Origin of the sequence: Saccharopolyspora sp. NPDC050642 (genome assembly GCF_040654735.1) — a bacterium.
Lineage (GTDB): Bacteria > Actinomycetota > Actinomycetes > Mycobacteriales > Pseudonocardiaceae > Saccharopolyspora > Saccharopolyspora elongata.
Map to the genome: position 1 here is coordinate 1 of NZ_JBFAIN010000047.1, position 57,671 is coordinate 57,671.

49 protein-coding genes (1 of these 49 running past the window's edge) are annotated in these 57,671 nt (G+C 71.3%); 18 read left to right on the forward strand and 31 right to left on the reverse strand.

Annotated features, from left to right (window positions below; genetic code table 11):
* Positions 1 to 118: 118 nt before the first annotated feature.
* The 10 genes from phnE to AB0H93_RS38900 all read right to left on the reverse strand — a co-directional run bounded on the left by phnE (position 119) and on the right by AB0H93_RS38900 (position 9,837).
* Complete coding sequence (gene phnE / locus AB0H93_RS38855) at positions 119 to 1,873, reverse strand: phosphonate ABC transporter, permease protein PhnE (protein ID WP_358580620.1); 1,755 nt, start codon at positions 1,871 to 1,873, stop codon at positions 119 to 121.
* A 5-nt stretch (positions 1,874 to 1,878) separates the two neighbouring features.
* Positions 1,879 to 2,646, reverse strand: coding sequence for a phosphonate ABC transporter ATP-binding protein (phnC, locus tag AB0H93_RS38860; RefSeq protein ID WP_358580623.1), 768 nt, complete (start codon positions 2,644 to 2,646; stop codon positions 1,879 to 1,881).
* Positions 2,637 to 3,551, reverse strand: coding sequence for a phosphate/phosphite/phosphonate ABC transporter substrate-binding protein (locus tag AB0H93_RS38865; RefSeq protein ID WP_358580625.1), 915 nt, complete (start codon positions 3,549 to 3,551; stop codon positions 2,637 to 2,639). Before AB0H93_RS38865 ends, phnC begins: the two co-directional genes overlap by 10 nt.
* Positions 3,548 to 4,237 (reverse strand): phosphonatase-like hydrolase, encoded by a 690-nt coding sequence (locus AB0H93_RS38870; RefSeq protein WP_358580628.1) that lies wholly within the window; start codon positions 4,235 to 4,237, stop codon positions 3,548 to 3,550. The genes AB0H93_RS38865 and AB0H93_RS38870 overlap by 4 nt, the downstream gene beginning before the upstream one ends.
* Positions 4,234 to 5,352, reverse strand: coding sequence for a TIGR03364 family FAD-dependent oxidoreductase (locus AB0H93_RS38875; protein WP_358580630.1), 1,119 nt, complete (start codon positions 5,350 to 5,352; stop codon positions 4,234 to 4,236). Before AB0H93_RS38875 ends, AB0H93_RS38870 begins: the two co-directional genes overlap by 4 nt.
* Before the next feature lie 236 nt (positions 5,353 to 5,588).
* Entirely contained in the window at positions 5,589 to 6,344 is a 756-nt protein-coding gene (locus AB0H93_RS38880) for a GntR family transcriptional regulator (protein ID WP_358498903.1), read from the reverse strand.
* Positions 6,345 to 6,365: 21 nt separating this feature from the next.
* Positions 6,366 to 6,659, reverse strand: a complete 294-nt coding sequence (locus AB0H93_RS38885) for a DUF3017 domain-containing protein (protein ID WP_358580633.1) — start codon at positions 6,657 to 6,659, stop codon at positions 6,366 to 6,368.
* 92 nt (positions 6,660 to 6,751) lie between these two features.
* Entirely contained in the window at positions 6,752 to 7,603 is an 852-nt protein-coding gene (locus AB0H93_RS38890) for a bifunctional methylenetetrahydrofolate dehydrogenase/methenyltetrahydrofolate cyclohydrolase (RefSeq protein WP_358580636.1), read from the reverse strand.
* Positions 7,604 to 7,609: 6 nt separating this feature from the next.
* On the reverse strand, positions 7,610 to 8,602 hold the full coding sequence (locus AB0H93_RS38895) for a DMT family transporter (protein WP_358580639.1): 993 nt from the start codon (positions 8,600 to 8,602) through the stop codon (positions 7,610 to 7,612).
* Positions 8,599 to 9,837, reverse strand: coding sequence for an MFS transporter (locus AB0H93_RS38900; protein ID WP_358580641.1), 1,239 nt, complete (start codon positions 9,835 to 9,837; stop codon positions 8,599 to 8,601). The genes AB0H93_RS38895 and AB0H93_RS38900 overlap by 4 nt, the downstream gene beginning before the upstream one ends.
* A gap of 296 nt (positions 9,838 to 10,133) precedes the next feature.
* Between AB0H93_RS38900 and AB0H93_RS38905 the strand changes: the two genes are divergently transcribed.
* On the forward strand, positions 10,134 to 12,647 hold the full coding sequence (locus AB0H93_RS38905) for a glycohydrolase toxin TNT-related protein (protein WP_358580643.1): 2,514 nt from the start codon (positions 10,134 to 10,136) through the stop codon (positions 12,645 to 12,647).
* Positions 12,648 to 12,915: 268 nt separating this feature from the next.
* Here the strand turns inward: AB0H93_RS38905 and AB0H93_RS38910 are convergent, their stop codons facing one another.
* Positions 12,916 to 13,506: a pentapeptide repeat-containing protein gene (locus AB0H93_RS38910; RefSeq protein WP_358580646.1), complete on the reverse strand. Its 591-nt coding sequence runs from the start codon at positions 13,504 to 13,506 to the stop codon at positions 12,916 to 12,918.
* A gap of 43 nt (positions 13,507 to 13,549) precedes the next feature.
* Between AB0H93_RS38910 and AB0H93_RS38915 the strand changes: the two genes are divergently transcribed.
* Positions 13,550 to 13,900 (forward strand): VOC family protein, encoded by a 351-nt coding sequence (locus AB0H93_RS38915; protein WP_358580648.1) that lies wholly within the window; start codon positions 13,550 to 13,552, stop codon positions 13,898 to 13,900.
* A gap of 72 nt (positions 13,901 to 13,972) precedes the next feature.
* Positions 13,973 to 14,683: a class I SAM-dependent methyltransferase gene (locus tag AB0H93_RS38920; protein ID WP_358580651.1), complete on the forward strand. Its 711-nt coding sequence runs from the start codon at positions 13,973 to 13,975 to the stop codon at positions 14,681 to 14,683.
* Positions 14,684 to 14,687: 4 nt separating this feature from the next.
* Here the strand turns inward: AB0H93_RS38920 and AB0H93_RS38925 are convergent, their stop codons facing one another.
* Positions 14,688 to 15,149 carry a universal stress protein gene (locus AB0H93_RS38925; protein WP_029536194.1) on the reverse strand — a complete coding sequence of 154 codons (462 nt, stop codon included), beginning with the start codon at positions 15,147 to 15,149 and terminating at the stop codon, positions 14,688 to 14,690.
* Between the two features lie 57 nt (positions 15,150 to 15,206).
* On the opposite strand from AB0H93_RS38925, the gene AB0H93_RS38930 reads away from it, so the two are divergent.
* On the forward strand, positions 15,207 to 16,484 hold the full coding sequence (locus tag AB0H93_RS38930) for an ArgE/DapE family deacylase (RefSeq protein ID WP_358580653.1): 1,278 nt from the start codon (positions 15,207 to 15,209) through the stop codon (positions 16,482 to 16,484).
* Between the two features lie 30 nt (positions 16,485 to 16,514).
* Here the strand turns inward: AB0H93_RS38930 and AB0H93_RS38935 are convergent, their stop codons facing one another.
* The 11 genes from AB0H93_RS38935 to AB0H93_RS38985 form a co-directional block, all read right to left on the reverse strand.
* The gene (locus AB0H93_RS38935) at positions 16,515 to 16,763 is read right to left on the reverse strand and encodes a hypothetical protein (protein WP_358580655.1); all 249 of its coding nucleotides are present in this window, start codon (positions 16,761 to 16,763) and stop codon (positions 16,515 to 16,517) included.
* 396 nt (positions 16,764 to 17,159) lie between these two features.
* Entirely contained in the window at positions 17,160 to 20,462 is a 3,303-nt protein-coding gene (locus tag AB0H93_RS38940) for an error-prone DNA polymerase (RefSeq protein ID WP_358580657.1), read from the reverse strand.
* 75 nt (positions 20,463 to 20,537) lie between these two features.
* The gene (locus AB0H93_RS38945; protein WP_358580663.1) at positions 20,538 to 22,208 is read right to left on the reverse strand and encodes a DNA polymerase Y family protein; all 1,671 of its coding nucleotides are present in this window, start codon (positions 22,206 to 22,208) and stop codon (positions 20,538 to 20,540) included.
* Positions 22,205 to 22,918, reverse strand: coding sequence for a hypothetical protein (locus AB0H93_RS38950; protein WP_358580664.1), 714 nt, complete (start codon positions 22,916 to 22,918; stop codon positions 22,205 to 22,207). Before AB0H93_RS38950 ends, AB0H93_RS38945 begins: the two co-directional genes overlap by 4 nt.
* Positions 22,919 to 23,484: 566 nt before the next feature.
* On the reverse strand, positions 23,485 to 25,050 hold the full coding sequence (gene purH, locus AB0H93_RS38955) for a bifunctional phosphoribosylaminoimidazolecarboxamide formyltransferase/IMP cyclohydrolase (RefSeq protein ID WP_358580666.1): 1,566 nt from the start codon (positions 25,048 to 25,050) through the stop codon (positions 23,485 to 23,487).
* Complete coding sequence (gene purN, locus AB0H93_RS38960; RefSeq protein WP_358580668.1) at positions 25,047 to 25,628, reverse strand: phosphoribosylglycinamide formyltransferase; 582 nt, start codon at positions 25,626 to 25,628, stop codon at positions 25,047 to 25,049. Before purN ends, purH begins: the two co-directional genes overlap by 4 nt.
* A 190-nt stretch (positions 25,629 to 25,818) precedes the next feature.
* Positions 25,819 to 27,366, reverse strand: a complete 1,548-nt coding sequence (locus AB0H93_RS38965) for a DUF6350 family protein (protein WP_358580671.1) — start codon at positions 27,364 to 27,366, stop codon at positions 25,819 to 25,821.
* Positions 27,367 to 27,606: 240 nt separating this feature from the next.
* The gene (locus tag AB0H93_RS38970; RefSeq protein WP_358580673.1) at positions 27,607 to 28,518 is read right to left on the reverse strand and encodes a DUF5336 domain-containing protein; all 912 of its coding nucleotides are present in this window, start codon (positions 28,516 to 28,518) and stop codon (positions 27,607 to 27,609) included.
* A gap of 221 nt (positions 28,519 to 28,739) precedes the next feature.
* On the reverse strand, positions 28,740 to 29,624 hold the full coding sequence (gene sucD / locus AB0H93_RS38975) for a succinate--CoA ligase subunit alpha (RefSeq protein ID WP_358580676.1): 885 nt from the start codon (positions 29,622 to 29,624) through the stop codon (positions 28,740 to 28,742).
* A 4-nt stretch (positions 29,625 to 29,628) separates the two neighbouring features.
* Complete coding sequence (gene sucC, locus AB0H93_RS38980; protein ID WP_358580679.1) at positions 29,629 to 30,795, reverse strand: ADP-forming succinate--CoA ligase subunit beta; 1,167 nt, start codon at positions 30,793 to 30,795, stop codon at positions 29,629 to 29,631.
* 577 nt (positions 30,796 to 31,372) lie between these two features.
* A complete protein-coding gene (locus tag AB0H93_RS38985; protein ID WP_358580682.1) occupies positions 31,373 to 33,088 on the reverse strand; it encodes a hypothetical protein in 1,716 nt (571 codons plus the stop codon).
* Positions 33,089 to 33,565: 477 nt separating this feature from the next.
* Here AB0H93_RS38985 and AB0H93_RS38990 point away from each other — a divergent pair, with 477 nt between their 5' ends.
* Positions 33,566 to 34,387 (forward strand): M23 family metallopeptidase, encoded by an 822-nt coding sequence (locus tag AB0H93_RS38990; RefSeq protein ID WP_358580684.1) that lies wholly within the window; start codon positions 33,566 to 33,568, stop codon positions 34,385 to 34,387.
* A 725-nt stretch (positions 34,388 to 35,112) separates the two neighbouring features.
* Here the strand turns inward: AB0H93_RS38990 and AB0H93_RS38995 are convergent.
* A complete protein-coding gene (locus AB0H93_RS38995) occupies positions 35,113 to 35,580 on the reverse strand; it encodes a MarR family transcriptional regulator (protein ID WP_358580686.1) in 468 nt (155 codons plus the stop codon).
* A gap of 93 nt (positions 35,581 to 35,673) precedes the next feature.
* Between AB0H93_RS38995 and AB0H93_RS39000 the strand changes: the two genes are divergently transcribed.
* Together AB0H93_RS39000 and AB0H93_RS39005 are read left to right on the forward strand one after the other, a co-directional pair.
* A complete protein-coding gene (locus tag AB0H93_RS39000) occupies positions 35,674 to 37,302 on the forward strand; it encodes a class I SAM-dependent methyltransferase (RefSeq protein WP_358580689.1) in 1,629 nt (542 codons plus the stop codon).
* 255 nt (positions 37,303 to 37,557) lie between these two features.
* A complete protein-coding gene (locus AB0H93_RS39005; RefSeq protein WP_358306807.1) occupies positions 37,558 to 37,908 on the forward strand; it encodes a VOC family protein in 351 nt (116 codons plus the stop codon).
* Here the strand turns inward: AB0H93_RS39005 and AB0H93_RS39010 are convergent.
* Complete coding sequence (locus tag AB0H93_RS39010) at positions 37,872 to 38,897, reverse strand: YncE family protein (RefSeq protein ID WP_358580692.1); 1,026 nt, start codon at positions 38,895 to 38,897, stop codon at positions 37,872 to 37,874. The genes AB0H93_RS39005 and AB0H93_RS39010 overlap by 37 nt on opposite strands.
* 185 nt (positions 38,898 to 39,082) lie before the next feature.
* On the opposite strand from AB0H93_RS39010, the gene AB0H93_RS39015 reads away from it, so the two are divergent.
* A complete protein-coding gene (locus tag AB0H93_RS39015; protein ID WP_358580729.1) occupies positions 39,083 to 39,982 on the forward strand; it encodes a LysR family transcriptional regulator in 900 nt (299 codons plus the stop codon).
* Between the two features lie 82 nt (positions 39,983 to 40,064).
* Here AB0H93_RS39015 and AB0H93_RS39020 read toward each other — a convergent pair whose 3' ends face one another.
* Positions 40,065 to 40,463 carry a nuclear transport factor 2 family protein gene (locus tag AB0H93_RS39020; protein WP_358306804.1) on the reverse strand — a complete coding sequence of 133 codons (399 nt, stop codon included), beginning with the start codon at positions 40,461 to 40,463 and terminating at the stop codon, positions 40,065 to 40,067.
* A gap of 116 nt (positions 40,464 to 40,579) precedes the next feature.
* Positions 40,580 to 43,063, reverse strand: a complete 2,484-nt coding sequence (locus tag AB0H93_RS39025) for a UvrD-helicase domain-containing protein (protein WP_358580694.1) — start codon at positions 43,061 to 43,063, stop codon at positions 40,580 to 40,582.
* A 277-nt stretch (positions 43,064 to 43,340) separates the two neighbouring features.
* Between AB0H93_RS39025 and AB0H93_RS39030 the strand changes: the two genes are divergently transcribed.
* Positions 43,341 to 44,060, forward strand: a complete 720-nt coding sequence (locus AB0H93_RS39030; protein ID WP_358580697.1) for a VTT domain-containing protein — start codon at positions 43,341 to 43,343, stop codon at positions 44,058 to 44,060.
* A 297-nt stretch (positions 44,061 to 44,357) separates the two neighbouring features.
* The gene (locus AB0H93_RS39035) at positions 44,358 to 44,663 is read left to right on the forward strand and encodes a chorismate mutase (protein WP_358580699.1); all 306 of its coding nucleotides are present in this window, start codon (positions 44,358 to 44,360) and stop codon (positions 44,661 to 44,663) included.
* An 82-nt stretch (positions 44,664 to 44,745) separates the two neighbouring features.
* Here the strand turns inward: AB0H93_RS39035 and AB0H93_RS39040 are convergent, their stop codons facing one another.
* Positions 44,746 to 45,546, reverse strand: a complete 801-nt coding sequence (locus tag AB0H93_RS39040; protein WP_358580702.1) for a 3-hydroxybutyrate dehydrogenase — start codon at positions 45,544 to 45,546, stop codon at positions 44,746 to 44,748.
* 231 nt (positions 45,547 to 45,777) lie between these two features.
* Here AB0H93_RS39040 and AB0H93_RS39045 point away from each other — a divergent pair, with 231 nt between their 5' ends.
* From AB0H93_RS39045 to AB0H93_RS39070, 6 genes are all read left to right on the forward strand, one after another.
* Positions 45,778 to 46,095 carry a hypothetical protein gene (locus AB0H93_RS39045; protein ID WP_132486407.1) on the forward strand — a complete coding sequence of 106 codons (318 nt, stop codon included), beginning with the start codon at positions 45,778 to 45,780 and terminating at the stop codon, positions 46,093 to 46,095.
* A gap of 149 nt (positions 46,096 to 46,244) precedes the next feature.
* On the forward strand, positions 46,245 to 46,970 hold the full coding sequence (locus AB0H93_RS39050; protein WP_358580704.1) for a PIG-L deacetylase family protein: 726 nt from the start codon (positions 46,245 to 46,247) through the stop codon (positions 46,968 to 46,970).
* Positions 46,971 to 47,004: 34 nt separating this feature from the next.
* Positions 47,005 to 47,949, forward strand: coding sequence for a hypothetical protein (locus AB0H93_RS39055; protein WP_358580707.1), 945 nt, complete (start codon positions 47,005 to 47,007; stop codon positions 47,947 to 47,949).
* Positions 47,950 to 48,084: 135 nt separating this feature from the next.
* Positions 48,085 to 48,831 carry a hypothetical protein gene (locus AB0H93_RS39060; protein WP_358580709.1) on the forward strand — a complete coding sequence of 249 codons (747 nt, stop codon included), beginning with the start codon at positions 48,085 to 48,087 and terminating at the stop codon, positions 48,829 to 48,831.
* A gap of 467 nt (positions 48,832 to 49,298) precedes the next feature.
* On the forward strand, positions 49,299 to 50,708 hold the full coding sequence (locus AB0H93_RS39065) for a serine/threonine-protein kinase (RefSeq protein ID WP_358580712.1): 1,410 nt from the start codon (positions 49,299 to 49,301) through the stop codon (positions 50,706 to 50,708).
* A gap of 204 nt (positions 50,709 to 50,912) precedes the next feature.
* Complete coding sequence (locus AB0H93_RS39070) at positions 50,913 to 52,430, forward strand: protein kinase (RefSeq protein ID WP_358580714.1); 1,518 nt, start codon at positions 50,913 to 50,915, stop codon at positions 52,428 to 52,430.
* A 41-nt stretch (positions 52,431 to 52,471) separates the two neighbouring features.
* Here AB0H93_RS39070 and AB0H93_RS39075 read toward each other — a convergent pair whose 3' ends face one another.
* Complete coding sequence (locus AB0H93_RS39075) at positions 52,472 to 53,365, reverse strand: LysR family transcriptional regulator (protein WP_358580716.1); 894 nt, start codon at positions 53,363 to 53,365, stop codon at positions 52,472 to 52,474.
* 173 nt (positions 53,366 to 53,538) lie between these two features.
* Between AB0H93_RS39075 and AB0H93_RS39080 the strand changes: the two genes are divergently transcribed.
* Positions 53,539 to 54,597 carry a DMT family transporter gene (locus AB0H93_RS39080; protein WP_358580719.1) on the forward strand — a complete coding sequence of 353 codons (1,059 nt, stop codon included), beginning with the start codon at positions 53,539 to 53,541 and terminating at the stop codon, positions 54,595 to 54,597.
* A 43-nt stretch (positions 54,598 to 54,640) separates the two neighbouring features.
* On the opposite strand, the gene AB0H93_RS39085 is transcribed toward AB0H93_RS39080, so the two are convergent.
* Entirely contained in the window at positions 54,641 to 56,059 is a 1,419-nt protein-coding gene (locus AB0H93_RS39085; protein ID WP_358580721.1) for an MFS transporter, read from the reverse strand.
* Positions 56,060 to 56,336: 277 nt separating this feature from the next.
* On the opposite strand from AB0H93_RS39085, the gene AB0H93_RS39090 reads away from it, so the two are divergent.
* Complete coding sequence (locus tag AB0H93_RS39090) at positions 56,337 to 57,365, forward strand: Lrp/AsnC family transcriptional regulator (protein WP_358580723.1); 1,029 nt, start codon at positions 56,337 to 56,339, stop codon at positions 57,363 to 57,365.
* On the opposite strand, the gene AB0H93_RS39095 is transcribed toward AB0H93_RS39090, so the two are convergent.
* Positions 57,345 to 57,671 carry the end of a response regulator transcription factor gene (locus tag AB0H93_RS39095; protein WP_358306789.1) on the reverse strand. The gene runs 369 nt beyond the window's last position, so only the last 327 of its 696 coding nucleotides appear in the window; its start codon lies off the right edge, out of view — the gene reads right to left on this strand; it ends in the stop codon at positions 57,345 to 57,347. The two genes, AB0H93_RS39090 and AB0H93_RS39095, sit on opposite strands and share 21 nt — an antisense overlap.

A 57,671-nucleotide genomic window follows, 5' to 3' on the forward strand; every position in this document is an offset into this window, starting at 1 on the left:
CCCACGCAAAATCACCGCGATCGTCCGCGCCGCACTCACCCTCACCCACCACGAACACAACCGAATCCACTGAGATCACCTCATTGAAATTGCGGACCAACACCCGTATGGGGAACCCTCAGGCGTGGAGGATCTTGCGGAGCCAGAGGGCCAGCAGTTCGACGAGCATGACCACCGCGAAGGTGAGCAGCAGAACCGTTGTGACCACGCCGAATTCCAGGACCCGCGAGGCATTCAGCAGGTAGTAGCCGATGCCGCCCGCGCCGACCAGTCCCAGCAGCGTCGCCGAGCGCAGGTTCGTGTCCAGCTGGTACAGGACGTGCGCCACGAACGCCGGAGCCGCCTGCGGCACCGTCGCCGCGAAGAACACCTGCAGCCGGTTCGCCCCGGTCGCGCGCAGCGCCTGCTCGCGACCGCGATCCACCTCCTCCAGCGAATCCGCGACGAGCTTCCCCAGCAGTCCCACCGATCCGACGCCCAGCGCGAACGCGCCCGCGACCGCGCCCAGGCCGGTGATCACCACGAACACGATGGCCAGCACCAGCTCCGGCACCCCGCGAACCGCGAGCACCACGCCGCGGAAGAACTTCGCCACCGCCGGGCTCGGCGCCACGTTCGCCGCCGCCAGCGCGCCGATCGGCAGCGCCAGCACCGCGCCGATCAGCGTCGCGGCCAGCGCGATCTGGACGGTCACCAGCAGCTCGGCCAGCAGCTCGCCCAGGATGCCACCGGTTTCCGGCGGCCAGAACAGCGCCAGCGTCGGGCCGAAGTTGGTGATCGCGCGCTCGAACTGGGCGAACGAGATGTCGGCGCCCCAGATCGACGCGGCCACGATCAGGGCGGTCAGCAGCCAGTAGCCGGCGCGCCGCAGCCGAGCCGCCGTCCACTGAGGACTGATGGCCGGTCGTGAGCGCTCGTTCCGGTAAGAACCGGCATCGCCGCTCACGAGCCCCGCGCCCCGCTGAACCGGCACCTGCACGCCGGGCTTCCGCCCGGTCAGCGCCGCGAGCACGCCGGGCTTCCGGCCGCGCTCCTCGCGCACGCCCAGCAACGCCTGGCGGATCGAACCGGACACGATCTCGACCAGCACGCACAGCAGGAACACCACCGACGCCAACGCCATCCCGCGCTGGTAGTCGAGGGTGCGCAGCGAATCCGCGATGGCCTGCCCGAGCCCGCCGACGCCGACGAAGCCGAGCACCACCGACACCCGCAGGTTGATGTCCAGCCGGTGCAGCGAGGTCGCCACGAACGACGGCAGCACCTGCGGCAGGACGCCGCTGACCAGCTGCTGCAACCGGGTGCCGCCGGCCGCGCGGATCGCGGTGCGCGGCCCCTCGTCGACCTGCTCGATGGCGTCCGCGTACAGCTTGCCGATCATGCCGACCGAGTGCAGGCCCATGGCGAGCACGCCGGTCAGCCCGCCGAAGCCGAACATCCGGAAGAACACGATCGCCAGCACCACGTCCGGGACCGCGCGGGCCACCACGATCACCACGCGCGCGCCGAACCGGCCGGCGCCGCCGAGCGTGGTGTTGCGCGCCGCCAGGACCGCCACCGGCACGCTGATCAGCGACGCGACCAGCGTCGCGCAGACCACGATCGCCAGCGTCTGCCCGGCCAGGCCGAGCAGTTCGCCGATCGGCGGGAAGTCCAGCGGCAGCGTGCGGGCCGCGAAGTCCGCCGCGTTGCCGAATCCGTCCACAATGGTCGCCAGGTTCAGCCGCAGGTCGCTGAACGCCCAGATCGCGGCGCCCAGCAGGGCGAGCACGACCAGTGCCGCCGCCGCGCCCTCCGGGCGGGGCCGGGCCAGCGTCCGGCGGCGCGGCGCCGACCCGGTCCGGCGGGCCGGCGCTTCTGCTGTCGTGGTCACGGAATTCACCCCGCCGTCGCGAGCTCGGCCGATCCGACCTTGGCGTAGATCCCCATCGCCGCGTCCCGGCTCAACCCGTCGACCGGGGTGTCCAGCACGACGCTCCCGGAGCGCAGCCCGACGATCCGGTGCCCCCAGCTCAACGCCAGGTCGACCTGGTGCAGGCTGCAGAGCACGGTGAGCCCGTCCTCCCGGCCGATCTCCGCGATCAGGTTCATCACCTGCGCCGCCGAGTCCGGGTCCAGCGACGCGACCGGCTCGTCCGCGAGCAGGACCTCCGGCTTCTGCAGCAGCGCCCGCGCCACCGCAACACGCTGCTGCTGCCCGCCGGAGAGGGTGTCCGCGCGCTGCAGCGCCTGGTCGGTGAGGCCGACTCGCTCCAGCTGCTCCATCGCGGCGTAGCGGATCCGCTTCGGGTACGCGAAGAGTCCGAGCCGCGGGCCGCGCAGGCTGCCCAGAGCGCCCGTGCACACGTTCTCCAGCACCGTCAGCGAGCCGACGAGGTGGAACTGCTGGAACACGAACCCGACCCGGCGGCGCAGCGCTCGCAGGCTGGATCCGCGCAGAGAGCCGACGTCCTCGCCGAGCACGCGGACGCTTCCGGAAGTCGCGCGCTGCAGCCCGTCCACGTGGCGCAGCAGGGTGGACTTGCCCGATCCGGAGAGCCCGAGCAGGACGACGACCTCGCCCCGCTCCACGTCGAGCGACACCTCGTCCAGCGCCCGAACGCTGCCGAAGGACTTGCTGACCCGGTCGAAGGCGATCACTGGCATTGCTTGTCCCTGGTCACGTCGCAGACCTCGCGGATGCCGTTGTAGAAGGCGTCGTCGACCGGGGCGAACCCGTACCCGTCGACGTCGCCGATCTTGCACTCCCCGGTGCAGAACCCGTTGGCGCGCAGGTAATCGCTGTTGGCCTTGTCCCGCAGCGCGGCGGTGATCTTCTCCTTCAGCGCCGGGTCCAGGTCGTCGAAGATGGCGACCGGGTCGCCGGGGATCACCACCGACTTCCACACCGCGGTCAGCTGGCCGGGCTGCAGCTGGCCCTTCTCGACCAGCTGCCGGTCGACCATGCTGTCGTAGGCGAACCCGGCGTCGCAGTCGCCCTTGGCGACGGCGATCGCGGAGGCGTCGTGGCCGCCGGCGAAGACCGGCTGCACGTCGGTGTCCGGGTTGATGCCCGCCTGCAGCAGGCCCGCCTTCGGGTACAGGTAGCCGGAGGTCGAAGTCGGGTCGACGAAGCAGACCTTCTTGCCGCGGAAGTCGGCCAGCGAGGCGATCCCGCTGCCCGGGCGGGTGATCGCGTAGGAGCGGTAGCCGGGCTGCTCGCCCTTCGCCTCCACCTGGCCGGCGACCGCGTTCGCAGGCACGCCCTGCTTCTTGGCCAGCACGTAGGAGAACGGGCCGTACTTCGCGATGTCGATCTTCCCGGCCCGCTGGCCCTCGATGATCGCGGCGTAGTCGGTGGCCTTCTGGAAGGTGATCTTCTTGCCGGTCTCCTTGGCCAGCAGGTCCAGCACCGGCTGGTAGTCCTGCTGCAGGCTGGCCGATTCCTCGGACGGGATGGCGGCGAACACGAGCTCGTCGGACTCGCCGCCCTGCTCGGCCGCGCTCGGCCCGCACGCCGAGAGCAGGCCCAGCGCGGCGAGTCCGACGACCAGTCGGCTGATGCGTTTCACGGCAGATCTTCCTTTGCTGGCAGTACGAGTTCGGGGAGGTCGCGGACGGATTCGAGGACGTGGGTGGCACCGGCTTCGGTGAACGCGGCGCGGTCGTGCGCGCCGGTGAGCACGCCCGCGGCGATCGACGCCCCGGCGCGCAGGCCGGAACGCACGTCGTACGCGGTGTCGCCGGCGGTGGCGACCTCGCGCACGTCGTCGATGCCCAGCCGCAGCAGGGCGGTGAGCACCATGTCGGGGTACGGCCGGCCGCGGCCGGCCTGCGCCGGGGTCAGGGTCAGGTCGGTCAGCCCGGCCCAGCCCAGCGCGTCGAGGATCTGGCGCTGCGTCGTCTCGGAAAAACCGGTGGTCAGGGCGACCTTGATGCCGTTGTCGCGCAGTCGGCGGATCGCCGCCTCGGCGCCGTCGATCTCCCGGCAGTCGCCGTCCGCGACGCGTTCGGCGTACGCCCGCTCGAAGGCTTGGTTCGCCCGCTGCGCGAGGTCTTCGTCGCCGCTGAGCAGATGCCGGAAGACGGTGATCTTCGATTCGCCCATGGTGCGGCGTACGTGGTCGAGCATGCCCGGGAACGCGGCGGCGTCCTCGGCGACGCCGACCTCGCCGATCGCCTGAGTGAAGGCCCGCTCGACCAGGCCGTCGTCGGCCACCGTCGTGCCCGCCATGTCCAGCACTACCAGCTTGATCATGCGTCGATCTCCTGCCAGGTGTCGGCAGCGATCGCCGGGGAACAGGTCATGCCGCGCCCGCCGGGGCCGGTCACCAGCCAGACGCCGGGGAGCACCTGCTCGCGGTGCACGACGCGCGACTTGTCCGCGGTCTGCGCGTAAACCCCGGCCCAGCGGCGCGCGATCCGCGGCAGCGGGCGGCCGAGCAGTTCCTCGGCGCGCTGCTTGAGGTGCTCATAGGGATCTTCGTGAACGTCGAACGCGAACGGTGCGTCGTACTCGTGGGTGTCGCCGATGGTCAGTCCACCGTGGACTCGTTGCACCATCAGCAGCTGCATGCCGTTGTCCGCGGCCACCTGCGGCTGCGGCTCGGCGGCGTTGAGCGCATCCAGCGCCGCCCCGCGATAGCCGGGGTAGTAGCGCATGCTGTCGCCGTCGGCGATCGAGGTCGTCAGGGTTTCGCCGAGCGGATCGGTCTGCATCATCTGCAGCCGGACCCGGCGGACCGGCAGCTCCGGCCGCAATTCCCGGACCAGACCGCCGAGAGCCGCGCCGGTGCAGAGGACCACGACGTCGGCTTCGTGCCGCTCGCCGATGTCGTCCCGCGCCCAGCCCTCGCCGACGTCGCGAACCTCGCGACCGGGCAGCCAGGAGTAGCGGCCGGTCTTGGCGAGGTGCGCGCGCAGCGCGGGCTGCGCGGTCCGCGACTCGACAGCGCCGTCCTGCTCGCACCACAGGGCGGCCAGCATCTCGCCGCGCAGCGCCGGGTTCTGCGTCCTCGCCTCGGCCGGGTCGAGCAGCTTCGTGCCACGCTCGGCGGCGTCCGGGCGGGCGACGAACTCCTCCGCCACCGCCAGCTCGGCCGGCGTCCGGAGCACGGTCAGCGAGCCGTTGCCGCGGAAGCCGAGCTCCGGTACGTCCGCGGCGATGCGCTCCCAGTCCTGGCGGGCGCGCATCGCGACCGCCAGGTCCGGGCCAGCTTCCCGGCCGCTGACCCAGATCAGCCCGAAGTTCCGGACCGAGGCACCGCGGGCCTCGGCCTCCCGCTCCAGGTGCACCACTTCATGGCCCCGCTCCAGGGCCCGCAGCGCGTGCATGGTGCCCAGCACGCCGCCGCCAACAATCAGAACTCGCACGGCGCAAACACTCGCGGCCGACGACGAATGGCCAGTGCAGGCGCGGCGAACCCCAGGTGAACACCACCAGAAGGACTAGATCAGTTATCTGTCCGTTATAAAACTTGCTCCAGTGGCCCGCGTAGAGCACCCCAGGAGAAAGGTTCGGCCTGGTCAGGGCCCGTGAGCACTTCGTGCTGCTATAGGGACGAGAAGTACGTACGGCCCCAGTGGGAACCCGGCCGCCCGAGGGGATTTCAGTCGCGGAGGCGCGTGACGAGGCTGAAGCGGTCGCCGCGGAACAGGGAGCGGACCCGCTCGATCGGCTCGCCGTCCGGGGTCCACGAGCACCGGTGCAGCAGGATCATCGGCGTCGCCGGGTTGGTGCCGATCAGCAGCGCCTCGCGCGGCGTCGCGAGCACCGTCTCGATGCGCTCCTCGGCTTCGCCGAACCGCACGCCCAGCTTCTCCTGCAGGAACGCGTACAGCGAACCGGTCGGGTCGAACTCCCCCAGCAACTCCGGAAAGCGCTGCTTCGGCAGGTAGCTCGACTCCAGCCCGACCCGCTCGCCATCGGCCATCAGCACCCGCTCCAGGTGCACCACCTCGGCCCCCGGCGCCAGCCCGAGATCCGCCGCCAAGCGCGGATCCGCCGACCGCGACTCGACGGTGATCACCGTCCGGCCGGGCTCCTTGCCCTGCGCCCGGACGCCCTCGGTGTAGCTGGCCAGCGCCAGCGGCTGCACGATCTTCGGCGGCGCCACGACGGTCCGGCTGCCCTGCCTGCGGATCAGCCGGCCTTCGAGCACCAGCTCGGTGACGGCCTGCCGCAGCGTCACCCGCGAGACGCCGCACCGCTCCGCGAGCTCCCGCTCCGCGGGCAGCGCGGCTCCCTCTCCGAGCTCCTCGACCAGTTCGAGCAGCTCGATCTTCGCCGCGTAGTAGCGCGGAATCCGGCCGTGTTCCGGGATTCCGGAACGAACCGGCTCATCCGCCCGGTGATCGATGCGCACGACGGGGAACCCTACGGGTGCTCAGCCCAGCAGTCCGCCCTTGATGGTCATCGCCACTGCGATGATCACCAAGCCGAACCCGCTGTAGACGAGGACGTCCACGGCCCGGCTGCGGATCGTCAGCAGCCCCGTCCGCTCCGGCGGGATCACGGCGCGCATCGTCGCCGCGAGCAGCAGCGCGACGCCGAGCAGCACCGAACCCCGCCGCCAGTGCCCCAGCGCGACCAGGAGCAGCCCGATCAGCACGATCAGCAGCACCAGGCCGAACGGCACGTGCACCGACAGGCGCGACCTGCCGTCGAACCGTTCGCTCACGCCGTTCCTCCCATCGTCGTGCCGTCTGCGGCCGAACCCCGCAATTTCAATGGAAATCGGATCTTCGATTTCCATTGAAATTGCGGCCCGGATCAGCCGGCGTTGCGCTCCGCGGCCTCGACGACGTTGGTCAGCAGCATCGCGCGGGTCATCGGCCCCACCCCTCCCGGGTTGGGCGACACGAAACCGGCGACCTGCACGACGTCCGGGTGCACGTCCCCGGCCAGCCCGGCGTCGGTGCGGCTCACGCCGACGTCCAGCACCGCCGCGCCCGGCTTCACCATGTCGGCCGTGATCAGGTGCGGCTTGCCGGCCGCCGCGATGACGATGTCCGCGCGGCGCACCTCCTCGGCGAGGTCCCTCGTGCCGGTGTGGCAGAGCGTGACGGTGGCGTTCTCGCTGCGCCGGGTGAGCAGCAGGCCGATCGGGCGGCCGACCGTGATGCCGCGGCCGACGACGGCGACCTGCGCGCCGTTCAACGGCACGTCGTAGCGGCGCAGCAGCTCGATGATGCCGCGCGGTGTGCACGGCAGCGGCGCCTCCTCGCCGAGCACCAGGCGCCCCAGGCTGATCGGGTGCAGCCCGTCCGCGTCCTTCTCCGGCGCGATGCGCTCCAGCAGCGGGCCCGCGTCGAGGTGCTTGGGCAGCGGCAGCTGCACGATGTAGCCGGTGCAGTCCGGGTCGGCGTTGAGTTCGTCCAGCACCGCCTCGACGTCGGCCTGGCTGACGTCGGCGGGCAGGTCCTTGCGGATCGACTTGATGCCGACCTTGGCGCAGTCGTTGTGCTTGGCGCGCACGTAAGACTGCGAACCCGGGTCATCGCCGACCAGCACCGTGGCCAGCCCGGGGGCGTGCCCCTGCTCGATGAGCCGGGCGACCCGCGGCCGCAGCTCGTCGAAAATCGCGTCCTTGGTGGCCTTGCCGTCCAGAATCGTCGCGCTCACGGCTGTTCATCGTGGCAGACGGCGCCCGGCGCGTCCCGGCCGGTCCGGCAATGCCGCCACGCCGACGGCGACCAGCGTGAGCAGCACGCCGAGCACAGTGGACGCCGGGATGCCCGTACCGGCGGCCGGGGCGAACACGTCGAGCAGCAGCGCGCCGACCAGCTGCCCGGCGATCATGCCGAGGCTGAGCACCAGCACGCCGGTGAAGCGCACCAGCGCCACCGAGCCGCCGATCACGAAGATCCCCAGGAAACCGCCGGTGTAGAGCCACGGCTCCGCCGGGAAGTGCGGGAGGCCGCGCAACACCACCTCGACCGCGAAGGCCACCGCGAGGGCGGTCATCCCGATGCCGAAGTTGAACATGGACGCGAACACCGCCGAGTCGGCCGCCTGCTTCATCCGGCCGTTCACCGCCGCCTGCCAACCGAGCCCGATCCCGGCCAGCGCGGGCAGCAGCACCAGCCAGCTGGCCTCGCCGCTGCCCAGCTTCGCGGAGACCGCGATCACCACCGCCACCACGGCGAGCCCCGCTCCCAGCAGCCGCGCGGGCGTCACGTGCTGCGGCCCGGCGGGGCCCAACCCGAGCCGGTCGACGACGAGCCCGCTGCTGACCTGCCCGGCCACCACCGCGACGGTGAACATCGCGACGCCGAGCGCGGCCGCCGCCATGCCCTGGGTGAACACCAGATATCCGCCGCACACGCCGCCGAGGCACTGCCACGGCCGCAACCCGCCCGGCCTGCGCAGCTCAGTGCGCAGGTTCCGCCAGCCACGCCTGGCCTGCGGGAACGCGAAGGTGGCGGCCAGGAGCACGACGAAACCGCCGAAGAACGAGATCAGCCCGGCCGCGATGCCGTCGTCCATCCGCACGCCGAGCGCGCCGTTGATCCGCGCCTGGATCGCGAGCAGGACCCCGACCCCGGCAGCGCCGGCCATGCCGAGGATCCGTTCCCGGGTCTTCGGCCGCTCTTCCTGGTGTCGCAGCGCAGAAACAGTCACGTAACCGCAGTCTGCTCCCTCTCCCGCGACGCACGCGACGCCCGGGCGCTGTGATGTGCGACAAAGCCGAAGCCCACGAAGGCCAGCCCGGCCGCCCCCGCGGCGGCCAGCGCCGGCCCGGAGAGGTCGAGCATCCAGCCCGCCATGGGCGAGGCGATCGCCCCGCCCAGCGTGGTCGCGCTGGTCAGCCAGCCGAACGCCTCGCTACGCCGCTCGGCCGGCGCCAGGTCCGCGATCCGCCCGTTGCCGGCGGCCAGCGTCGGCGCGATCGCCGTGCCGCCGATCAGCAGGATCGCGCCGACCAGCCACGGCGAGCCCGGATCGGCGATCGGCGGCAGGACCGGCACCAGCGCGGCCATCCCCAGCGCGGCCAGCAGAACCCGCAGCCAGAGCCTCGGGCGCGCCGCGAAGCCGCCCGACACAAGGCCACCGGTCAGCGAGCCGACCGCCCACACCATGGCCAGCAGCCCCGCGAGCTCCGGCGCACCGCGCTCCCGGGCCCAGCCGACGAGCACCAGGTCGATCGAGATCAGGCCGCCCACCAGCGCGGCGTAGAACAGCAGCAACGACGTGAAGCCGCGCACCCGGAACAGCGACCCCGACCCACGAGCGCCGCTCGTGCTCTCCGCTGGCGCCTCGCGCAGGCCAGCGCGCAGCAAGGACGCCGCGAAGATGATCGATCCGAGAGCCGCCCAAGCCGCGCAGGCCAGCATCGCGACGACCGCGCCCCAGATCGCCACCACGAAGGTCGCCAGCATCGGCGCGACGACGAACAGCAGCTCCTGCAGCGTCGCCTCCACCGCGAAGGCCGCCTCCCGCGCCGGACCATCGGTCAGCCGCGGCCAGATCGCCCGGCCGATCTGGGTGATCGGCGGGTGCGACAGCCCGGTGAACACCGCCACGGGCAGGATCAGCCACCACTGCGCCGGATCCGCCCAGCGGGTCACCAGGACCAGCGCCACCATCCCCAGCCCGGAGCCCAGACCGGTCACGACCAGCAGCTTCGGCGCCGAGCTGCGGTCGGCGGCCCGGCCGCGCAGCGGTCCGGCGATGGCCTGGCCGACCGTCACCATCATCCCGATGACGCCGCCGATGGCGTACGAACCGGTCCAGTCGACGACGAGGAAGGCCAGCACCATCGCCAGCGCCGGCATGTGCAGGCGTCCCAGCAGGCTGAAGGCCATCAGGCTCGACGCATGCGGAACCGCCGCCAGAAGTCGGTAGGGACGAAGCACGTGCCTCACTCTGACTTCTGGCACGCCCGTGCCGCTACCGAATTTCGTCGACCGTCCGCCGCCGACGGGGCGCCGCTGATCGATACACCTGGTGGTGTGATGTTCATCCGCCCGCCCAACAGGCAGGCTTTCGTGACGAGATCACCGCGCGCTGTGACAAGGATCTTGTGCGCGAGCACGTGTGCTGGATGAACGGCACCGAACTCGCACACAGCGCACATGACCGCACCCGCGTCGAGTAGCGTCTTGGCGGGGTGGAGTCGGGTTGCCTCGTCGAGAGGGGGAGGATGTCACCCATGTCGCGTCCGACAGCGATCAGTCCGGAAGAGCAGGAGCAGATCGCCCGCAGGATCGGGGTTCTGCTGTTACAGGGCGCTCCCGAGGACTGGCAGGAGATCACGGTGGAGTACCGCGCCACCGGTGAGTACCACGACCTGCTGGGTGAGGTCGCCGCTCAGGACGGCAGCTCCCACCCCTGGGAGCCGCCGACCGAACTGCAGGAGATCTTCGAGCGCCTGCGCGAAGGCATGTACCGGCCCGATGTGGGCACCTGGCTCAGCGCCCTCTACGTCGTGGAGCGCCCGTCGAGCTACCGCATCGATATCAACTTCGATTCCGAACCGCAGTGGCACCGTCCGCTGCCGCGCGCCGCGTACGTCGACGAGCTGCGTCGCTACCCGCGCGCCGAGGAGAACATCCCGGACTGGATGCGGGACCGCTTCGACGGCCCCGCGCAGTCCCAGCCCGCCGAGCCGCCGGTCGCCGAGCCACCGACCGCTGAGCCGGCGGCCACCGAGGCGCAGGTCCCCGAATCGCCGATGACCGAGGCACCGATCGTCGAGCCGCCGATCGCCGAGGCACCGGTCGTCGACCCGATCGAGCCCGAGACCCCGCCGACCGCCGAACCCGCCGTCGCCGAAACGCCGATCCCGGAGCCGGGGATCGCCGAGCCGGCCGACGGATTCCAGGTCGCCAACGTCTTCGACGACTACGACGAGCAGGGCCGCCCGGTCGTCGCCGAGCGCGAGCCGATCCCGACCGAAGAAGTCGGGGCGCTGCGCCAGTACCTGGAGAACGCCCCGATCGTGCTCGCCTCCCGCGAGGACGAGGAGGACCAGCTCGACCCGGAGCGCACCGCGTCCGTGCCGGGCACCTGGCACACCGACGGCACCTGGCTGTGGCCGGGTGCCATCGCCTTCTACCTGACGCAGTACGGGGTGCCGCCGGAAGCCGAGCTCGTCGAGCACATCCGCCGGCGCGCCTTCCAGGTGCCCGAGGTCGACGAGGCCACCCGCGACGCGGCCGTCAGCGAGCTGCTCGACCAGCCCGCCGACGACCTCGACGGCGAGTTCGACCGCGAGCCGCAGGACTACGCCGAGCCCGCGGACGAGCCGGAACCCGACTTCGACGACGAGGCGCTCGCCGAGCCCGAGCCGTCGGGCGGATCCCGGCACGTGCTCGACGAGACCGACGCACCGGACACCCAGGAAGTGCTGGCCAAGCTGCACGACCGGCTCACCGACCACCAAGTGGACGGCCGCGGCTACCGGATCGGCAGCCACAGCCCGGAGGCCCGCTGCCTGCTGGAGGACGGGGCCGACTGGGTCGTCACCGCCGGCTCCGACGGCGGCGAGGACGTCCGGTTCGCCCGCGTCGACCACGCCGCGGCGTACCTGCTGGGCAGCCTCCTGATGGACCGGCCCGCACCGACGCAGGTCGACGCGGCTGCGCCGCCGGCCGATCTGCCGGAGCGTGCCACGCCGGACTTGCCGCAGCGGTCGCCGGAATCCGCCGATCTGCCGCAGCGTCCGGCACCGGAAGTGCCCGACCTGCCACAGCGTTCGGCACCGGAGGTCGCCGACCTCCCGCAGCGCTCCGCAGAAGTGGCCGACCTGCCGCAGCGGGCGGCGGCGGAGGTCACCGATCTCCCGCAGCGCTCCGCAGAGGTGACCGACCTGCCGCAGCGCTCCCCGGCGGAAGTGCCCGACCTGCCGCAGCGTTCGGCGCCGGAACCGGATCACGGTGGGGCGAACCCGCTGTTCACCGCGAACCAGGACCCGGCGGGCGGACCGCAAGAACCGCCGCTGGACACCGCCGCGCAGGCGGGCGAAGAGGCCACCCGCTTCCAGCCCGCACCGCGCATGGACCGGCCCGCGCCGCCGCAGTCGGCGCCGGCGGCTCCGCCGTCGCCGCCGGTCGGGCAGCCCGTGCAGCCGCCGGTCGGCGGTCCGGGCGCACCGCCGCCGCTGCCGAAGCGACAGCCGCGCCGGGAAAGCGGAGCGCCGGTGCCCCAGGCCGGACCCGCGCCGGGACCGGTCGGTGGCGCGGAGCGGCGTCCTGGTCCGGGTGGGCCGGGCATGGCGGGGCCGCCCCGGCAGGGGCCGCCGCGTCCGCCGCAGGGCGGTCAGCCGGGTCAGCCGCAAGGCGGTCAGCCCGGTGCCCAGCCGCAGGGTGGTCAGCAGATCCAGCCGCTCAGCGGTGAGCCGCCGCTGACGCTGTACCGGGACCGCCGGATCGTGATGCTGCAGCCGGGCACCGAACTGGACCGGTTCGGCGAGCCGAACGGCAACGTCACCTACGCGATCCGCACGCCGTACACGCACCGTTCGCTGCCGCCGCAGTGGTCGAACCGCTCGTACTTCGCGTACCGGGTGCAGCGGCCGATCCAGGCGCTGCGCGGCACTGCGGTGCCGTGGTTCGAACAGCCCGGCGGTGGCACGGCGTTCGTGCTCCCGACGACGATCGGCGACCTGCTCGCGGACGGCACCCTGGCCGAGATGCCGGCCAACGACCGCCCGCCCATGGAATAACCGATCCAGCTCAGCGCGAAGGGCGCCTGCTACCGACAACGTCGGTCACAGGCGCCCTTCGCTCGTTCCGGGCCGCTTCTTCTTGGCTGCCACAACCAGGGATTCCCCTTGCCACGGCGGGCCTTTCGCCTCAAGGCGGTTTGCTCGTCGGGTTCGATGCGGCATTCGACAACCCGATGCGGGCAGCGCCTGCCAAGCGGCGAGGCAGAAGTCCCTTTCAGGTCAACGAGTTCCGGCGAACTTCGCGTCGTGCGCGCTGCACGGCCGGTCAGTCGACGCGGAGGCCGTGAGCTGCGGCGAACGCGAGTGCAGTCATCGTGTCGATCCGGGCGCCCCAGAGCTTCGCCTGCACCAGGGCATCGGCATCGATCCGGGCGTCACGCAGGTCGGCATCGTCCAGCCTGGCACCGAGCATGCGCGCGCCGGTGAAGTCCGCCTCGCGGAGATCGCAGCGGCGCAGATCGCATTCGACGAGATTGGCTTCCCGGAACCGGATTCCGCGCACGTCCAAGCCGCGCAGGTCCGCCTTGCCCATGCCGACCAGCGTCAGATCCGTCTCGCGCAGCGTCCAGGCGCGCAGGCGGCAGTCCACGAAGCTCGAACCGAGCAGGCTGCATCCGTCCATGGTGGACTTGCCGAACACGGTGCGCTCGAACTTGCACGACCGGAACGCCGTCGCGACGTGCTTGGAACCGTTGAGATCGGTGCCGGTGAAGACGCAGTCGGAGAACACGCAGTTGCGGGTGCTCAGGCCCGTCAGGTCGGCGTCGGTGAAGTCGCAGCGCTCGAAGGTCCGGCCCTCCCACTGCTCGTCCGTCAGCACCGCGTCCTGGAAATCCTCGCCGACCAAGCTCGTCATGGCTCCTAGAGTGGCATGTGACACCGACCCTCCTGGAGGCACCATGGGCGTGCGCCGAGTCGTACCCAACATCCACGCCGACGACCTCTCGGCCACCCGAGATTTCTACGTCGACGCCCTGGGCTTCCAGGTCGTCATGGACCTCGGCTGGATCGTCACCGTGAGCGCGCCCGACGATCCGCAGCGCCAGATCAGCATCATGAGCGAAGACGCCACGGCGCCGACGCACCCGGACATCTCCGTCGAAGTCGACGACGTCGACGCGGCGCACGAGGAAGCCCTGCGGCGGGGTCGCGAGATCGTGCACCCGCTGACCGACGAGCCATGGGGCGTTCGCCGCTTCTTCTGCCGCGACCCCAGCGGAACTGTGGTCAACATCCTGTCCCACCGGTGAGCATTAATAGCCGATCGTCGCGAACGAAATAATCCATGGCGCCCCGCCGGGGGTTCTGCCAGCCTGCGCCGGGTGAATCCGATAGTGCTCGCACATGCTGACCTCGACTTCAACGCGCCGATGTCGGACGCCCGCGCCGAAGAACTCATCGCCGCGCTGGCACCGCTGGACTCCGCCGAGATCGTCGATCTCGGCTGCGGATGGGCGGAGCTGCTGCTGCGACTGCTCGAAGCGGAGCCGAGCGCGACCGGCATCGGCATCGACACCACCGACGAAGAACTGTCCCGGGGCCGTCTCAACGCCGAGGCTCGCGGCGTGGCCGAGCGGATGCGGCTGGTGCAAGGCGACGCCGGCAACTGGGACGGAACCGCGGACGTGGCGATCTCGATCGGCAGCAGCCACGCGTGGGGCGGCACACGGCAGGCGCTCGAAGCGATCCGGCCGCGACTGCGGCGCGGCGGCCGACTGCTCTTGGGCGAGGCCTTCCGGGACACCGCGTCGATGCGGAACGACCTCGACGTGGAGCTGTCGCTCGCCGAACTGGTCGAGCTCACCGAGGAATGCGGCTTCCGCATGCTGCGGCTGGCCACCGCCGGCACCGACGAGTGGGACAGCTTCGAATCCCGCTGGTGCGGCGTCTTGGAGAAGTGGCTGCTGGACAACCCCGCCGCGGCCGGACGCGACGAAGTCCGCGCCCTGGCCGACGAGCACCGCACCAGGTGGCTGCGCGGATACCGCGGCCTGATCGGCTTCACCTACCTCGTGCTGACTCCGGGCTCGTGAGAGCTCAAGGCACGACGACGACCGGCCGGACCGCCTCGACCACCAGCGTCGCCGGCACGGTGCCGAGCAGGCCGCCGCGCCGGCGGGACCGGCCGACCACGATCAGATCCGCCCGGTACTGCTCGGCGACCTGCTCCAGGCCGACGGCCGGGTCGCCGCGGTGGTGCACGAAGTCCCAATCGATGTCCACCCACTTCAGGTGGGACACGACTTCCTTCTTCAGCTCCTCGACCAGGCTCTCGGCCGCCTCGCTGGCCACGGCTACGCCCATCGGCGACCAGTAGGCGACGCCGCCCACCGCCTCGACGTAGACCAGCACCAGGCGGGCACGCTCCCGCCTGGCCAGGCCGGCCGCCCACGCCGCGGCGTGGAAGCTCGCCGGGCTGCCGTCCATGCCCACGACGATGCCGCCCAGTCCGTCCTTGCCGATCTCGAATTCCCGCTCGGTCTTGTCGCCTTCGGCCACGCGGAGATGGTAGTGGGCGCGCGTCGAGCCGGTGGACGCATACGACACACTCGAAACGTGAACGGCGCGCATACCCCCTCCGACCTCGAACGTCGTGTGCTCGACGCGGTGGACGTGAACGGGATTCTGGACGACCTGCGAGAACTCGTCGCGATCCCCAGCGTCGGCGGCACCAGCGGTGAACACGACGCCCAGCAGTGGTGCGCCGACAGGCTCGGCTCGCTGGGGCACCGGGTGGACCACTGGCGCATCGACGTCCCTGCCCTCGCCGAGGAGCCCGGCTTCCCCGGGCAGGAAGCCGACCGCGACGTCGCCTACGGCTGCGTCGGCGTGCACGGGGACGGCCCGGAGCCCGCACTGATCTTCTGCGGGCACACGGACGTCGTCCCACCCGGCGATCTCGACCGGTGGCCGAACCGCGACCCGTACGCATTGCGCGTCGCGGACGGCATCGCCGCCGGCCGGGGCACCTGCGACATGAAGGGCGGACTGGCCGCGATCTTCGGTGCGCTGCAAGCCCTGCGCGCCGCCGGGATCCGGCTCGCCCAGCCGGTGGCTGTGCACACCGTCGTCGGTGAGGAGGATGGCGGCCTGGGGGCGTTCGCGACGCTCCAGCGAGGCCATCGCGGGGCCGCGTGCGTCCTGGCAGAGCCGAGCTCGGGCACGATCGTGGCCGCGAACGGCGGCTCTCTCACATTCCGGCTCGAAGTCACCGGTCAGAGCACCCACGGTTCCACCCGCTACCGCGGCGTGAGCGCGCTGGACAAGCTCGCCGCCCTGCTTCCGGCACTGCGCGAACTGGAGGCCCGCCGCAACGCCGACCCCGACCCGCTGGTGGCGCACCTGGAAGTGCCGTACCCGCTGTCGATCGGCATGGCGAGGGCCGGCGACTGGGCCAGCACGGTGCCGGATCTCGCGATCGCCGAAGGCCGCTACGGCGTGCGGCTCGACGAGTCGATCCCCGCCGCCAAGGCCGAGTTCGAGGCCGCCGTCGCGCAGGCCTGCACCGCCGACCCGTGGCTCTCGGAACACCCGGTGCGGGTGAGCTGGCCCGGCGGGATGTTCGCCAGCGGACGGCTGCCCGAAGGACACCGGCTCCTCGCCGAAACCCAGGACGCCGCAGCAGCAGCCGGAGCGCCCCGCCCAACGGCGGTGGGTGCCCCGTACGGAACGGACCTGCGGCTTTACGCGGCCGCCGGAGTTCCGACGCTCCAGTACGGACCCGGAGACATCCGCTACGCACACGCGCACGACGAGCACGTCGCGATCGCGGAGCTGGAACGGGCTGCGCGCGCCTACGCCCTGCTGGCGATCCGCCGCTGCGGCATCGCCTGATCGCCCACCACGCCGCCCAGCGCACGATGGTCACGAGGCCGGCGTCGGCTTCTTGAAGATCTCGAACACCGCCAGGTAGTTCTTGTCGCCGTGGCCCTCAGCGATCGCCCGCTCGGCGATCGTCGCCATCTGCCGCGGCAGGTCGGAGTGGACGCCCCGCTCCGCGCAGGTCCGAGCGATGTGCTCGATCGCGGTCAGGTTCATCTCCATGGTGCCGAGGTCACCGGGGTAGTTCCGTTCGTCCAGATCGGACGCCTGCTCGACGAGGGTCGAGTTCACCAGTCCTTGGCGGCTACCAGTAGTGCGAGGCCCGCTCCGCGCGTGCTCATTCCACTCCCGGGCATCCTGCGCAACGACGAGAGATCCCCCGTATCCATCAACGCGTTGAGCCTTCGGTGGCGACCTCGGCCTCTGGCATATCGCGGCGACGGTTCCGAATTTCTCCACAGCACCAGCCCGTTTCCTTCCAGCAGGGCGCTGTGAGGGCCGAACGGGCCCGGGCACGGCATGCCGGCACGCACGTCGTGCCCGGGCTCTTGGCGTTTCCAGCGTCCGCCGGTCAGATTGGGGAACAACACTCTGGGAGGGAGAAGTGTCCTTCCGCTGCCGGTCGGGCATGGTCGACGCCCCGGTTCGGTGGCCGCAGTCACCAGCGAGATGCGAGGCTCGCCGCAGCTAGTGGAAGTCACGCGAGGTCGAGGGGATGCGCACTTCCAGCTTCTGCAGCCGGTCAGCTCTCAAATTGATCACTCCTTCCGCTCGTTCGACGATTCCGCGCACCAGCAACGCGGCGCTGGTACGCCCGACTTTCCGGTAGCGCGCCCACAAACCCGGTGAACACATGACGTTGACCATGCCGGTCTCGTCCTCCAGGTTCAGGAACGTGATGCCGCCCGCCGTGGCCGGTCGTTGCCGGTGGGTCACCGCACCACCCACCAGCACCCGGGAGCCGTGCTCCACTTCGGACAGTCGCTCCGCCGGGATCGCGCCCAGTTCGTCCAATCTGGCTCGGACGAACTGCAGCGGGAAGCTGTCCGGCGACACCCCGGTGGCCCACACGTCCGCAGCGGCCACCTCTACGCCGTCCATCCCCGGCAGCGCCGGGGCGGCGGCCGACGCGGTGGTGCCCGGTAACCGATCCGGCCGATCGCCGGCAGCGGCGGCGGCGTTCCACAACGCCTCCCGCCGGGACAGGCCGAAGCAGCCGAACGCCCCCGCCGTCGCCAGCGCCTCCATCTGCGCGGCAGTCAGCTGCGTTCGGCGCGCCACATCGGCCATGTCGACGTACGGGCCGCGCTCCGCGCGCTCCATGACTAATCGCTCGGCAGCGCTCTCGCCGAGCTTGCGCACGGAAGCCAACCCCAGGCGCACCGCTCGCTTGCCCTCGCTGTCGGTGTCCGGCTCCAAATCGGCCTGGGCGCGACTAGCGTTGACATCAGGCCCGCGCACCCGCACCCCATGCCTGCGGGCGTCGGCGACCAGCGACTGCGGCGAGTAGAAGCCCATCGGCTGGGCCTTGAGCAGCGCGGCGCAGAACACAGCCGGGTAGTAGTGCTTGAACCACGCGCTGGCGAACACCAGCAGCGCGAAGCTCAGGGCATGGCTCTCCGGGAAGCCGTAGTTCGCGAAGGCCAGCATCCGCTGGTAGATCCGCTCGGCCAGTTCCCCGGAAATGCCCTTGGCCGCCATCCCCTCGAACAACCGCCCCCGGAGCCGCTCCATCCGCTCCTCGGAACGCTTGGCCCCCATCGCCCGCCGCAGCTGGTCCGCCTCGGCCGCGGAGAAGCCCGCGACGTCGACCGCCAACTGCATCAACTGCTCCTGGAACAGCGGGACGCCGAGGGTCTTCTTCAAGGCGCCGGCCATCGACGGGTGCTCGAAGTCCCAGTCCTCCAAGCCGTTCCGGCGCCGGATGTACGGGTGCACCGAACCGCCCTGGATCGGGCCCGGCCGGATCAGCGCCACCTCCACCACGAGGTCGTAGAACTCCCGTGGCTTCAGCCTCGGCAACGTGGCCAGCTGCGCGCGGCTCTCCACCTGGAACACCCCGACCGCGTCGGCCCGCCGCAGCATCTCGTACACCGCGTCGTCGTTCAGGTCGAGCTCGCCGAGGTCGACCTCGACCCCGTGGTGTTCGAGGGTCATGTCGATCGCGTAGTGCAGCGCCGAGAGCATGCCGAGCCCCAGCAGGTCGAACTTGACGAGGCCGACCTCCGCGCAGTCGTCCTTGTCCCACTGCAGGACCGTGCGGCCGGGCATCCTCGCCCACTCCACCGGGCAGACCTCGCCGACCGGCCGGTGGCAGATCACCATCCCGCCGGAGTGGATGCCCAGGTGCCGGGGGAAGCCCAGCAGCTCACCGGCCAGCTCCCGCACCGGCTCGGGAATCTCGGAGTCCTCCGGCAGCGGCCCCCAGTGCTCGATCTCCTTGCTCCAGGCGTCCTGCTGCCCGGGCGAGTAGCCCAGGGCCCGCGCGACGTCCCGCACCGCCGAACGCGGTCGGTAGCTGATCACGTTCGCGACCTGCGCGGCGTGCATCCGGCCGTACTTGCGGTAGACGTACTGGATCACCTCCTCGCGGCGATCCGACTCGATGTCCAGGTCGATGTCGGGCGGCCCGTCCCGCTCCGGGGCCAGGAAGCGCTCGAAGAGCAGCTGGTAGCGGACCGGGTCGGCGTTGGTGATCCGCAGCGCGAAGCACACCGCCGAGTTCGCCGCCGACCCCCTCCCCTGGCACAGGATCCGCTGCTCCCGGCAGAACTCGACGATGTCGGACACCACCAGGAAGTAGCCGGGGAACTCCAGCTGCTCGATCAGCGCCAGCTCGTGCTCGATCTGCCGGTAGGCCGCGGGATCGTCCTGCGGCAGGCCGTACCGGTCGAGCGCGCCCCGGAGGACGAGTTCGCGCAGCCAGCTCGCCTCGGTGCGCCCCATCGGCACGTCGAACGGCGGCAGCTTCGGGGCCACCAGCTTCAGGTCGAAGGCGAACTCCCGGCCCAGCTCGGCGGCACGCTGCACGGCCCCCGGGTAGCGGGCGAACAGCTCGGCCATCTCCGCGCCGGAACGCAGGTAGTTGCCCGCCCAGCCGGGCAGCCAGCCATCCATGTCGTCCAGGCTGCGGCGGGCCCGGATCGCCGCCACCACCGCGGCCAACCGAGCGCGGTCCGGCCGGGCGAGGTGCGCGCCGGTCGCGGCCACTGTGGACACTCCGGCCCGATCGGCGAGCCCGGCCAGTGCGTCGTTGCGCGCCGAGTCGGCGGGCAGCCCGTGGTCGGCCAGCTCCACCGTCACGTGGTCCTGCCCGAACAGCCCGATCAGCCGGTCCAACTCGGCGGCCGCCGCCGGGCCGCTTTCGGCCAGCGCCGCCGGGACCGCGCCCTTGCGGCACCCGGTGAGCACCTGCCAGTGCCCCGCCGCCGCGCCCGCGAGCTTCTCCAGGTCGTACACCGGACGGCCCTTCTCCTTGCCCTCCAAGTGCGCCTCGCTGATCGCCCGGCACAAGCTCGCGTAGCCGGCCGGATCGCGGGCCAGCACCAGCAGGTGGCGGCCTTCGGGGTCGGGAATCCCGTTCTGCGGCGCCGAAAGCCCCAGGCTCAGCTCGGCGCCGAACACGGTGCGCACCCCGTGCTCCGCCGCGGCCTCCGCGAAGCGGACCACCCCGTACAGCCCGTCGTGGTCGGTCAGCGCGATCGCCTCCAGCCCTAGCCGAGCCGCCTCCGCCGCCAGCTCCTCGGGGTGGCTCGCACCGTCGAGGAAGCTGAAGTTGGAGTGCGCGTGCAGCTCCGCGTAGGGCACCGCCGCCACTGCGGCGACGGCGTCGGCCTCGTACCTGGCGCGCCGCCGGGTCCACGCCGGGCTGTCGTTCCCGTCGCCGGGATGCCGCTCGTCGCGCGGGCCGGACCCGTCAGCCGGAGGCAGTCGGCCGGAGAGCGCTTTCTCCAGGTCCGACCAGGTCTGGGGAGGGTTGAACCAACTCATGAAATCCAGTGAACTCCTGTTCGATTCACCGCTGCCACCGAATAAGCCGCACTCCACTCGAACGAGTGTTCGTCGCTATCGATAGGCACCCTGCACCCACCACCGGCCCCCTTCGTGCACCAGGAGCAGCGCCACCTCGCCCGCCTCTGCATCGCCGTCCCCGGCCGGATCCGCTTCCGGTTCGAGCACGACCTGGACCCGCACCACCTCCCGCGCCGGCACCTGCGCCGCCGGTGCCGTCTGACCGGCGCCGCCCGCCAGCAGCTCCGCCCACCAGCGCTCGGCCACCGGCCACGGCCCGGACCAGCCGGACACCGCCCGCGACCGCCCACCCGACACCTCCACGCGGCACGGGGCGGCAGTGAGCCGATGCCGACCCGTCACACCCACCGGATGGCCCTCGTCGTCGAACACCGCCGCGGGCCACGGCGAATCCGGCACCACCGAGGGCGACGGCGACGGGATGCGCCCCGGCCACGGCCGGTCGGCGGGCAGCGCAGGACGGCGCTCGTCGCCCCACGGCACGAACCGCACCTGATCGCGCAGGTCCCGGCCGCCGCCGAGCACCCCGGTCAGGACCGCCTCCGGCCCGAGCAAGCCCTGCACCCGCGCGAACGCGCGTCCGGCGCGGGCGTCCGCCTCCCCGGTCGCGGCGTTGAGCAAGTCGAGCTGCAGACCACCCGACCCGACCACTTCTTCCGGCCGCAGGCTCAGCACGCTCACCCCGGCCGTCGGGCGCTGCCGACCGCTGCGACCGTGCAGCCAGCCGTCGAGCTGCCAGCGCACCCGATCCGCAGTGGCCGCCGGCGTCAACGGCTCCGCACAGCGCCAGACCCGATGCAACTCCTCGCCGTGCTCGGTGCGGGCCGAAATCCCCAGCCGGGTGCAGGCAAGCCCGAGTTCGCCCAGCCTGGCGTGCAATTGGTCCGCCAGGACCTTGGCCGCGAACGCGGCCTCGTCCACCCGCTCCACCGGCGGGTCGAGCTCCTCTGACACCACCAGGTCCGGCGGCGGCTGGCGCCGCAGGACCGGCCGCTCTTCCCGGCCGCCGGCCGCGCGGTGCACCAGCAACGCGGCTTGACCGAACCGGGTGGACACGTCCGATGAGGACAGCGCCGCGAACTCGCCCAGCGTGCGAACCCCCAGTCGCCGCAACAGATCCACCAGCTCCGCCTGATCTGCGGTGCGCTGCCCCGGCAGCCTGTCGGCGAGCTGGTCGATCTCCTCGATCAGCAGCGGAGCGAGGAACTCCCGGCTTCGGCCCGGGGCCACGAGTTCGTTGCGCCGGGCCGCCAGGACCGCCGCGAACAGCCCGTCCGCGATGCCGATCTGGCACTCGACGCCGACCTGCGCGTCCAACTGGTCCAGCACGCGCTCGGCGACGGCCTCCTCCGAACCGAAGTACCGGGCCGGCCCCCGCGCCGGGACCGCCACCAGGCCCGGACGCACGACCTCCACGCCCGGCATCAACTCCTCGACCGCCGCCACCACCGGCTCGAACAACCGCGCGTCCCGAGCCGGATCGTGTTCGCACACAACAAGTTCCGGACACCGGCCCTGCGCTTCGCGGCGGCGCATCCCACGACGCACCCCGCTGCCGCGAGCAGTTTCGGAACAGGCCACCACCCGGTTCGCCGCGAACACCGCGGCGGGCACCAGCGAGCCGAGCTCGGCCGCACGGGAGGCGGCGACCACCGGCCAGTCCGGGCACCAGATGACGAGTCGACGAGGCGGCACCGCTCTCACCCCGCCACCGGGCGCAGCTGCGGCCGAGCACTCTCGCCCGGCTCGTCCGCGGGCACTCCGATCGCTCCGTCGCGCGCCGGGAGCAGCAGTCGGCACGAGCGCGGCCTGGATGCCGCTCCGCGCCCTCCCGCTCGCACCGTGACGGCACGTTCCCGCAGGTAGCCATGGCCCTGTCCAAGTCCTCGCCAGTCGGCACCGACGCAGCGCAGCTGCACCTCGGCACCCGTCCACGGACCGAACGGCAGCAGCACCGAGCCGCGGTTGCGCGCCCGCGCCGACAGTCGCCGGGCATCCGAGTCGGCCACCTGCCGGGTACCACCCACCGCCACCAGGTCGACCCCGTCCAGCAGCGCGGCGATCACGCCCACCGGGTCTCCGCCAGGCTGCGGCACCACCGCGAGCCTGGCGAGCTCCACACCGGCTTCGGCCGCCGCCACCAAGCTGATTCCGGGCAGCCCCACCACCGCCGCCCACGATCCGTTCGCCGTCGCCTCGGACAGCAGCGCGAACAGCAGTGAGACCGATCCGTGCACCGCCACCGTGCTGCCACGGCGCAAACCTGGCCATGGCAGCACGGCGGCGAGCTCCGTCCGCGTGGGCAGCACCCGGCCCGCTCCCGGAATGCCGCCGGCCTCGACGGCCTGCACACCCACGGACACCCCGTCAGCCGTGGACGCGCCCAGCGCCGTCAAGGACGCCATCGCGGACATCGCCGCCTCCCCACATCGTGACCGCATGGATGCCCGACCCCGGCGCGGGCACCCATTCAGCCGCTGCGGGGAAGGCAGCGGTGGACCCGGCGCTGCGCCTGCACCCGAACACGGCGCCGGTTCCATCGGAGTAGCCGACCCCGACATCGGCCACTTCCGTTATCTCGAACCTCAGTTCGAACAAGTCAAGTAAACCCTGCACAGCGACCCGCGTCAAGGGCTTCGACCGGATCAGGTGAACATTTGTTCGATCATCTGATCTTGGCGGAAATGTCCGCTACAACTTGACTCATGACCGCGTTTCCAGCTCGCGGGGAAGCCGCCGTCCGAGCAGTTCCGGCGGCCGACCGAGCAGGCGGGCCAGCCCACGGCGAGCCCGCGAACGGCGAACGACATCGCCCGTAGCCACCGGCCTTGCGCCGACGGCTGCGGCACGCAACCCGAGGAGGCAAGGAACCATGCGCACGGACGAAACGCGCACCGATCACCGCCCGGCCGGGGCGACCGGCGAAACGAAAACGGTGCGGCCGACCGAAGTCGACCGCACCGTCCACAGTGCACCGGGTTCAGTGCGCGAAGTGGCGCGTCCCGGTGAAGTACATCGGCACGCCGGCCGCCTCGGCCGCCGCGATGGTCTCCGCGTCCCGGACCGAGCCGCCGGGCTGCACGATCGCGCGAACCCCGGCGTCCAGCAGCACCTGCGGGCCGTCCGCGAACGGGAAGAACGCGTCCGAGGCGGCCACCGAGCCCTTCGCCCGGTCGCCCGCCCGCGACACCGCGAGGCGCGCCGAGTCGACCCGGTTCACCTGGCCCATGCCGACGCCGACGGTCGCCCCGTCGTCGGCCAGCAGGATCGCGTTGGACTTCACCGCGCGGCAGGCGCGCCACGCGAACTTCAGGTCCGCCAGGGTCGCCTCGTCCACCGGCGAGCCGGCCGCCAGCGTCCAGTTCGCCGGGTCGTCACCCTCGGCGTCGATCGCGTCGGAGCCCTGCACCAGCATGCCGCCGGAGATCGCCCGCATCTCGATCCGGCCGCTCTTGGGCGGCTGCGCGGTCAGGATCCGGATGTTCTTCTTCTTGCTCAGCACGTCCACGGCGCCGTCGGCGTAGCCCGGCGCCACAATCACCTCGGTGAAGATCTCGGCGACCTGCTCGGCCATCGCCACCGACACCTCGCGGTTCGTCGCGATGACGCCGCCGTACGCGCTCACCGAGTCGCACTCGTGAGCCTTGCGGTGCGCCGCGGCGATGTCATCGGCCACCGCGATACCGCACGGGTTGGCGTGCTTGATGATCGCCACGCACGGCTCGCTGTGGTCGTGCGCAGCGCGCCAGGCCGAGTCGGCGTCGACGTAGTTGTTGTACGACATCTCCTTGCCGTGCAGCTGAGCCGCGGCCGCGAGCCCGGTCGCTTCGCCGCCGGAGACGTACAGCGCGGCGGGCTGGTGCGGGTTCTCGCCGTAGCGCAGCGCGGAGCGCCGCTCCCAGGTCTCCCCGATCCAGCCGGGGAACACCGAGTCGTCCCCGGTCGGCACCTTGCTCATCCAGGACGCCACGGCGACGTCGTACGACGCGGTGTGCCGGAACGCGGCCGCTGCCAGCTCGACCCGGTCGGCCAGCGTGAAGCCGCCCTCGCGGACCTGCTCCAGCACCCACTCGTAGCGGCTCGGGTCGACCACGACAGCGACGTTCGCGTGGTTCTTGGCGGACGCCCGCACCATCGCCGGCCCGCCGATGTCGATCTGCTCGATCACCTCGTCCGGCGCGGCGCCCGAGGCCACCGTCTGCACGAACGGGTACAGGTTCACGATCAACAGGTCGAACGGCGCGATGCCCAGGTCGCGCAGCTGGTCCGCGTGCTCCTGGCGGCGCAGGTCGGCGAGCAACCCGGCGTGCACCCGCGGGTGCAGGGTCTTGACCCGTCCGTCGAGCGCCTCCGGGAAACCGGTGAGCTCCTCGACCGGGGTGACGGGCACGCCCGCGGCGGCGATCGTGCGGGCCGTACCGCCGGTGGACACGATCTCCACGCCGGCGGCGTGCAGCCCGGTGGCCAGCTCCAGCAGGCCCGACTTGTCGGACACGCCGATCAGCGCGCGGCGAACTGCTCGCCGCTCCTGCGAGTTCGTGGTCACGGGATACTCACCTTCCGTCCCTGCACGGTCCAGCCGTGCAGTGCCAGCTGTTCCAGGGTGTCGACCAGCAGCCGCCGCTCGACGGCCTTGATCCGCTCGTGGAGGCTCGCCTCGTCGTCGTCGGGCCGCACCTCGACGGCCTCCTGCGCGAGGATCGGCCCGGTGTCCACGCCGGCATCCACCACGAACAGCGTGCAGCCGGTGACCCGGACTCCATACTCCAGCGCGTCCCGCACCCCGTGCATGCCGGGGAACGACGGGAGCAGCGCGGGGTGGCTGTTGAGGTACCGGCCGGCGAAGTGGGCCAGGAAATCGGCGCCGACGAGCTTCATGAACCCGGCGGAGACCACCAGGTCCGGCTCGTGCTCGGCGCAGGCCTCGGTCAGCGCGCGGTCCCACTCGGCGCGGTCGGCGTGGTCCTTGACCCGGCGCACGAAGGTCGGCACCCCGGCGCGCTCGGCGCGGGCCAGTCCCTCGATGCCGTCGCGATCGGCGCCCACCGCGACCACCTGCACCGGGAAGTCCGGCGAACTGGTCGCGTCGAGCAGCGCTTGCAGCAGGGTTCCGGATCCGGACACCAGCACGACGACCCGTGCGGGGCCGTCGGTGGCGAACCGGGTTGACTTCGAGTGCTCGGCGGCGCTCGGCTGGTCGGGCGTACTCGGATTCAGCGTTCGCTCCTGACATGCCTCGGCACGATCTCCCGAAGCAGCGTAAGCGCTGATTGCGGCGCCGACGTCGCCAGGGCCCGGGCGAGTGGCGCAGCCCTCACCTCCGGTCGTCTCCGGTGAGGTCGCCGTCGAATTCGGTGGGATCGATCTCGGCGGGCTTGCTCCGGGGCGGTTCGGACTCCGCGGCCTCGCGGGCGTGCGGAATCTCCGGTACCAGGTCGTCCAGTTCCAGGGCATCCGCGTCGGTTGCCTCGGCCTCGGACGCGTTGTCGTCCACCGGGGTGCCAGCTCGATCGCCGTCGACATCGGTGGCGTCGTCAGCGCCGGTTTCGGTGTCGTCGGCGGCGTCCGAAGCGGAGGCATCGGACGGATCGCCGGTTGCGTCGTCCTTCGAGGTCGCCTCGTCCGCGGAGTCGGCGCCCGCCGTGGTCGAACCCGTGGTCTCCTCGGCATCCGCCTGGTCCGCGCCGAGCTCGTCGTCGAGGTCCGGCCCAGCCAGCCACGTGACGGCGGCGGCAGGGATGGCGATCCAGCACAACGTCGCCGCAGCCAGTGCGACCGGCTGCAGCGTCACCTGGCCGAACGGACCATTGCCCAGATCGCCCCCGGCAACGTGCGCGAGCAGCAGCGTTCCCATCGCCGCGACCGCTGCCGCCACGCCGACCGCGAGCAGCCTGCGTGCCAGGGACCCGGGCACCCGGCGCGCGGAGGTCCCGACGAGGAGGCCGACGACCAGAGGCAACCCCAGCACGATCGCCCACCAGGCCGCCGAATCGTGCGTCGGCAGGACGGCGAGCAGCGGCAGGTCCGGCACCGGACCCGGCGCGACGTGCAGTGGCTGAATCTCGAGCCGCCCGATCGACAGGCCCGTTCCGGCGGCGAAGGACCAGCCCGCCACGACTGCATTCGGGAGGTAGAGCAGCGACAACAGCGTGGCGCCGATCGCGTCGCCGGCCGTGCTCCCGAGCCGAGCGAGGGCGGCGACCATCTCCGGCGCCGACAGGCAGATCCCGGCCAGCAGCACCACTCCACCGGCAGCGACGAGCGCGGCCAGCGCCAACAGGCCGAGGCGCAGGCCCGACCAGACCTCGGCCTCGACCCGTTCCCAAACCAGGTAGATCAACCCGCACCGGTTCGCCACGCCTGCCGCAGAGGCGATCGTGGCTACCAGCCCGCAGCTCAGGAACGCATCAACCGGGACCGCGTTCACCGGACCGTCCAGCACCACGGCGATGGCGGTGCCGACGAAGGCGTGCACCAGCCCCATCGCCGTGATCAACGGCCATGCCTGATCCGGACGGCGCAGTCGGGATCGCCGCGCGACCCAGGCGGATGCGGCGGCGATCAGCAGCATCACCAGCACGGTGGGCAGCAGCGGCAGGATGCTCAGCGGCGCGTCCGTGATCTTCAGCGCGGTCTGGTGCAGCGCGAGCCACCCGGGCAGGGCCGCCACCAGGACGACGACCGGGTCGAACTGCGCGCTGCCCGCGGTCGCCATCACCAGCGCTATCAGTCCTGCGGCGACCAGGTAACCGGCGAGCAGGACGGCGCCGACGGCCACGGCGAGCAACCACCAGCGGATCCCGTGCCGGCGTTCGCGGGGACCGTCGGCGATGGCGTGGGGGATCGAGTCGAGCACTGACACGCAGCCGAATGTCGCATCGAAGTTACGCCGAACGGGTCACAACACGCCGTTGCTTCCGCCCATCGTGCGATAACGGTCGTCCACATTGGACATTACCGATGCTGCGAGTCACCGCCCGGAGCTCCGTGCCGAAAGCGCTCTTCCGATTCCGCGGTAGCCCCTGCGAACACCGCGCGGGCGGCCTCGCCACCAGCACGAACCGGTGACAAGGCCGCCCGCGCGACGAGCGGATCGAACGGATCAGAAGCTGGACGGATTGGCGCCGGGGTGCGGCATCTGCTGAGTGCCCTGCGGACCGGAACCCTGGCTCGGCTGCGCCGGCTGGCCGGACGGGTTCGACGTCGGCGCGGACTGGCCGGACTGCGGCGGCTGGCTCGGCTGACCGGACGGGCTCGACTGCGGCGCGGACGGGCTCGACTGCGGCGGTTGCCCCGACGGTCCGGGCTGACCAGGCTGGTTCGGGGACTGGAAGCCACCGGAGGCGGGCTCCCAACTGCCGGGCTGCTGGGACTGCGGGCCGGCCGCCGGGCTCCAGCCGCCGCTCGGCTGACCGAACTGGCCGGGCTGGTTCCAAGCCGGCGCACCGGGACCACCCGGGCCACCGGGACCGCTGGGGCCACCAGGCCCACCGGGCCCACCCGGACCACCGGGGCCGCCATGCCCACCGGGACCGGCCGGGCCGCCGGGCTTGCCCGACTGGAACGGGGCGGACTGGCCGAAGGGCGGCTTCGGGGGCTGCGCGGGCTTCGACGGCGCGTTGATGATGCCGCCCTCCATCAGCAGGATGCCGACCACGGCACCCAGCTGAACGATGGACAGCAGCAGAAGCACCACGACGATCCCGCCGGAGCCACCGCCGACCAAGTCCTGGAGCAGGCTGAGGGTCGCGTAGGCGGACAGCGGCGCGGCCGCGAACAGCGCGTTCGGCGTCTTCGGCACGAACCGCAGACCCGCCAGCGCGGCGGAGACGATCAGGGAGAACCCGACGAGGCTGCCGATCGCCACGCCGGCGACGCCGTCGAAGAAACCGATCAGGTAGCCGATCAGACCGGCGCCGGCCGCCACCAAGGCCAGGATCTCGTTGAGACCGAGCGAAACGCCGGGGCGTCCCGGGGCGGCCGGCGGCGGCGACTGGGGGAAGGGCGCGGACATGGCTGGACGGACTCCTCGCTTCAACACTCGGGGGCGGAGCTTGCTGACGGTATCGAATCAACCGGTTTCGGTGTACCGGAATACCGCCGAACCGGGACTTTCCTGCGGGCTCCGGCGAAGCGCTCGCGATTCCGTCGGCCCCGCACAAAAGCATGCAGACAGCCACCGGGGCCGGACGCCCGAAGGCGTCCGGCCCCGAAAAGGACGTGTCGAGATCGGGCTCAGCCCTTGACGATCTCACGCATCAGCTTGGCGGTCTCGCTCGGCGTCTTGCCGACCTTGACCCCAGCGGCCTCCAGGGCCTCCTTCTTCGCCGCGGCGGTGCCGGACGAACCGGAGACGATGGCGCCCGCGTGGCCCATGGTCTTGCCCTCCGGCGCGGTGAAACCGGCCACGTAGCCCACCACCGGCTTGGTGATGTTGGCCTTGATGTAGTCGGCCGCCCGCTCCTCGGCGTCCCCACCGATCTCGCCGATCATGACGATCGCCTCGGTCTCCGGGTCGTCCTCGAAGGCCTGCAGCGCGTCGATGTGGGTGGTGCCGATGATCGGGTCACCACCGATGCCGACGGCGCTGGAGAAACCGATGTCCCGCAGCTCGTACATCATCTGGTAGGTCAGCGTGCCCGACTTGGACACCAGACCGATCTTGCCCGGGCCGGTGATGTCGGCCGGGATGATGCCGGCGTTGGACTTGCCGGGCGAGATGATGCCCGGGCAGTTCGGCCCGATGACCCGGGTCTTGTTGCCCGTGGCGTTGGCGTGCGCCCAGAAGTAGGCCGAGTCGTGCACCGGGATGCCCTCGGTGATGACCACGGCCAGGCCGATCTCGGCGTCGATGGCCTCGATCACGGCGTCCTTGGCGAACTTCGGCGGCACGAAGACGACCGACACGTCGGCGCCGGTCTCCTTCATGGCCTCCTTGACGCTGCCGAAGACCGTGAGCTGCTTGCCCTCGATCTCGACGGTCTGCCCGGCCTTGCGGGCGTTCACGCCGCCGACGATGTTGGTGCCGGAGCGCAGCATCCGAGCGGTGTGCTTGGTTCCTTCAGAGCCGGTGATGCCCTGAACGATGACCTTGCTGTTCTCGTTGAGGAAGATAGCCATGGCCTCATGCCCCCGCAGCCAGCTCGGCGGCCTTGTCGGCCGCACCGTCCATGGTGTCCACCATCGTCACGACCGGGTGGTTGGCCTCGGCCAGGATGCGGCGACCCTCTTCGACGTTGTTGCCGTCGAGCCGGACGACCAGCGGCTTGGTGGCCTCGTCGCCCAGGATCTTCAGCGCCTGCACGATGCCGTTGGCAACCGCGTCGCAGGCGGTGATTCCGCCGAAGACGTTGACGAACACCGACTTCACGGCCGGGTCACCGAGGATGACGTCCAGGCCGGCGGCCATGACCTCGGCGGAGGCGCCGCCGCCGATGTCCAGGAAGTTCGCCGGCTTCACACCGTTGTGCTTCTCGCCGGCGTAGGCGACCACGTCGAGGGTGGACATGACCAGCCCGGCACCGTTACCGATGATGCCGACCTCGCCGTCCAGCTTGACGTAGTTGAGGCCCTTCTCCTTGGCCTTGGCCTCGAGCGGGTTCTCCGCTTCCTTGTCCACCAGCTCGGCCTGCTTGGCCTGGCGGAACGCGGCGTTCTCGTCGAGGGTGACCTTGCCGTCCAGCGCGATGATCTTGCCCTGCGGGTCCTTGACCAGCGGGTTGACCTCGACCAGCGTGGCGTCTTCGGCGACGAAGGTCTCCCACAGCTGGACGATCACGTCGGCGACCTGGTCGGCGACCTCGGCCGGGAACTTGGCGGCGGTGACGATCTCCCGCGCCTTGTCCTGGTCGACGCCCTCGATCGGGTCGATCGCGATCTTCGCCAGCGCCTCGGGCTTGGTCGCCGCGACCTCTTCGATCTCCATGCCGCCCTCGACGGAAGCCATCGCGAGGAAGTTGCGGTTGGCGCGGTCGAGGAGGAACGAGAAGTAGTACTCGTCGGCGATGTCGGAGGCGGTGGTGACCAGCACCTTGCGGGTGATGTGGCCCTTGATGTCCAGGCCGAGGATCGCCTCGGCCTTGGTCTCGGCCTCATCGGGGTTCTCGGCCAGCTTGACGCCACCGGCCTTACCGCGGCCCCCGGTCTTGACCTGGGCCTTGATCACAACGGGCCCGCCCAGTTCTGCGGCGGCTGCCTTGGCCCCTTGCGGATCGGTTGCCACGGCGCCGGGCAGCGTCGGCACTCCGTGGGAGGCGAAGAGCTCCTTCGCCTGGTACTCGTACAGGTCCACTCGACTCTCCTGCGACGTCGGTGTCGGACTCGGTGACGATATCGACCTGCGAGGACGCATGGGGCGGCGCACCCGGTGAACTGCCTCACCTGAGGTTGGGCATTAGGCCTGGTCGAACCGTCCAGCACGGGGATTGGCCTGCTCCGCAGGCTCGATATCGACGTTCGTGGTGACGAACGGAACAGCGCACCGTGACGGTGTGCCAGGCATTGTCGACCGCGCCGCGCGCGCCGGCAAGGCGGCAGATCGAGTGATCCGCCCGCGGCGAACGGCCCAGCACCCACGCCTCTGCGACCTCGGCGTTTCCCCTGATCACACGAACCGTGCGGATTCCGCACAGTGGCGCACACGACCTCGTCACGCCGGCGATGGACTGGTTGGCGCCGATAGATGACGTGAACGGGCCGTTCGCCTCATCCACCCGACGCCAGCGTGCACTGCCGGCGTGGGCCGACCCCGGAACGAACGGGGCGTTCACTCCCGCCGCTCGACGCGGGCAGCTGCTCCAGCGACCATCGCCCATACCTGCGGGAACTCCGCCCCGGGGCCGCTGGGCATGATCAGGAACCGTTCCTTATTACTGTCGCTCGCCGGGCACTCGGGCGGCCGCGATCGACGTTCCGAGCAGCACCACCACGCAGGCCGCTCCGAACCACAGACCCAGGCCGGGCTCCGAGCCCGGTAGCCGTTCCGCAGTCAGCGGGAACTCGAGCACCCGGACCGCCACGACGAGCGCCGCCGCGCAGAGCAGCGCCGCAGCGCGAGGCGGTCGGCACATCGGCGCCAGCACCGACGCTCCGACCACGGCGGCCAGCGCGATCACCAGTCCCCAGGACGTCGTCCCGAAGGCGGTGAACACACCGGGCGCCGTGTAGTCCGGGGCGGTGAGCACCGGGAAGCTGAACGCACCGGCCCCGAGCAGCAGCGCGAGGAGCGACGGAACCAGCACCATGCGGTGCATCGCCATTTCCGTCAGATCCACGTCGTCGCGTTCGACCGCACCGGCGATGGCCGCGACGATCGCCGCGGATGCGGCGAACAGGACCGCGATCCCGGCCGCCCAGGCTCCGATCCCGGCGCTTGCGTCCGCTGCCTGCACGGCGGTGAACACCGCGTCGAGCACCCCGGCCGCCGCGAACGGGATCACCACCCAGACCACCGTCAGAATCGGGCGCAGCCATCCGGCGAGGCGTGGCAGCAGCAGTCCGATGCCCAGCGCCACCAGCAAGAAGCCGGCGGGCCACAGCAGCCGCGCCGGGTACGGGGACGGGTCGCGCAGCCCGAAGGGCATCTCCACCTGCGGCGCGGCCGCCGCAAGCAGCGCCAGCGCACCGGCGACCAGGGCGAGCACGGACGAGGCGGTGATCAACCGGGTCAGCGCGGGCAGGCGGAGATCGTCGGTCGACTCGCCGGAATCGGCGCGCCCGGCGGGCACGGCCAGCACCACCAATGCGACCACCGCGACCACGACGAGCACCGGACCCCAAGCCAGCTGGACCTGGTCGAGCACCGCCGCGGACACCAGCGGCGGCACGGCCACGCAGGCCAGCGCCGCAGCCATCCCGAGCAGCCCGCCGCGGGCGAACTCCGGGTCGGTGGAGCCCGCCAGGAATCCGGCGGTGCTCGGCGCGGCGACAGCGAGCAGGATGCCGCCGATCAGCAGCACCACCGGCCCGTCCAGCGCCGGGTGCGGCAACAGGTACGGGTCCTCGGAGGCGAACGGCGCCATCAGAACGCCGACGGCCGCGATCACGCCGGCGCACAGCACGAGCGTGAGCAGGCCTTGCCGGTGCGAACCGGCGCCCTCATCGCCGTGCCCGATGCCCCGAACTGCGAGAACACCGGCGACGATCGCCGCGACATGCCCGGCGAGGAGCAACCAGACACCGGCCGAAGGGGCGAGGACGTCGAGGGTTTCCACCCGGAGCAGCTCGGGCCTGGCGGCCAGACCGGGGTCGGCGACGAACTGCAGATCCAGCACCAAGCGGCCCGGCGCGAGCGCCGCCGGGCCGACGAGCACGGCCGCCGCCGTTCCGAGCCGCCCACGCTTGGCGAAGACGAAGGCCAGCGCGGGGGCGAGCAGGGAGAGCGCCAGCAAAAGGGGCCATGCCAGGAACGCCGCCGAGGCACCGGGCTCGACGAGCCCGAGCAATGGACCGAGGCCGACGAACAGAGCACCGGCGGCGGCCACCACGATCGCGGCCCGCAGTCGGATCGGCAGATCGAGATCGGGCTGCGGATTCGCGGCGAGAGCCGAGGAACCGCCGGACGGATGGTCGGGCCGCGCAGTCACCGCGCAGACGCTAGCAACCCCGGACGGCGGCGGCACCTACCGGTCGCACGCTCAGGGACATCCCCTAGGACCGACCGAACGGAGCACCGCCGAGTGCCCATCAAGCCGCTCTTGGAGTGTGACTCGCGACACATTTCATTACCGCGAGACAACTTGATCGAGACACGTCCGCGTCAGCTGCGGGCCGATCGATCTACCTCGTTCCGATCACGAAGCCGCTGGCAGCTCCGCTGCGCGACGACCACACCCAGTATCCACACGACCCCGACAATCGGGCCCGCCGCGCGCCTCCCAGGCACGTTCCGTAGCCGCGACACCACGGACGGGGATTTGCCCCTAGGGGATCACCTTGGTTACTGTCCCCCGGTCCGTTGTCACGGTCTGATCACGAAGGACAACCTTCGGCCGGTTCCCCGACCGGCCCCGGGATCCCCGCCCGGAAACGTGATCCGGCTCCCCGAGACGGAAGGGCAGGCATTGGCTCGACACCGCTCCCCCGGCGGCGAAGAACACTCCCCGGGCTGTGCGGAGGCGTCCCCCGACGACCCCTCCAGCAGTCCGGCGAAGACCCGGGGCTCCTCACCCGCATCGGTCTGGCGCGGCCGCGTGGTCGTCGCCGCCGTCGCAGCCGGCGCCTTCGCGGCCGCCGGGCAGTCGATGGCCGCAGGTGAAGGGCACGCCGCCCCGGACCACGACGACTTCAACCCGTCGGACGCATCGGCCTCGTTCAACACCGCGCTGGCCGACGAGTCCTACACCGGCGTCGGCGGCAGCGCTCCCGCTCCGGCGATGCTCCCGGTCGCGCAGACCACCGACGTCAGCTCCGAGATGGATCAGCTCAAGAAGAGCGAGCGGATCACCCAGGAGCGCGACGCCGCCCGCATCGCCGCCGAGGAGGCAGCGCGGGCCCCGAAGTACGTGCTTCCCGCAGCCGGCAGCTTCACCTCCGGTTTCGGTGGTCGCTGGGGCACCACGCACTACGGCATCGACATCGCCAACGCCAAGGGCACCCCGATCTATTCCGTCGCCGACGGCGTCGTGATCGAGGCGGGCCCGGCCAGCGGTTTCGGCCTGTGGGTGCGGGTGCAGCACGAGGACGGGACGATCACCGTCTACGGCCACGTCAACACCATCACGGCCAAGCAGGGCACGAAGGTGAAGGCCGGCGACCAGATCGCCACCATGGGCAACCGCGGCTTCTCCACCGGTCCACATCTGCACTTCGAGGTGTGGAACACCAGCGGCAAGAAGATCAACCCGCTGCCCTGGATGCAGGCCCGCGGCATCTCGCCCGCGTAGGCATCCGCGCGAGTTCGGAAGTGGCGTCGACGACCGTCGGCGCCACTTCTGCTTCCAGCCGTCTGCGAAGTCGGCGCCCCAGCGAACTCGCCGCGCGCCTGCAGGTCGGCCCGCGCACCGTCCGCCTCGACATCGACCGACATCGAGGCTCGGCCGTCTGGGCGAGGCGGCGATCGGCACGGAAGGCGGCTACCGCCTGAGCGCAGGCAAGGTCATGCCGTCCCTGCTGCTCGACGGCGAGGAGACCGTGGCCGTTCGTGGCCTGCCTTCGCCTAGCGGCGAGGAACATCGGGCGCTGGCCAAGCTCCAACAGGTTCTGCCCTCGCGGCTGCGGCGGGTCAAGGCCCTTGGCTCGACGACCGTGCCGCTGACGCCGGCCAACGCGATCACCGGCCGGAACTTCACCTACCGCGCCGCGAGCAAGCACCTGGTCGAGCCACACCGGCTCCGGCACCTGCCGGCCCACGACAACGATCGCGAGGACTGGCGGGGCCTTCCGCATCGACCGGATCCCCGAGCCCTGTCCGACGGGAACCCGGACCCAAGTCTCGAAGAGGTCACCGCTTTCATCGAGCAGAAGCCGTTCAGCCTCACTCTGGCCTACCCTGCGCGCACCGATCGAGCAGATCTCCGCGAGCCTCGGCGATCAGGTCGATCTGGCGCCGATCATCGAGGGCAGCTGCCTGTTGCGCAGTGCACGAGCCCGCCGAACTCGTCGAGCAGGGTCACGACTCTCGCTGCCGGTGCCACTTCTGCATCAGATCAGGGATCTCGGCACGGAGGAACTCGAAGAACCGGCGGGTCTCGTCCAGGCGCCTCCCGGGCCCCGTTTCCTCTCCGACCGCGGCCACGCCTTCGGCGAGGGTCCGCTCCCAGCCGAGCATTTCCGCGTCGCGCTGGACGATGCTCGCGTACCAGACGTCGTCGAACACCCGGTAGTGATCGCGCCGCTCGCCGGGACCCCGCTCCCGCACCACCAGCTTGACCTGCACCAGGTAGCGGACCGCGCCGGACACCGCCGCCGGGCTCACGTCCAGCACCTCGGCGAGCTCGCTCGCCGTCCGCCGCCCCTCGTCGGCGACCAGCAGGCTCGCGAACACCCGCGCCGCCATGCGCGGGAAGCCGGCGCCGGTCAGGTCCAGGGCGAACCGCTCGACGAACCGCAGCACCTCGTCCTCCGCGCGTTCCGCCATGTCCCCATCCTCAGCAACCGTGTCGATCACTCGAAAGATTTTATACGTTTTCTTTATTTCACGAATTTGTGAAACAAGTGTAGCTTGGGCCGCGTGACCGAACAGATCCGGTTTACCGGCGCTCAGCAGACGCTCCTCGGCCCCCTCTACGCCCGGGCCATGGACAACCGCAGGCCCGATCCGGTGCTCGGCGACGAGACGGCGGACCGGCTGCTCGACCGCATCGACTTCGACTTCCACAGGCTGTTGGGCTCGGGAGATCAGATGGCGGTGATCCTGCGGGCCAAGCAACTCGACGACTGGGCGGGGCGCTACCTCGCCGAGCACCCCGACGCGGTGGTGCTGCACCTGGCGTGCGGCCTGGACAGCCGGGCGTTCCGGCTCGCCGTTCCCGCCGACGTGCGCTGGTACGACATCGACATGCCCGACGTGATCGAGCTGCGGAACCGCCTCTACCCGCAGGGCCCGGCGAACTACCGCACCATCGCGGCATCGGTGACCGATCGGGACTGGCTCGACGAGATCCCGACCGGGCGGCCGACTCTGGTCATCGCCGAGGGCCTGACGATGTACCTGACCGAGGCGGACGGCGTGGACCTGCTGCGCCGGCTGGTCGAGCGCTTCGAGATCGGCGAGATGATCTTCGACGCGGTGCTGCCGTGGACCGTGACGGCCGCGCGCTTCTCCGGGTTCCTGCAGCGAACGGGCGCCTCCTTCCACTGGGGCATCGGCGATCCCCACGCCCTCGAACTGCGCGTGCCCGGCCTCCGGCTGCGGCAGGAACTGCCGATGATGGACCTGCCGGCCGTGGCGAAGATGCGCGCGACCGACCGCGCGATCGCGAAGGTCATGAACACCACCCCGGCGCTGCGCAAGGCCATGCGACTGCTGCACTACAGCTTCGAACACCAGGAGCGCGAGAAGGTCGAGCTGACCGGCGCGCAGGCGACGATGCTCGCCACGCTCTACCTGCGCGCGCTGGACAACCGGTCGGCGGACCCGATGCTCGGCGACCGGCACGCCGACAAGGCCGTTCAGCGCATCGACTTCGACTTCGGCAAGTTCAAGTTGCGCGCGCACAACGCCGGTTCCGTGGCGATGCGCGCCAAGGCGCTGGATCGCTGGGTCGAGGAAGCCCTGCGCCCCAGCATGACTGTCCTGCACCTGGGTTGCGGGCTGGACAGCCGCTTCGAGCGGATCAACCCGCCGGAGAGCGTCGAGTGGTACGACATCGACCAGCCCGACGTCATCGAGCTGCGCCGCCGCCTCTTCCCGGAACGCCCGCACCACCACACCATCGCCTCGTCGGTGACCGCGCCCGGCCTGCTCGACGGCATCCCCGGCGACCGGCCGGTCCTGGTGGTCGCCGAAGGGCTCACGATGTACCTGTCCGAAGTGGATGGTCTGGCGCTGCTGCGCCGCGTCATGGGGCACTTCCCCAGCGGAGAGCTGATCTTCGACGCCTTCAGCAGCCTGGGGGTCCGGGTGTCCAACCGCTTCAACCCTGCGGTGGTCCACGCCGGAGCGCGCCTGCACTGGGGCATCGATGAGCCGCGAGCGCTGGAATCCAGCGTGCGCGGGCTGCGGTTCGTCACCGAGTGGTCGTTCACCGATGCGCCGGAACTCGACAGGTACCCGCTCCCGGCGCGCGCCGCCATCCGCGCGTCCGGGCGCATCACCGCGATGCGGCGGATGGGCCGGATGCTCCGCTACCGCTTCTGACCCAAGCGCCGGGCGACTCGATCGGGAGGCGCACGGTCAGTTCCTCCGACCCCGCGCGCCGGTCGGTTGCCTGGCGTCCTCAGCGGGAAACCTGGTGGCATCGAGTTCCCGCCACCGAGCTCGTCGGCGATCACGAAATCCACGAGCTCTCGGCGGCTGCTCCGGTGTCGTACGGCAGCGCACGTCCCGCCCGGGCTTGCGTGGAACGGCGGGCCGCCCGCTGCCGTGGCACGGTTTCGCCAGGAGGTGGTTGCGATGATCAACGGCGCGCACTTGCTGCTGTTCAGCCGGGACGCCGAACGGGACCGGGCGTTCCTCCGCGACGTGCTCGGGTTCGACGCCGTCGACGCCGGGGACGGGTGGCTTATCTTCGGGCTGCCGCCCGCGGAACTCGCCACCCATCCCACCCACGGCGAGCCCACCTGCGAGCTCTACCTGATGTGCGACGACATCGCCGTCACCATCGGTGAGCTGCAGGAGAGCGGCGTCGAGATAACCCGCCCGGTCAGCAACGAGGGCTGGGGACTGCTCACCGCGCTCCGCCTGCCCAGCGGCGCCGAAATCGGGCTCTACGAACCCAAGCACCCCCGCCCGGCCGGGATGTAGGCGAGGCCGTGCGCGCCGGGCTCGCCACGCCGTTCGATCGGCAGGGTCGCCAGCGTGCTCTGGGTTTCGAGGTCGACGACGGAGACCGTCGAGGACATCACGGCGGACACGTAGGCGCGCGTGCCGTCGGGCGAGGACGTGATGGTGAGCGGGAAGCTGCCGACCTCGACGCTGCCGAGCGGCTCGTAGGTGCCCGGCGCGTAGCTCAGCAGCCGCCCGGCTTGCTGCTGGATGAGGGCCGGGTCACCGTCGAACCGGAGCCCGCCGACGAGCAGCGTGCCGGTGCTGGTGATGTGGACCGCGAGCACGGGCTCCTCGGTGCGGATCGTGCGGACGATGTCGTTGGTCTCGGTGTCGATCACCTCGATGGCGGTCGGGACGTCGGGGGCCCCGGCCTTCGGCGTGGCCACGCAAACGTGCTTGCCGTCAGGGGTGACGGCGATTCCTTCGCTGCCCGCGACCGGCACCTGGCGCAGCAGCCGGCCGGCTTCCAGGTCGACCGCGGAGACGAACGGGGCCTCCTTGTTGCTCGCGTAGCCGCGACGCCCGTCCGGCGTGATCACGAACCAGTGCGGGCCCGGCGCCTCGGTGTCGATGCGGCCGATCGGCTTGCGGGTCTTCGTGTCGAGCACGACCACGCCGCCCCGCCCGGCGGGCCCGGCCTCGACGCTGACGTACAGCCGCCGGTTCTCGGCGTCCAGCGCCAGGCCGTGCGGGCCATGCTCCGGTGAGAGGTCCACGACCTCGACGATCTCGCGCGCATCGGCGTCGATGACCACCACCTCGTGAGCCCGGCCGGTGTTCTCGTCGTAGTAGCCCGAGCGGTAGGCGATCGTGCAGTAAAGGACTCGGTGCTCGGGATCGAAGCAGAGCTCGTGCGGTTCCGCAGGCATTTCGAGGGTTTCGAGCGGCTGGTGGGTGATCGCGTCGTAGAAGCTCACGGTGGGGCCGCTCTGGCTGACCACTGCCAGCACGTCGCCGGTCTGCATGGCCGGTTCTCCTCAGGTCGAAAGGTTCCCGCCGGTGCGGGATCATCTCCACCTTGGGCCGGACAAACCGTTGCCGCGATGGCAAAGCCGGCACGCAATACTTGCCCCGCGCGCAATACTGCTGGTGGCCAACACTCTTCGCGACAGATGTGACCGACGTCATAATGGAGTTCTGAGTGTCCACAATGGACTTGAACCTGCTGGTGGCACTGGACGCGCTGCTGCACGAGCAAAGCGTGACGCGCGCCGCGGAACAGCTGCAGACCTCGCCCGCAGCCATGAGCCGGACGCTCGGCCGGATCCGCCGCATCCTGCACGATCCGATCCTGGTGCGCGCCGGTCAGAGCATGGTCATGACGCCGTTCGCCGCAGCGATGCGCGACGACGTGCATTCCGTCATCGAGCAATCGCGCACGCTGCTCAGCCGCGGCGCGGCGTTCGACCCCGCCTCGCTGTCCCGCACCTTCACCTTGCAGACGAGCGATCTCCTGATCGACGCGCTGACGCCCGGACTGCTCGCGGCGGCGGGGAACGACGCGCCGGGAGTGACGCTGCGGTTCGCCTCCGAAGCCGTCGAGGACACCCGCGCCCTGCGCGACGGCCTGATCGATGTCGAACTCGGGGTGCTCAAGCACCTCGATCCCGAGACCTGCACGGCGCCGTTGACGTCGCTGCGGTTGGTCGGCGCGGTTCGCTCCGAGCATCCGCTGGCTCGCGGCCGGGTCACACCGCAGCGATTCGGCGCGTCCGAGCACATCAGCGTTTCGCGGCGCGGTCACGCGCGGGGGCCGGTGGACGAGCGATTGGCCAAGCTGGGGATCCAGCGGCGAGTCGCGGTCGTGCTGCCCAGCCACACCGCCGCACTGCTGCTGGCGAGGGAGACCGATCTCGTCTGCCTGACAACGGAATCCGCGGCGCGACGACTCGGCCTGCACACCTTCGAGGTGCCGCTGGACCTCCCGGGGCTGGAGGTGGGCATGGCGTGGCATCCCCGCAACGACGCGGACGCGGCCCACCAGTGGCTGCGGGCCCGCATCCGGGACACCGTCGCCAGCCTCGACTCCGCCAGCGGCGCGATTCCCTGACCAGCCCCTGGCAGACACCACGCCCAGCGATTTCGATCGCGGGCGCCGCCGAGTCCGGTGCCACCCCGCGCCGCTTGGAGGTTCAGGAGGCTCCGAAGGCGCGAGCCAGGGCCAGGCTGTCCTCGTACGTGACGTAGCGGGTGATCTTCCCGCCTTCCACCGTGAAGTGGAAGGCGAAGGGTGACACGAACGGCCTGCCGGTCGCCTTGACGATCTGCCGCATGCGGCCAAGGACGACCGCGTCCGCCCCGTCCACGAGGATGCGCTCCACCGCGAACTCCTCCGGCTGGAGATGCGTGTGCAGCGACGCGAAGAACTCCGCCGCTTCCGCCCGCGTGGCTCGCCGCCCGGTCCAGGGCACGTCGTCCGCACCGTAGATGTCCCACTCGATGCGGTCGGCGAAGAGGTCGGCCAACGAGCCGATCTCGCCGTCGCCCAGTCGGCGGTAGAACTCGTCCACGACTGCCCGGGTTTCGCTCACGACGCACCTCACGAGGTTGTGCTTCCTGCTACCGCAGTACCAAACCTCGGCCGGCCGCCGGGTATTCCACCGCACCCCAAGCATTGTCCATTTAGGACACCGAGCCGCTCACCGGGTCAGAGCTTGCTGATCGGCACGCTGCCGATCAGCATCAGGCGAACCGTGCCGGAGCTGCCGAAGTCGATCGTCGCGGTGGCCCGCGGCCCCTCGCCCTCGGTGGACAGCACCGTGCCCAGGCCGTACTTGTCGTGGGTGACCCGGTCGCCGGCCGCCAGCTTGATGGCGACCGTGTCCTTCCAGCCCTTCATACCGGTGCTGCGCATGCCGCGCTCCGCCAGCCCGGCCTGGGCGGAATCCGACCCGGTGCGGTCGAAACCGCCGCGGCTGCCCCAGGTGCTGCGCACCTGCGGGGCGGCTCGCTCCGGTTCGATCCGACGCCAGTGCATCAGCTCGTCCGGGATCTCGGTGAGGAACCGGGACGCCGGGTTCGTCATCGGCTGTCCCCACGCCGAGCGCATGAGCGCCCGTGACAGGTACAGCCGCTGCCGGGCACGGGTGATGCCCACGTACGCCAGCCGCCGTTCCTCCGCCAGCTCGGCCGGGTCGCCGAGCGCCCGCGAGTGCGGGAACACGCCGTCCTCCCAGCCGGTGCAGAACACCACCGGGAACTCCAGGCCCTTCGCGGTGTGCAGGGTCATCAGGGTGACCACCCCGTCCCCGGACTCCGGCAGCGAATCCGCGTCCGCCACCAGCGAGACGCGCTCCAGGAACGCCGACAGCGAGTCGTCCGCGGGCAGCCCCAGCGCCGCCTCCTCGGCGTCCTCCGCCGCCGGCACCGCCTCCGAGACGACCGCCTCGGCCGACGGATCGACCTCGGCCGCGGACTCGCCGACCGGCGCTCCCGCCAGGGTCTCGGTGAACTCCCGCGCGACCGTCACGAGCTCGGTCAGGTTCTCCACCCGCGTCGCGTCCTGCGGATCGTCGCTGGCTTCCAGTTCGGCGCGGTAGCCGGTGCTTTCCAGCACCTTCTCGAGGATCTCGGCGACATCGGACTCCGCCGCGACCGCCTGGAGCTCGTCGAGCAGCGCCACGAAGCCCGCGATGGCGTTCCGGGCCCGCGTGTTGAGCAGCGGAACCTGGCCGGCCGCCGCCTTCCGCAGCGCGGCGGCGAACGAGATCCGCTCCTGCTCGGCGTGCACGGCGACCACGGCCTCCGCCCGGTCTCCGATGCCGCGCTTGGGCACGTTGAGGATGCGGCGCAGGCTGACCGTGTCGTCCGGGTTGTCCAGCACTCGCAGGTAGGCCAGCGCGTCCCGGACCTCGCGGCGCTCGTAGAAGCGGACGCCGCCGACCACCCGGTACGGCAGGCCCAGCCGGATGAACACCTCCTCGAACACCCGGGACTGGTTGTTCGTCCGGTAGAACACCGCGATGTCGTTGAACGTCGCGTCGCCCTCGTCCACCAGCCGATCGATCTCACCGGCGACGAACGCACCCTCGTCGTGCTCGTTGTCCGCGACGTAGCCGACGATCCGCTCGCCGTCCCCGGCATCGCTCCACAGCCGCTTGTCGCGCCGGTTCGGGTTGCGCCGGATCACCGCGTTGGCCGCGGACAGGATCGTCTGCGTGGAGCGGTAGTTCTGCTCCAGCAGGATCGTCCTGGCCTGCGGGTAGTCGCGCTCGAACTCCTCGATGTTGCGGATCGTCGCGCCCCGGAAGGCGTAGATCGACTGGTCGGCGTCACCGACCACGCACAGCTCCGCCGGCTCGACGCCGCCGTCGGTCGTCCCGGTGCCGACCAGCTCGCGCACCAGCACGTACTGCGCGTGGTTGGTGTCCTGGTACTCGTCGACCAGCACGTGCCGGAAGCGCCGCCGGTAGTACTCCGCGACCGCCGGGTGGTCCTGCAGCAGCTCCACCGTGCGCATGATCAGGTCGTCGAAGTCCATCGCGTTGGACTCGACCAGCCGGCGCTGGTAGCCCGCGTAGACCTGGGCGACCTTGCGCTCCATGTCGTTGCCCGCCTGCTCGGCGGCGGCCTCCGGGGTCAGCAGCTCGTTCTTCAGGTTCGAGATGTGCACCGCGAGCGTGCGCGCCGGATAGCGCTTGGAGTCCAGGTCCTGCTCCCGCGCGATCATGGTGATCAGCCGCCGGGAGTCGTCCGAGTCGTAGATCGAGAAGTTGGACGACAGCCCCAGGTTCTTGGCCTCGCGGCGCAGCACCCGGACGCACATGGAGTGGAACGTCGAAACCCACATCACGTTGGCCCGCCGACCCACCAGATCGACGACGCGTTCCTTCATCTCGGCCGCGGCCTTGTTGGTGAAGGTGATCGCCATGATCTGGCCCGGGTGCACGCCACCCGCGAGCAGGTAGGCGATCCGGTTGGTCAGCACCCGCGTCTTGCCCGACCCGGCGCCGGCCACCACGAGCAGCGGCGAGCCGGTGTGCACCACCGCGTCGCGCTGCTGCGGGTTCAGGCCGTTGAGCAGGGCGTCCGGATCCGGGCCGGACCGCGAGGCGCGCCCGGATTCGTCCGACTGCGGCGATCCGTGCTGCGGAAGATCGCTCTGCCACTGGAGGTCGAGTGGGGTGCTCATCGTTGCTCCACGTTACCGGCGTGCCCGGACAAAACCCGAATCCCGGTGCCCGAACCGGACGCGCGGATCGGCTCGCCGGACGGTTCGGACACCGACACCCGAGGCCCGGGGCCCGAATCCGGCCCACCGACGGCGTGCCCGGCACAGCTCCGGCCCAATCCCCGGCCGCGAAACTCAGGGACCGCCCCGGGACTTACCCCGATCCCCCGCGCAACGCCGGCCTGGAAGGTGAGTTCCGACCGCCGAAACCGCCACGGAAACGGAACGGGCCCGCCCCATGGAGCTGATCAGCCAGATCGATGCCGCGATCCGGGAGTTCATCGCATGGGCGGCGACGCTGAACCCGTGGCTGTGCGTGCTGCTGGCGCTGGTCCTGCTGTCATTGGAAACCTCCCTCTTCATCGGTTTGCTGATCCCCGGCGAGGCGACGCTGCTGCTCACCATCGCCGTCCTCGGCGCCCGGTGGGCGCCGGCGCTGTTCGGCGCGGCCGTGCTGGGCAACGTCATCGGGCAGAGCGGGGGCTACTGGCTGGGCCGCCTGATCGGCCCCGGGCTCCGCAACACGTGGGTCGGGCGCAAGATCGGCGCGCGCCGCTGGCAGGCCGCCGAGGCGGTCGTGCACGACACCGGCGGGCGCGCGCTGATCACGACGCGATTCGTCGCCGTGGTGCACGCCGTGGTCCCGGCGGTGGTCGGCACGCTGCGGCTGCCGTACCGCCGTTTTCTGGTGCTCTCGGCGGCCGCCGGCGCGCTGTGGTCGGCGGTGCAGACCATCGTCGCGGTGGCGCTCGGCGAGGCCGCCCGGGCGGTCGGCTACGGCTGGACGGTGCTCGCGCTGACCTGCGCCGGCGGCCTTGCGGCGGGCATCTTCGTGATCCGCAGCGCGCGTCGGCAGTCCACGCGGAGGGCGGCGGAACGGGCCGGCGCGGACGCCGCCGGGAGTCATGGCCGGAGTGCTGGTCGGGACGCTGGCCTGCAGCGGATTCGGTCGTCATGACTCCAAGATCCGCGCTGCTCCCGGCACATTTCCACCGAATAACTCGAACTGGTGATCGATAACCGCCATGGTCCACCCGTTGGGATGATGGGCCCACCTCATGGCCAGGCCGATACCGGCTGTGGCAGACTGGTCGCGTGCGAACGCAGACCTACGAGTTTTTCTACGGGCCCGGGACTCCGGCGCCCGTAGCTGCGTGAGCTCAAAAACCACTACGACGCCCCGGGGTCCTCGGACTCGGGGCGTTCGCGCGTTCCGGGGGCCGGGGACGGGGCCGAATCCGGAGGAAAACGCCCGATGAACGCCACTGTGGACGGTGACCAGCCGAAGTCCGAGCCCGCCTCGGCCACGCAGGCCGCCGCGGAGGCCATCAGCAACTTCCGCGACGAGATCGACTACCTGGACGCCGAGATCCTGCGCCTGGTCAAGCGCCGCGCCGAGGTCTCCCGACAGGTCGGCCAGGCCCGCATGGCGGCCGGCGGACCGCGCATCGTCTACAACCGCGAGATGGACGTGCTCGCCCGCTACCGGGAACTCGGCCCGGAGGGCCGCGAGCTCGCGATGATCCTGCTGCGCCTGGGTCGCGGCCGCCTCGGTCACTGACGCGACCGTTCCCAGTCCCGTTTCCGACGGCGAACGTGCTGGTGGGCAGCCCAGGGCCGCCCACCAGCACGACGGGAAGAGCTCAGTGCGAGGTCCAGCCGCCGTCGATCGGGAACGACGCCCCGGTGATCGACGTGGTGCCCGGGCCGCACAACCACACCGCCAGCTCGGCGACCTCCGCCGGCTCCACCAGGCGTTTGATCGGCGTGCGGGCCAGCAGCACGTCTTCGAGGACCTGGTCCTCCGGCACCCGCAGGAGTTCCGCCTGGTCGGCGATCTGGCGCTCCACCAGCGGAGTCCGCGCGAAGCCCGGGCAGACGCAGTTGGAGGTCACCCCGTGCGGGGCACCTTCCAGCGCGGTCGCCTTGGACAGCCCTTCGATCGCGTGCTTCGCGGTCACGTAGGCGCTCTTGAACGGCGACGCGCGCAGCCCGTGCACGGACGAGATGTTGACGATCCGCCCCCAGCCGCGGTCGTACATGCCCGGCAGCGCGGCGCGCACGATCCGGAACGGCGCCTCCACCATCACCCGCAGCATCGTGCTGAAGGTGTCGGTGGGGAACCGGTGGATCGGCGCGACGTGCTGGAAGCCGGCGTTGTTGACGACGATGTCCACCCGGTCGCCGAGCGCCGCGGCGGCGTCGAGATCGGCCAGGTCGACGATCCTGGCCTCGGCGTCGATCTCTGCCGCGATGTCCTCGACCTTGGCCGCCCGGTCCACGGCGATGACCTCTGCGCCGGCCGCCGCCAGCCGGCGGGCCACCGCCGCGCCGATCCCGCTCGCCGCACCCGTGACGAGTGCTCGCTTGTCCCCCAGATCCAGGCCGTTGGTGCTGGATCGCGCAGAGCTCGCACCAACCGACCCGGCCAACCGATCGCTCATAGCCTGAGAACCTAAGGCGTGAGTCCGGTCTCAATCCAGGGCCAAATCACAACCTTTTCCACCGGCCGCCGCGGCAGTGCGGCTGACCGGGCGTTTTTCGCAGTAGTGCATTCGGCGGATCTTCCAGCGGCACCCCGGAGCCCCCGGGATTCCACCCACCCGCGACCCGCGCGCGGCATATCCGGGATATCACCCATACCGGGCACGGCGGAAACAAGGCAGACTGTGGTCATGGGTGTTCTTGCTCTTGTGGCCTTTCTCGTGACGCTGGCCGGGGTGCTCGTCGCCGCCGGACACGCGGGCTACCTCGCGATGCTGACGTCGGCCGCGAAGAAGCGCGCCGGCGGCCAGCCCGCCGTGGACTTCGCCCGGAAGCGGTTCCCGATCGCCGGTGTCGGACTGGGCGTGACGCTGCTGGCGCTGCTGATCAGCTCCGGCGACTCGGCCGGGGCGGACATCTTCGCGATGATCCTCGGCGGCGGTGGCGGCGTCGCCTCGCTCAAGGCTCTGCAGTCGACGCAGAGCAAGTTCCGCAACGGGCAGTTCTGATCGGGCGCTCAGCACGCTGAGCAGTCATATGCCAGATCAACATTGGGCCTTTCGGTGTACTCATTCGCACCGAAAGGCCTCTTTTGTTACCTCGCGTGATTGAGCGACCCCACACCGGAGTCATTGCGCCCGCCCCTTAGGCTGTGACCATGACCACGTCGCCGGAAACGTCCTCGACACTCCGCGCCCTGGTGGTCACCGCACACCCCGACGACGTGGACTTCGGGTCGGCGGGCACCGTCGCGTCCTGGGTCGCCGACGGCGTGCAGGTCACCTACTGCGTGTGCACCGCGGGTGACGCCGGCGGCTTCGACGACACCCCGCGCGAGGACATGCCGCGCATCCGGCAGGACGAGCAGCGGGCCGCCGCGGCCGCCGTCGGCGTCTCCGACGTGCGCTTCCTCGGCTATCGGGACGGGCAGGTCGTCGCGGACCTGCAGCTGCGCCGGGACATCACCAAGGTGATCCGCGAGGTCCGCCCGCACCGGGTCATCAGCCACTCCCCGGAGATCAACTGGGCGCACCTCCCGACGTCGCACCCGGACCACCGGGCCGTCGGCGAGGCGACCCTGGCCGCGATCTACCCGGACGCGCGCAACGGTTTCGCCCACCCCGAGCTGCTGCGGGAAGGGCTGGAGCCGTGGACGGTGCGCGAGCTGTGGATGTCGGAGTCACCCGAAGAGCGGATCAACCACGCGGTCGACATCACCGATCACTTCGACGCGAAGCTCGCGGCACTGGCCGCGCACCGGTCGCAGACCGCGCACCTCGACGACCTCCAGGGCATGATCCGGCGACACCTGGCACGAACGGCCGAGCGGCACGGCATGGCCGGCCGGCTCGCCGAGGCATTCCACGTTGTCGACACGTCGTGAACTCCCCGCGAGTCGCAGAAAGTCGAGATCTCCGATGCACAGCGGCAGAACCCTCGGCTGGAGCGGCCAGCTCGACTGGCCGCCGACGCCGGAACCGCCCGCGCACGGCCGGCACCGGGTCGGGGCCCCGGTGTCGTGGACACCGGCGGTCCGCCCGCGCCGGCCGGCGCACGCGCTCGGCGCGCGGCTGACGACCGACCCGCTGGTCGACACCATGCCGGTGGGCGGGCTGCACAAGTTCGACCTGGGCATGGTCCCGGCGTCGGTCACCCCGCCGCGGACCTGGCGGCAGGCGGCCTGGTTCGCGATCGCCTCGTCGGCCGCCGCGCTGGGCGGGCTGGTGTTCGCCACCACGCTGCTGGCCGACGGGTCGACGACCATCGAGGGCTTGGAGCTGCCGAGCATGCCCCGCGGGGAGTACCCGGCGGTGCCGCCGACGGATCCGTACTACCTGACCGGCGACCCGACCCGGCCCGAGGCGGTGCGGGCGACGGGTTCGGTGCAGCCGTTACCTCCCCTGCAGCCATCGCCGCCGATGGCCACGCCGGGGGGCATCCCGTTCCACCCGAACCCGATCGGCAGCTCCGCCCCAGGCGCTCCCGGCCTGCCGACCTCCAGCACCACCCCGACGACGCCCAGCCCGACGCGGACGTCGGAGCGGCCGAAGCTGCTGTTCGCCGACACCGGGCCGGTCAAGCGGCGCGGCGAGGAGTACTACGCCGCGATCGGCCGCGGCGACCTGCGAAGCGCATACGCGTTGACCACCGGGTCGCTGCACGCCGAGGGCTACGAGGCGTTCGCCGCGAGGTATTCGGGCGCCAAGTCGGTCGAGGTCGTCGAGAGCTACGCGACCCCGACCAGCACGCTGCACACCGTCCGGCTGACGATGGCGGACGGCACGGTGCAGACGCAGCGCCGGGAGCTGCGGTACACGATGGAGGACGAGCCGCTGATCACCTCCGACGAGCGGATCGCCTGATCACTGCTCGTGATCCGCTGCTCCGTTCGAGTCCTCGCGCACGCCCCTTCCGGTGAACTCGGCGGTAAGCCTTTCGCGATCCGGACGTCGGCGCGGTACGAGTTCTACGGCGAACTCATGAGGGCAGGCGAGCGAGTGCAGCAACATCCTTCGACCAGCAGGCGGCGCGGCGGTGCGGGCGCGGTCACCGTGGCCGAGTTGATCAAGCGCGAGCCGCTGTCACCGGAGCACGAGCGGATCGCCGACGAGCTGCTCAAGGCGCCCGACCCCGCTGCCGACGCACCCCCGCTGCGCAGCCGGATCGCCTTCGGCGTGCTGGGCACCCTGCTGCTGCTCGCGGCCGCCGCGATCGGCGCGAGGCTCGTCGCGCAGCCTGCCGCCGCGCCGCGTCCGGTCTCCTCCGCCGCCCCGATCACCGGTGTGCTGGCGCTGCGCCCGGATCTGGTCCGGGCGGCCGACTGGCCGTTCGACGCCAACGGCGGTTTCGCCGCGGCGGCCGGTTTCGGCGGGGCCGACGATGCGCCGGAAGCCGCGGAGCAGGGCACCGCGAACCCCGCGGCCGGCAGCCACGAATCGGCGCTCAACCTGGTCGACGAGTTCTACCGCCGCCTGGACCACGACCCGGGCTCGGCCGTTTCGCTGGCGGCGCCGGAGCTGCTCGCCGGGCAGCAGGCGGCGCTGGTCGGCGCCTGGCAGGCGGTCGAATCGACGCAGCTGCAGGTTCGGACCTCCTCGGCCGGGGTGGTGCTGGCCGAAGTCAAGGCCCGCTACCCGGACGGGCACCGGGTGGTGCTGCGCCAGCTGCTCACCGTCGAATCCGACGCCTCCCCGCGGATCGTCGGGGCCGAACTGCTCGGTGCCCGGCACATCGCGCCCCGATGAACCGTGACCGGCCGCGCACAACAATGCGGCAACGACCCGAGTCCCCCTGAAACGCCCGCCGCCGTACCGGGATGAACCGGACGCACCGATATCGTTGCCCGGCGCAACCGGCGTGCCGCCCGCTCGGGACGTCGCCCGCGGCCCCACAAGACCGACATCACCAGCGGAAACGACTGTGAGGAGAATCCGGTTAGGCCGACCGCGCGGGAGTGCCGGCGTACCGTCGGATCCGGTTGCACGGATCTTTCGACTTCGGGCCTACTCCGACCTGGCGTCGGCTAGGCTCCCGTATCGCGGTTGGGTTCGAGACGTTCGGCGAGCCCGGACCGCGAGGAGAACGTGTACATGTCGGAGGGCCGGAGCCGGTCCGCCAAATCCGCCGATGTTCGGTGGGGCCGTACCCGGGACCATTATCCCCGGGATTCGCGGTGCCTGCTGGGCATCGATAGCAGTACGGGGAGACGTCGGTGAGCGACGAAGGTCGCCTGGTCGCCGGACGCTACCGAGTGCAGCGACGCATCGGCAGTGGCGCGATGGGCGTGGTGTGGGAGTGTGTCGACGAACGCCTGCACCGCACGGTCGCGGTCAAGCAGTTGTTGCTGCAGCCCGGATTGGATCCGGGTGAGGCCGAGGAAGCGCGGCAGCGGGCAATGCGGGAAGGCCGGATCGCGGCCCGACTCCAGCACCCGAACGCGATCTCGGTCTACGACGTGGCCGAGGACGAGGGTCAGCCGGTCCTGGTCATGGAGTACCTGCCCTCCGTCAGCCTGGCCGGGATGATGTCCGATCACGGGCCGCTCCCGCCGCGCGAGGTGGCGCGGATCGGCGCGCAGGTCGCCTCGGCGCTGGGTGCGGCGCACGCCGCCGGTGTCGTGCACCGCGACATCAAGCCCGGCAACATCCTGCTCGGCGACAACGGTCAGGTGAAGATCACCGACTTCGGCATCTCGCGGGCCCAGGGCGACGTGCAGGTCACCAAGACCGGGATGCTCGCGGGCACGCCCGCCTACCTCTCGCCCGACGTGGCGATGGGCCAGGAGCCGACGCCCGCGTCCGACGTGTTCTCGCTCGGCGCCACGCTGTACGCGGCGATCGAGGGCCACCCGCCGTTCGGGCTCAACGAGAACACCCTCGCGCTGCTGCACGCGGTGGCGGCCGGGAAGATCGAACCGCCCCGGCAGGCCGGCCCGATGGCGCAGCCGCTGATGGCGATGATGGCCGCCCGCGTCGAGGACCGGCCGGACATGCCGCAGGTCCGGGACATGCTGCAGTCGGTCGCCGACGGCGGCTCGGTGACGTCGATCCCGACCATGGCGGCGCCGATCCCGCCCGCGCTGGCTCCGGAGTCCAGCCAGCCCGAAATGGCCCCGACCAGCGTCGTCGGCTCGCAGGGCACCACCGTCGCGTACTACGAGGAAGAGCCCTACTCGGAGCAGTCGTACGAGGACGCCACCTCGTACATGGGTTCCGACACCCGCGGCGATGCGGCGATCTACGAGAAGCCGCGCAAGAGCAAGCGGCCCGTGGTGATCTCGGGCATCGCGCTGGTGGCCGTCGCGGTGATCGCGGTCCTGGTGACCTCGGCGCTGATGAACAGCCAGAAGCCGCCGGAGCCCACCGGGAACCCGACGACCTCGGAGATGAACCCTCTCCCGCCGCCGCCGGTGGCGGAGACCACCTCCGAGCAGGAGCCGACCAACACGCGGACCAACTCGCCGTCGACGAGGACCAACGCGCCGACGACGACGTCGAGGCCGACGACGCAGACGCAGGAACCGACCCAGACGTCGAAGCCGAGGCCGACGACGAGGACGACTCCGCCCTCGGACACGCAGGACGAGCCGACGACCGAGCCGACCGGCGGCGCCGAGGAATAACGAGATCCGGTCTCGAACCCGCGCTGGCCGGGGCGTTCACCGCGAGGTGAGCACCCCGGCCACGTGCGTGTCCGGGCTCGGGCGGGCCCAGGGTGCGGCCGCGTGCGGGACGCCCAGTAACGTTGAACACCGTCGAGTGAAAGCTGGCCACGGGGGTCCGGTCAGTACTGTCCAAGCAGGCTCAGCCAGTACCAGGAGACACCGGTGAGCGCCGAAGGTCGTTTGATCGCGGGCCGGTACCGCTTGCAGCAGCAGATCGGCAGCGGCGCCATGGGCGTGGTGTGGCAGGCCGTTGACGAACGCCTGCACCGCACGGTCGCGGTGAAGCAGCTGCTGCTTCAGGCCGGCTACACCCCCGAGGAAACCGAGGAAGCCCGTCAGCGGGCGATGCGCGAAGGCCGCATCGCCGCCCGATTGCAGCACCAGAACGCGATCGTCGTGTTCGACGTCGCAGAGGACGAGGGCCAACCGGTCCTGGTCATGGAGTACCTCCCGTCGCGAAGCCTCGCGTCGGTCATCGACGAGCAGGGCGTGCTGCCGCCGCTGCAGGTGGCCAGGATCGGCGTGCAGGTGGCCGGGGCGCTGGCCGCCGCGCACATGGCTGGCATCGTGCACCGCGACCTCAAGCCGGGCAACATCCTGCTCGGCGACAACGACATCGCGAAGATCACCGACTTCGGCATCTCGCGTGCCATCGGCGACGTCGCGGTCACCAAGAGCGGCATCCTCGCCGGCACCCCGGCCTACCTGGCGCCGGAGGTGGCGCTCGGCCGCGACCCGGCGCCGGCGTCCGACGTGTTCTCGCTGGGCTCGACGCTGTACGCGGCGATCGAGGGCGGGCCGCCGTTCGGCGTGGACGAGAACGCGATCAGCCTGCTGCACCGGGTGGCGCGCGGGCAGATCGAGCCGCCGCAGCAGGCCGGTCCGATGACCCCGGCGCTGATGCAGCTGCTGCGCCCGGACCCGGTCGACCGGCCGACCATGGCGCAGGCCCGCGAGCTGCTGCAGGCAGTGCTCGACGGGCGGCCGATCCCCAACGCTTCGCCGAACGTGGGCTGGCAGCGGCCGACCGCCGCAGCGCCGCGCACGCCTCCGGCGGGCAACCGGATGGGCCCGCCGCCGAGCGCCAACCCGCCCACGCGCGTCGGCGCCGCGGTGCACGCGGCGGAGCCGACGCGGCGCAACTACCGCCAGGTGGCGCTGTGGGTGGTGGCGATCATCGTCGCGGTGCTCGTCGGGGTGCTCGCCGCGAACGCCTTCGGCGACGGGGCTCCGCCGGAGCAGCCCGGCCCGGCCACCTCGGCGCAGTCCGCCCCGCAGACCCAGCCGACCAGCACCACGCCGACCACGTCGGCCGCGCGGACGACGTCCGCAAAGCCGACCACGACCAGCCCGACGACGTCGAACTCCGCGGAGCAGCCGTCCAAGGAGGAGGTCGTGAACGTGGTGCGCGACTACTACTCGCTGGTGCCGAAGAAGCTGGACCAGGCGTGGGAGCTGCTGGGCCCGAGCCTGCAGTCGCAGGGCAAGGACGGCTACGAGCGGTTCTGGAAGACCATCGACGACGTGAAGATCATCGGCGAGCCGGTGATGTCCGGGTCCAACGTGATCGTCACGCTGCAGTTCACCAGGGGCCACAGCAAGATCACCGAGACGCACGCGCTCGGCATGGTGGCCACACCGGACGGCGACGTGCTGATCAACACCGACCGCCGCAGCTGACCCGAATCGGCGCCGCCCGGGAGTTCCGGGCGGCGCGCCGGTCAGCTGGCGACCTCGTGCAGCGTCGCCAGGAGTGAGCGGGTGGCCGGCAGGTCGGCCACCGTTTCGCGGACCGCCGCGTAGAGGCGGCGCGCCGGTTCCGGATTCCGCACCGCCCGCACCACCACGCCGGGGTGCACGATGTCGAGCCCGAGCCGCGGTACCAGCGCGACGCCCAGCCCGGCGGCCACGAAGCCCTGGGCGGAGTAGCTGCCGTCGGTCTCCAGCGCCACCTTCGGCGTGAAACCGGCGCTGTCGTAGGCGTCCCCGAGCAGCCTCGAACAGATGTCGTCGCTGGTCACGGCGCTGTTCACCCAGGATTCGCCGGCCAGCCGGACCAGGTCGATGCAGTCCTCGGCGGCCATCGGGTGCGACTTCGGCAGCACCACCCGGTACGGGTCGTCGGCGAGGTGCACGAACCGCACCCCGCGCCGCTCGGGCACGGAGCGGCCCACCACGATGATCGCCAGGTCGGCCTCGCCGCGGGCCACGTCGTCGACCAGCTCCACCTCCTGCATCCGCAGGTCCAGCTGCACGTCGGGGTGTTCGGCGCGGAACTTGGCGACCGCCGGCGGGATCAGCCCGACGCTGGCGGTGTGGAAGAACCGCACCCGCAGCAGGCCGGTGCGCCCGGCCCGGATGTCGGCCAGCTCCGCCTCGGTGCTGCTGAGCAGGTCGGCGATCCGCCCGGCGCGCTCGGCCAGCAGGGTGCCGGCCGGGGTCGGTTTCAGCCCGCGCCCGACCTTCTCCAGCAGCGGCGTGCCCGCCTCCTTCTCCAGCGTGGACAGCTGTTGGCTGATCGCGGACGGCGTGTACCCGAGGTTCGCCGCGGCCGCGCTCACCGAGCCGCTCGTGACCACGGCTCGCAGCACCTGCATCCGGCGTACGTCCAGCATGCCTCCACAGTACAGCAGATCTGAAACGTCGGTTGATTTTATTTCACTTGTGCTTACACCTCGGCGGGCGCAACGTAGTAGGCGGAGATCGGTTCGGCGGTCGCCGAAGGTTCGGAGACCTACCGTCTCCGCGGGCTGCCACTTCGACCACGCCCCGCGAGACCGGAGAAGACATGAACAACCCGACCAACTACGTGCGACTGGGCGTGCTTGCGCTGCTGTGGGGCTCCAGCTTCCTGCTGATCAAGCTCGCCCTGGGGGCGCTGTCCCCGACCCAGATCGCGCTGACCCGCATCGTGCTGGGCGCCGCGGTTCTCGTCGCGCTGTGCGCACTGCGCGGCCTGCGGCTGAGCAGCGATCGCAAGCTGTGGCGGCACATCGCCGTCGCCGCGCTGTTCGGCAGCGCGCTGCCGTGGGTGTTGTTCGGCCTCGGCGAGCAGACCGTCGACTCCGGCCTGACCGGCGTGCTGAACGCGACGACACCACTGTGGACGGTGTTGTTCGGGCTGTTCGCCGGGCGCGAGGCGATGCCACCGGCCCGGCTCGGCGGTCTGCTGCTGGGATTCTTCGGCGTGCTGCTGATCTTCGCGCCTTGGCAGGGCGGCAGCCTGCTCAGCTGGGGCGTGCTGGCCTGCCTCGGCGCGGCGGTCAGCTACGGGATCGGCTACGTCTACATCGGACGGAACCTGACCGGGGACCACGGCCTGCCACCGCTGACCCTGGCGGCCATGCAGATGATCGCCGCCACCGGTTACGCGCTGCTGGCGCTCCCGCTCGACGGCCTGCGGCCGGTGGGCTGGGATCCCCTCGCGCTGCTCGCGGTCGCGGGGCTGGGCATCTTCGGCACCGGCCTCGCCTTCGCGATCAACTACCGGATCATCGGCGAGGAGGGCGCGACCACGGCGTCCACCGTGGCCTACCTGATGCCGATCGTGTCCGTGCTGCTCGGCTGGTTGCTGCTCGGCGAAGAACTGGGCCTGCGGGTCCTGCTGGGCATGGCGATCGTGCTGCTCGGCGTGGCGCTGACCCGCCGCTCCACCACCCCGAAAACCGTTGTCGCATCCGAAAACGAGGAGGACGAGATGTCGAACCAGCTCCGCACCCGGCCCACCACCCGCACCGACGAGCTCCCGCCGATCGGGCGGCTGAGCGCCTGGGCGCGGTTCCGCCTCGCCCTGCTGCGCGGTTCCCAGCTCTACGCCGAACTGGCCAGCAACCACCCGATGAAGTGACCGACGCAGGGGAGTTCCCGATGGAACGGGAACTCCCCTGCGGTCAAGCCGGCTGGTCGTCGCGGGCCCGCGACGCCGGCTGGGCGTGCAGCGATTCCAGGCTGCGCCCGGCGGTGCGCAGGCCCGCCACGGCGAGGACGAGGGCCCCGAGCAGCAGGAGCCCGCACAGCACCGCGAAAACACCGCCGAATCCGATGTCCGCGTACAGGTATCCGATCGCCACCGGCGCCATGATGGCCCCGACCCGGGCGGTGGCGCTGGCCAGGCCCATGCCGGTCGCGCGGGTCGCGGTCGGGTAGATCTCGGACGTGTAGGCGTACAGCGGGCCGGCGACGCCGTTCATGAAGAACGACAGGGCGACGGTGAAGCAGAAGATCGCCACGTCGTCGGTGGCGGTGCCGAGCCCGGCCGCGCAGCCGATGCTGCAGCACAGGAAGACCACGATCGTCCACTTGCGGTCGAGGCGTTCGCTGATGGCGGCGGCCACGTAGTAGCCGGGCACCTGGGCGACCGCGCTGGCCAGGGCGAAGGCGAAGCTCTTGGAGATCGTGAATCCCTTGAGCACCAGGAGCGTCGGCAGCCAGGTGCCGTAGCCGTAGTGCGTCGCCTGGATGGCGAACCACAGGACGCACACCACGGCGGTGCGCCCGGCCAGACCGGGAGCCCACAGCGCGGCGAACTGCCGGATCGCGCTCCGCCTGGACGGGGCGGGCTTCGCTGCCGGTTCCACGACCTCCGGCACCGGCGGCAGTTCCTGCCGGGCGGCGATCTCCCGCTCGAAGCGTTCGACGATCTCGGTGGCCTCGGCGATGCGGCCCTGGCTGATCAGGAAGCGCGGCGACTCCACCAGCGTCCGGCGCCACCAGAGCAGCAGGAGCACCGGCGCCACGCAGATCACGCACGCGATGCGCCACCCCGGCTCCGGCGACGGGCTGATCACGGTCACCGCGGTGAGCCCGGCCAGGATGTAGCCGAATCCGAGGAAGACCATCGTGTTGCCGATGTTGCGGCCGCGGTTGCGGGCCGGGAGGAACTCCGAGATGTACGGCACGATCATGGTGGCCTCGGCGCCCACCCCGATCCCGCTGAGGATCCGCCACAGGATCAGCTCGCCCGGGCTGGTCGCGGTCGCCGCGACGAGGGTGAACGCGACGTAGACCAGCAGCGCGTACATCAGCACGCGGCGGCGGCCGATGCGGTCGGCGAGCAGCCCGGCGGCCAGCGCGCCGATCAGGTAGCCGATGAACACCGAGGCCAGCAGCCAGCCGGCCAGCCCCGACTCGACCTTCCACAGGGCGACGACGGTCGAGGCGGCGTAGCCGAGCAGCACGGCGTCGTAGGACTCGAAGAGGTAGCCGAGGCCGCCCTGCAGCATCAGCCGGCGGTGCGGCTTGCCGACCGGGAGCCGGTCCAGGCGCGCGAGGAGCTCGGTGCCCGTGGGCAGCGGTGCGGAGGCGGTCACCGGCGCCTCCCGGCGGAGGAGTGGGGGCGCGCGGATCGGTGGGCGCCGTTTTCGCGCGAGAACGGCGTCGCTCCCCTACCCGGGAGTCCCCTCTGCTTCGACCTGGGCGAGCCGGGTCGCGGTGCGGTGCGGCGGTGCCGCGTCCGCCCGGCATCTGCGCTGGTGGTCATCGCGACTCCTTCCATGCGGTTTGCGGCATGGTCGGCGAACGCGGCGCAGGCATTGTCGAAAGTTGGCGAATCCGTCATGATTCCCGGCTGTGGCGGGGAAATCGGTCATGCTCAGCGAGTCGGACCTGGCACTCGTGAACGCGCTCCAGGTCTGGCCGCGGGCCCCGTGGTCCGCCGTGGCCGCTTCGCTGGGCGTCCGGTCGGCTGATGCCGTGGCCCGCCGCTGGGAACGGCTGTCCGGCAGCGGCGACGCCTGGACGACCGCGTACTTCGCCGCGCCCGCCAACGGCGACTGCGTCGCGTTCGTGACCGTCCGGTGCCTGCCGGGCACCAAGGACGAGGTCGCGGCGGCGCTGGCCCACGACTCCTGCTGCATCTCGGTGGAGGTCACCGCCGGGGCGCAGGACCTGATGCTCACCGTGGCGGCGCAGAACCTCGAAGCGCTCAACCACTACCTGCTCCGGCGGGTCGAGCGGATTCCCGGCCTGACCGCGACGACGACGGCACTGGTCACCCGCTTCTACAGCGAGGGGGCGAACTGGCGGCTGCACGCGCTGGGTGCTTCGGCGCACGCGGCACTGGACCCGGGACTCGACCGCCAGCAGCCCGGCACCGCGTTCACGTTCAGCGCGCTCGACCGGAGGTTGGCGCGGCTGCTGTCGGAGAACGGCCGCGCCTCCTATGCGGAACTGGCCCGCGACGCCGGCACCAGCCAGGCGACGGCACGCCGCCGCACCACCGCGATGCTGCGGTCCCGCGTGCTCTCCCTGCGCTGCGAGGTGGCAGCGCCGCTGGTCGGCCTGCCCGTCACCGTGACCGTGCGCGGCCGCGTCGCCGCGGAGAACGTGGATCGCGTGGCGGCCGGATTCGCCGGCCTGGCACCGGTCCGGATGTGCGCCACGGTCACCGGCGAGCACAACCTCCTCGCCACGGTGTGGCTGCCCTCGATCAGCGCGATCCAGCAGTTCGAGCAGGTGGTGGCGCGGAACTTCCCGAGCTTCGTCGTGCACGACACGCTGGTGAACCTGCGGACCGTGAAGCGGATGGGCAGGCTGCTCGCGGAATCCGGGCGCGCCACCGGCGTCGTGCCGATGCGCGCCTGGTCCGCGACCGAGTCACACCAGGCGGCGGTCTGAGGCCCAGCGGGAGAGCTCGTAGCGGTTCGACAGCTGGGTTTTGCGCAGCACGCTGGACACGTGCGTCTCCACCGTCTTGACCGAGATGAACAGCTCGGAGGCGATCTCCTTGTACGCGTAGCCGCGCGCCAGCAGCCGCAGCACCTCGCGTTCGCGCGGCGTCAGCAGGTCCAGCTCCGGGTCGCCGACCGGCGCCGAGTTCGGGCCCTCCGAGAACGCGTCCAGCACGAAACCCGCCAGCCGCGGCGAGAAAACGGCGTCGCCGGCTCGCACCCGCTCGATCGCGTCCGCGAGCTCCCGCCCGGA

What these genes read in the sequence shown, in the direction of transcription:
- phnC (WP_358580623.1), bottom strand. Translation starts at nt 2,646, where the DNA reads ATGCCAGTGATCGCCTTCGACCGGGTCAGCAAGTCCTTCGGCAGCGTT.
- AB0H93_RS38870 (WP_358580628.1), bottom strand. Translation starts at nt 4,237, where the DNA reads ATGATCAAGCTGGTAGTGCTGGACATGGCGGGCACGACGGTGGCCGAC.
- AB0H93_RS38905 (WP_358580643.1), top strand. Translation starts at nt 10,134, where the DNA reads ATGTCGCGTCCGACAGCGATCAGTCCGGAAGAGCAGGAGCAGATCGCC.
- AB0H93_RS38910 (WP_358580646.1), bottom strand. Translation starts at nt 13,506, where the DNA reads ATGACGAGCTTGGTCGGCGAGGATTTCCAGGACGCGGTGCTGACGGAC.
- AB0H93_RS38915 (WP_358580648.1), top strand. Translation starts at nt 13,550, where the DNA reads ATGGGCGTGCGCCGAGTCGTACCCAACATCCACGCCGACGACCTCTCG.
- AB0H93_RS38940 (WP_358580657.1), bottom strand. Translation starts at nt 20,462, where the DNA reads ATGAGTTGGTTCAACCCTCCCCAGACCTGGTCGGACCTGGAGAAAGCG.
- AB0H93_RS38950 (WP_358580664.1), bottom strand. Translation starts at nt 22,918, where the DNA reads ATGTCCGCGATGGCGTCCTTGACGGCGCTGGGCGCGTCCACGGCTGAC.
- AB0H93_RS38970 (WP_358580673.1), bottom strand. Translation starts at nt 28,518, where the DNA reads ATGTCCGCGCCCTTCCCCCAGTCGCCGCCGCCGGCCGCCCCGGGACGC.
- sucD (WP_358580676.1), bottom strand. Translation starts at nt 29,624, where the DNA reads ATGGCTATCTTCCTCAACGAGAACAGCAAGGTCATCGTTCAGGGCATC.
- AB0H93_RS38995 (WP_358580686.1), bottom strand. Translation starts at nt 35,580, where the DNA reads ATGGCGGAACGCGCGGAGGACGAGGTGCTGCGGTTCGTCGAGCGGTTC.
- AB0H93_RS39005 (WP_358306807.1), top strand. Translation starts at nt 37,558, where the DNA reads ATGATCAACGGCGCGCACTTGCTGCTGTTCAGCCGGGACGCCGAACGG.
- AB0H93_RS39010 (WP_358580692.1), bottom strand. Translation starts at nt 38,897, where the DNA reads ATGCAGACCGGCGACGTGCTGGCAGTGGTCAGCCAGAGCGGCCCCACC.
- AB0H93_RS39015 (WP_358580729.1), top strand. Translation starts at nt 39,083, where the DNA reads ATGGACTTGAACCTGCTGGTGGCACTGGACGCGCTGCTGCACGAGCAA.
- AB0H93_RS39025 (WP_358580694.1), bottom strand. Translation starts at nt 43,063, where the DNA reads ATGAGCACCCCACTCGACCTCCAGTGGCAGAGCGATCTTCCGCAGCAC.
- AB0H93_RS39030 (WP_358580697.1), top strand. Translation starts at nt 43,341, where the DNA reads ATGGAGCTGATCAGCCAGATCGATGCCGCGATCCGGGAGTTCATCGCA.
- AB0H93_RS39035 (WP_358580699.1), top strand. Translation starts at nt 44,358, where the DNA reads ATGAACGCCACTGTGGACGGTGACCAGCCGAAGTCCGAGCCCGCCTCG.
- AB0H93_RS39040 (WP_358580702.1), bottom strand. Translation starts at nt 45,546, where the DNA reads ATGAGCGATCGGTTGGCCGGGTCGGTTGGTGCGAGCTCTGCGCGATCC.
- AB0H93_RS39045 (WP_132486407.1), top strand. Translation starts at nt 45,778, where the DNA reads ATGGGTGTTCTTGCTCTTGTGGCCTTTCTCGTGACGCTGGCCGGGGTG.
- AB0H93_RS39050 (WP_358580704.1), top strand. Translation starts at nt 46,245, where the DNA reads ATGACCACGTCGCCGGAAACGTCCTCGACACTCCGCGCCCTGGTGGTC.
- AB0H93_RS39055 (WP_358580707.1), top strand. Translation starts at nt 47,005, where the DNA reads ATGCACAGCGGCAGAACCCTCGGCTGGAGCGGCCAGCTCGACTGGCCG.
- AB0H93_RS39075 (WP_358580716.1), bottom strand. Translation starts at nt 53,365, where the DNA reads ATGCTGGACGTACGCCGGATGCAGGTGCTGCGAGCCGTGGTCACGAGC.
- AB0H93_RS39080 (WP_358580719.1), top strand. Translation starts at nt 53,539, where the DNA reads ATGAACAACCCGACCAACTACGTGCGACTGGGCGTGCTTGCGCTGCTG.
- AB0H93_RS39090 (WP_358580723.1), top strand. Translation starts at nt 56,337, where the DNA reads ATGCTCAGCGAGTCGGACCTGGCACTCGTGAACGCGCTCCAGGTCTGG.